We start from the raw sequence: 48,612 nt of genomic DNA, 5'->3' as shown, positions 1-48,612 counted from the left end.
GAACAACGCTGCCGTTTGGCAGAACCTGTTGTCTCAAGCGAGGCGCATATTCTACCGCGTCTCATTTCAATGTCAACCTTTATTTTCGTTTTTTTTGTTTCAGTGCCGAGCACTTCAACAACGAACCGGTGACATCAAGGAGGCAAATTCTACATCAGAAACTTATTCAGTTTCAAGCACTTACTTCCTTCTCATTTGAGTCTTCAGTGTTTCGCGAACCCTGTCGTCTCAAGCGAGGAGGCGAATTCTACAGACACCAGCGAGGGAGTCAACGCTTTTCTGTAAAAAAGTTTCAGATACCGCTAAAACGTAAACAGGCACCTGAAAAGTGCCTGCTTGTCATACTACTATCAGCCACCCGTGTAGCTGAGTGGCACAAATGTTCCCCACAGAACAACGGTTGTCGCAATCAACCCAACCAGTACGCAAAGACCTACGGTCAGAATGGAAGTAGAGAAAAAGAACGCTCTATCTTCAGGTATCTGCATAATCTCCGGGACGCCGGTATAAAGCAGGTAGATAGTGTAGGTAAGTGCAATCATGCCGACGATGACATTGAACCACAGCATCGGATATAGGCCAGCGAGCCCTGACAGGAATAAAGGCGTAGCTGTGAACGTGGTCAGCACCAGGCATTCTTCATAGGAGACTTTGCCACCATAGGTTCTTTCCATCCAGTGTATCGACCACGCGATGAAGCCAACGGCAGCCCACATGGCGACATAGAAGGCAATGGCAGCAGGAAGTGCACTGGAAACACTGAGTTTAACAAACTCTGAATTTCCAAGACTCCAGCCAACCTGGGTTGTACCTATGAACAACGAAATTGCCGGTATAGCTGCAAGTATGCTGATTTGGGCCAGGAATACATGCATCGCCGAGTAGTGCTCATTACGAATGGAGCGCCACTCCTGTTTCGGATGGTAGAAGACCCCCATCATGTGCTGCAGGAACATAAGTCTATCCTCCTTGCAGTCCGGGTATTGCCCGGGCCACATCTTGTTATTGTAGTCGTGCCCGAATCCGTTCGCTTATCGAGTTATCTCCTGAAAACTTATACGAAGAGATGCCAATAGTGGTCTACCAGAAGTATGGCAAACAGCCACATGATGTACACAATGCTGTAACGAAACATTTTCATCGGAACACTGACATCAGATGAAAAATTCAGTTTTAGCGCCCAGTACAACAGCCTCAGATTGATAATCACCCCCCCTGCCAGATAGAGCCATCCATTCATGCCGATAACGAAAGGTAATGCGGTGACAACAATAGTCAGCAGGGTGTATAGCAAGATCTGCACCCCAGTGTAGGCAACACCATGCGTATTAGGCAGCATGGGGACACCTGCACGGGCATAGTCATCACGACGGGCGATGCACAATGCCCAGAAATGTGGTGGTGTCCAAGCGAAAATGATCAACATCAGCAGCAGCCCCTGCGCGTCGATACTACCGGTCACGGCCGTCCACCCAAGCAACGGCGGCGCGGCACCTGCCACTCCTCCAATCACGATATTCTGCGGGGTTGCCCGCTTGAGTATGGCTGTATAGATCACTGCATAGCCAATAAGGGAAGCCAAAGTAAGCCAGGCGGTCAATGTATTCACCGCCACATCGAGCAAGACAATTCCGGAAATCCCCAAAACCGCGGCAAACGCCAAAGCATTCCGCGCCGTAATTCGCCCTTGTGGCAAGGGTCGGCGCGCAGTGCGCGCCATGCGGCAATCAATAGAAGCATCCAATACATGATTGATTGCCGCAGCGGACGCTGCCGCCAGGCCGACACCTGTAGAGGTCAGCACCAGCAAAACCAGATCCGGTGTTGATGGCGACGCCAGGCAGAAACCGACAACCAGCGTCAGCAACATGACTGCCACAACACGTAACTTGCACAAAGCCAAATAATCTTTCCAGGACGCAGAACCCGCACCGGATTCAGTGAGCGACAACGTAGCCATGGTCTACCTCCCGAGGCGCAACACGCGCCTTGTCATTCAGTGTCAACAGAGCCAATAGCAGTGCAACGGCTCCCACGTGATGCGCCACCGCCAGTGCCAGCGGCAACAGCCAGATCACATTCGCCAAACCGAGTAGTATTTGACCCAGTAACAACACTCCGTAAATACAGAGCGGCCAGCGCAGCTTCGACTTACCCCACAGCTGCCGGGCACCCAATAGCGAAATCAGCAGTAACAAAATCGCCCCGCCACGATGGGTCACCTGAATCGCTGCTCGTGCGTCCGCTGGCAACAAGCCGCCTTCATAGTTGGGGCCAATACTCATGACCGGGTTAAGGCCTTGCGCAAAGTCATACTCAACCTGTTGATCCTGATGACAATACAACCAGTCGCTGCAGGCCCAACCGGCATAGTTGGTACTGGTCCAACCACCCAGCGCCAACTGCAGAAACAGTGCTGCCAGCATTAGCTTGACCCAGGGGTGCGCCGATGAACGAACAACGTCATTATTTCCTGATGCCAATCGACGAAGATTTTGGCGCAGCAGCACCAAAGCCGTCAGGGTGGCAAGCCCTCCCAGAAGATGCATCGTCACCACGACCGGTAATAACTGCAGAGTCACTGTCCACATGCCGAATATGCCCTGAGCAATCACCAGCGCCAGCAAACAGAATGATAGCTTTACCGGATACCCCGCCTGCCGACGCAACCTGTATGCCAATACTGCCAGCGCCAGCACCATGAGCCCGAGCACACCGGCGGCATAACGGTGGACCATCTCGATCCAACCCTTGCGCAGATCAATCGACGCGTGGGGGTGGGCAGCCGCCAACTCGGCATGATCATCAGGCAACACCCAAGTCCCATAACAACCGGGCCAGTCCGGACACCCTAAACCCGCATCATTCAGTCGCGTCCAGCCACCCAGTACTACCACAACCAATGCCAGGCCTATTGCGGCCGTGACCAGCTGCAGAGGCAGGCGCATTATCCCAGCCTCGAAGCTTTGAGCAGTCGTCGCATATCACCAAGCAGTGCCTGGCCCTCATAAGTCGGCGGATACTGCATAACCAGATTGCCTAACGGATCCACAACCCATACTCCCGGCGCGAGTTCGGTGGCAGACATTACCCGCACCCGATCGGCCTCACGCCCCAAAGCATCATGCACGCGTCGCAACCGCTCAATCGCTTCGCTGCACCCACCGACACAATCCCCCGCCGGCACCCATAATAGCGACCAGTGCCCGGTGTGCAGCAAGGGGTCCCCCCCCCACTGATCAAGTGTTTTGACCGGCTGTACCAGCTCACCGCGGTTTACACTTGCGCCCGAAAGGCCGACCCCACTACTCCATACCAGAACAGCAGCAACTAACGGTACCAGCGCCACAGCCCACACCATCCAGAAAACGGTCCTGTTACCTTTCATTAGCTTCACCTCTGTACTCGCGTCGTGCGATCCATATCAGCCAAACCGATAATGCCAGCGCCAGCCCGAACCACTGCACTGCGTACCCGACATGACGTTCGGGCGCGATGCCTGTGTAGATCTGCTCTCGTGGCCGAATGGCATCGCTGATCGCTGTTTTAAGATGCAAAACCAGCGGCTCGACGGGTACCGCCAGCGTCTGCCCAATCTGCTCCAAATCAAGCGACTGAATACGTCGCGGCCAGCCCGCTTCAATCTGCGTCGTAGCCAGCGTCACCGAGACCAGAGGGCGAGACAGCACACCTTCTACCGGTAACCACTGCCGCTTCAATTCAAACCCTGGCAACTGCTCCCGCTGCGCAGGCGCGGCAATCCAACCCAGGCTACCGAGCCACAAGGCCCCTTCATCAACGCGAATCGGGACAATGACTTCATATCCCACCCGCCCTTGCCATGTCCGGTTGTCCAGCAGGAACACGTTCGATGGCAACAGCTCGATCTCGAAGCTCACCGGCACCCAGTCACTGTGCTGCAACCGCTCCAACGCGCCGTCGGGGGTTGTGGCTGGTGACTGCTCAAGCTGCTGCAACCAGAGCCGCTTGTGATCGGCCCGCTGCCATTGCCAACTCCCCAGCGCCAACAGCAAGGGCAGTACCAAGAGCCCTAATCCCCAACACAACCATTTGAATCGACGACGAGGATCCGCTTTACTGAATTGAGCTGCCAAGGAGATCTCCCATGCTGCGTATTCTGATCATCGTACTTTTCATCGCCATCGTTGCTGCCCTGTTCAGCAGCCTGTGGTCATTACTGAAGCGACCGTCTGCGGATGGTGCCACCGCCAACCGTTTGCTGTGGCGGGTTATTCTTAGCGCCCTGCTAATTCTGGCGCTGATTTACGGTTTCAATACCGGTCAACTGCAACCACATGCTCCCTGGTAAGGGTCACAGGACGTAGACAAACAGGAACAGGCCGATCCAGACCACATCAACAAAGTGCCAATACCAGGCCACCGCTTCAAAACCGAAATGCTGCCGCGAATCGAAATGACCAACGACGATACGGCCAAGAATGATCATCAGCATGAGCGTACCCAGGGTCACATGCAGGCCATGGAAGCCGGTCAATATAAAGAAGGTGGCACCATAGACTCCCGCCTGCAGCGTCAGCCCCAACTCATGGTAGGCCTCGGCATACTCATAGGCCTGAAAACCAATGAACACGACTCCCAGCACAATGGTCACGAACAGCCAACGACGTACCTGCATGCGGGCATCACGCAGCAATGCCTTGTGCGCCAACGTCAAAGTAAAACTCGATGTTACCAACAGACAGGTGTTAAGCAGCGGAATATGCCATGGACTGATCACCGCTGCCGGACCGGGAAAACGTTCGGCGTCCGGTGTAATCATCAGAGGCCACTGGGCAACAAAATCAGGCCACAGCATCTGGCTCACCCCCTTGTCACCCTCTCCACCCAACCAGGGAACCGCCAACACGCGCACATAGAACAATGCACCGAAAAAAGCTGCAAAGAACATCACTTCCGAAAAGATGAACCAGCTCATGCCCCAGCGAAAGGAACGATCCATCTGTGCCGAGTACAAACCACCTCGGCTTTCATGAATGACATTGCCGAACCAACCCACCAGAATCAGCCCCATCATCAGGGCACCGGCCAGTAGCAGCACCAGACCCAACCCGCCTCCCTGTTCAGCACTGAGGGCATTCAGCAGAGTACCGGCCCCATAGGCCAACAGAAACAGAGCGACAGACGCCAGAATCGGCCAGCGGCTCTGCTCGGGTACGTAATAACTTGAGCTGCTCATAAGCGTTGCTCCTTCTCGGCCAACACCGCAGACGATACTTCGGGCGAAATATCAAACAGGGTGTAGGACAGGGTCAGCGAGCGGATGTGCTCGGGCAATTTCTTATCAATCACGAACAGCAACGGCATCTCGACCGACTCTCCGGCCATTAGCGCCTGCTGCTCAAAACAGAAACAGTTAACCTTATGCAAATACTGTGCGGCTTCCGCAGGGGCCACCGAAGGAATAGCCTGTGCCACCATACGTCGCCCCGTGGGATTGGTGGCCATGAAGGCCGTCTGCTTCATTTCGCCGGGGTGCGCCCGTATCACACCATCCATGGGGCCAAAATCCCACGGCATGCCTTCGTTGTGAACGGCAATCAGGCGGACCTTGATCTGGCGACTGGTATCCATCGCTGATATCGCGACCGGCCCGGTATTAGTGATTTTGCCGTTGAGTCCGGTCACCTCGCAGAACACGTCATACAATGGCACGAGCGCAAAACCGAACCCGAACATCAACACGCTGCCCAGAACCAGACGCCGGACCAATCGACCGTGCGCACTCATCGCAGCGACTCCGGCAACTGCGGCGGTGTGGCAAAGGTATGGTAGGGTGCCGGCGACGGTATTTCCCACTCCAGCCCCTCCGCACCTTCCCATGCTCGCGCCTCCGCCTTGCGTCCGCCACGAACACACGCAATGACATTCCACAGGAATATCAGTTGTGACAGGCCGAACAGGAAAGCTCCGATGGAGGCCACCATATTGAAGTCGGCAAATTGCAGCGCGTAATCCGGTATCCGGCGCGGCATCCCCGCCAAACCAATAAAGTGCATCGGGAAGAAGGTGATATTGACGCCAATAAAGCTGAGCCAGAAGTGCAGCTTGCCCATGCGTTCATCCAGCATGTGACCGGTCCATTTCGGCAGCCAGTAGTACACCCCTGCCATAATGGAAAAAATCGCCCCCGGCACCAGCACATAATGGAAGTGCGCAACCACGAAATAGGTGTCGTGATACTGGAAATCCACCGGCGCAATCGCCAGCATCAACCCCGAAAAACCGCCGATGGTAAACAGCACCACGAACGCCAGCGCGAACAGCATGGGCGTCTCGAACGTCATCGAACCACGGAACATGGTTGCCACCCAATTGAACACCTTCACCCCGGTCGGCACTGCAATCAGCATGGTGGCATACATGAAGAACAGTTCACCCGCCAGCGGAATGCCTACGGTAAACATATGGTGTGCCCACACCAGGAACGACAGCACCGCAATCGAGGCCGTCGCGTAAACCATGGAGGCATAGCCGAACAGACGCTTACGGGCAAATGTGGGGATGATCTGACTGATGATGCCGAATGCCGGCAAGATCATGATGTAGACCTCGGGGTGGCCGAAAAACCAGAACACATGTTGAAACAGCACCGGATCGCCACCCCCCCCTGCATCAAAGAAACTGGTACCGAAATGGATATCCATCAGCATCATGGTGACCACACCGGCCAGCACCGGCATCACCGCAATCAGCAGGAATGCGGTGATCAACCAGGTCCAGCAGAACAACGGCAATTTCATCATGGTCATCCCCGGTGCGCGCATATTGAGGATGGTGGCAATAATATTGATCGCCCCCATGATCGAGCTGATGCCCATCATGTGAATGGCGAAGATGAAATAGGTCACGCTGGGCGGTGCATAGGTGGTGGAGAGTGGTGCGTAAAAGGTCCAGCCGAAATTAGGTGCGCCACCCTCCATGAACAGGGTCGAGATCAACATGGCAAAGGCGAACGGCAGAATCCAGAAACTCCAGTTGTTCATCCTCGGCAACGCCATATCCGGCGCACCGATCATCATCGGGACCATCCAGTTGGCCAAACCCACAAAGGCCGGCATCACCGCGCCGAACACCATGATCAGCCCATGCATGGTGGTCATTTGGTTGAAGAAGCCCGGTTCTATCAACTGTAAACCGGGCTGGAACAGCTCGGCACGGATCATCAATGCCATGCAGCCGCCAACAAAGAACATCAACAGGCTGAACCAAAGGTACATGGAACCAATGTCTTTGTGGTTTGTGGTAAACAGCCAGCGCCCCATGCCCTTGGCCGGTCCGTGATGCTCATGCGCGTCAGCATGCAGAGTCGTATCCAGCGTACTCATTGTTCCGCCTCCCCTGTCGACGGCGTCAGTAACCGTGCGATTTGCGCCGGTGATACCGCCTCACCCAAACTGTTACCCCAGGCATTGCGCTCATACGTGATCACCGCCGCCAGCTCGGTTGCACTGAGCTGATCGCGGAACGCCTGCATGGCGGTACCACTTTTGCCGTTGAGTACAATATCGATATGGGCAGCCACATCACCCAGCGCGACAGCACTGCCCTTGAGTGCCGGAAATGCCCCCGGAACCCCCGCTCCATTTGGCAGGTGGCATGCGGCACAGGCACGCAGATACACCTGCTCGCCCTGCTGCATAAGCTCATCCAGCGTCCAGACCCGCTCTGCTGCGGCAGCTTCGGCCTGCTCTGCAACCCTGGCATCGGCCAGCCACTGATTGAAGTCATCCTTGCTGACCGCTTCGATCACTACCGGCATGAACCCATGATCCTTGCCGCACAGCTCTGCACACTGGCCGCGGTAGATGCCTGGCTCATTGATCACCGTCCAGGCTTCGTTGATGAAGCCGGGAATCGCATCTTTCTTCACGGCCAATGCCGGCACCCACCAGCTGTGAATAACGTCATTGGAGGTGAGCAGAAAACGGATTTTGGTCTCCACCGGCAAGACCAGATGACGATCGACCTCAAGCAGATAATGCTCCTGCTTGTCGGCCTCATTGCTGATCTGATCGCGGGGAGTAGACAGGTTACTGAAAAAATTCAGCTCGTGATCAAGGTAGTCATAACGCCATTTCCACTGGTAACCGGTAATTTGTACGTCCAGCTCAGCCTCGGAGGTGTCGTACATCTGCACCAGTGTCGCAGTCGCCGGCACCGCCATGGCCACCAGAATAATGATCGGAATGATCGTCCAGATCACTTCGACCATCGTGTTTTCATGAAAGTGGTGCGCCTTGGCACCTCGTGACTTGCGGTGGTGGAATATCGACCAGAACATAACCCCGAACACCACCAGGGCGATGGCGACGCAGATCCAGAAGATCGTCATGTGCAGGTCAAATACCGAACGGCTGACATCCGTGACACCGGGCGTCAGATTGACCTCCCACGCTGCGGATGCAGTCGCGGTATACACCGTCAATCCCAGCCCTGAACCGATGGTTTTTATTATTTTCCATCCCATCATCAGGCCTCCCCGCTTTAACCTCGAGGAAGGCTCAGCGTGCTCCCTCACAGGTGATCCGGTTAACTCGAGTATAGCAGCCTGTCTGAAAGCGCAAGGGCGATAGCGTTATCTCAGACGCCCGCCAGACTCAATGCCCAACGCACCAGCAAAATAACGCCGACCACGAACAAGCCTGCCATCAGCAGCCCGGTGAGGATGTAATACAGGGGACGCCCGTTACGGAAATCGCGTTCACGGTTGCGTTCGGACTGCACCCCGAAAAAGCCGGACAGTACGCTGAGCAGCGTCTGCCAAAGGGTTGGTTTGTCGGACATGGCACTTACCTCCACTTGAGGTATAGGCGATATCCAAGCAAAAAGGCCAGTATGAGGGTATAGATCAGTACTTCGAGGTAACCGGCTCGGATCAGCCAGACAAAATGCAACAGTGCCAGCAGTGCAATGGGATACACCAGCCAGTGCAGCCTTTTCCAGCGTTTGCCCAAGCGTCGCTGCCAGCCTTGTGTCGAGGTAACGGCCAGCGGCAACAGCAGTATCCAGGCAGCAAAACCGGCTATGATATAGGGACGTTCGGTCAACTCACGCAACAGCAAATCGGGCCGCCAACCGAGGATGAACGTGGCGACCGCCAACAGGTGTACCGTGGCATAAAACAGCGCATACAGTCCGAGCATGCGCCGGTAGCGTTGCAACCAGGCCATCCCCAACAGGCGACGGGCGGGCGTAATTGCAAGACTGAGCCATAAAAAACGCAGGGCCCAGATACCCAGAAAAGTGACGATCACCTGAGCCGGGTCTGCCCCCAGCTGCTGCTGAACCGCTTGCAGACTGATCCATCCCAGCGGAGCCAGACTGCCGATAAACATGAGCGTCCAGAACGACCAGCGCCCCACTGTGGAACGGTGTAATGCGGCAATACTTAATACCATTTACGCAGATCCATACCGCTGTAAAGATCGGCCACCTGATCGGCATAGCCGTTGAACGGCTGAGTGTCGATGATGTTGGGGCTAAACAGTGATGACGGCAATCGGCGCTCGGTCGACTGGCTCCAGCGCGGGTGATTCACCGACGGGTTCACATTGGCATAGAAACCGTATTCACGCGGAGCTGTTCGCTGCCAGCTGTTGACCGGCATCTGCTCAGTAAAACGAATACCAACGATCGACTTGATGCTCTTGAAACCATACTTCCATGGCACCACCAGCCGCAACGGCGCGCCATTCTGTGGCGGCAGTGCATCACCGTACACCCCAACCGCCAGCAGCGTCAGCGGATGCATTGCCTCGTCCATCCGCAAGCCTTCAACATAGGGCCAGTCGATGGTACCAAAACGTGAACGCTGCCCCGGCATCTGTTTGGGGTCGTGCAGTGTGGTGAATTCAACATAGCGGGCATTGCCAGTGGGCTCGAAACGCTTGAGCAAGGATGCCAATGGGAAGCCGACCCACGGAATTACCATTGACCAGGCCTCAACACAGCGCAGACGATAAATCCGCTCTTCGAGATCAACACCCTTGAGAATATCTTCCAGCTGATACGTGCCCGGCTTATGCACCTCACCACTGATCTCGACACTCCAGGGGTCGGTTTTGAAATTTTGCGCATACGCCTTGGGATCATCCTTACCCAAACCGAATTCGTAGAAGTTGTTGTACCCGGTGACATGCTCGTAGGGTGCCAGCGGCTCATCGGTCGAAAAGACGCTACTTTTTTGCGCGGCTCTCAGTTTCTGCTGCAGCCAATCGGGGCCAAGATAACGAACCTGTTCCTCGTCCAGCGCATAACGGGCCAGTGCCGACGCCTGTCCGCTCATTAACAGGGCCCCGCCGGCCGCCAATCCCTTCATGAACTGACGCCGCTGGCGATAGATCGATTCAGGGGTAATTTCAGAGGGGGCGATGTCAGGTGCTTTACGAATCAGCATGGGATACTCCAGGAACACTGTGCCAAATTAGACAAATCATACGCAGCCGGTTCCGTTTCCGCCTACTTGGTGCCAATAAAAAAGCAGGCCGAAGCCTGCTTATGAAATCATGTGCGCAACTGTCGGGAACGTCGCCAGACCCACAACATGGGACCCGAAAGGGCGTAACAGAGAAACAGAACCCACAGGGATACTGATGCACTGATCGAGATGATCCCCAGGCCCAGGGCAATCAAGGCCAGAATCCAGAACGGTACCTTGCCGCGAAAGTCCACATCCTTGAAGCTGTAATACAACGTGTTACTGACCATTAATACGCCGGCCAATGCCACGAACAATGCAATAACGTATTCCCAACCGGTCACGTCCAGCCTGTATTCATCACACACCCATACCATGCCGGCGATGGCCGCCGCCGCCGCCGGGCTCGGCAAGCCAATGAAATAACGTTTATCAACGGAGCCGATCTGGGTATTGAAGCGGGCCAGACGCAAGGCACCTCCTGCGGCGTAAACAAACGCAGCAAAAAAACCAAGTTTACCAATATCTCCCAGCACCCAATTGTACGTCACCAGTGCCGGGGCAACACCAAAGGACACCATGTCGGACAACGAATCGTACTCGGCACCAAAGGCACTCTGCGTATTGGTCATGCGCGCCACTCGTCCGTCCAGCCCATCCAGCAACATGGCGACGAAAATGGCAACGGCAGCTGCTTCGAACTGACCATTCATACCGGCAACTATGGCATAAAAGCCGGAAAACAGGGCAGCGGTAGTAAACAGGTTCGGCAACAGGTACACACCTCTGCGGCGCTGAAGTCCGGCATCGGGTGTTGCCTGCGACTCTGCTCCTGCTTCAGTCCCTGTATCCGGATCCTGCGGCTGATCACTCATGCTTGTGAAACCTCTGTCAAAACGCTGAATCTGCATTCTACTCGACAGAGGCAAACAAACCCAATGCCATCAGGCCGCTGTATCTTTTTTATCGACCTTGTACGCAGACGCCAAGTTATTGAACAGCGCACGACTGATCCCGGTGATCGCCATGAACTTGTCCAACTCCTGTGCCAGCAATGAGCTCTGATAAGATTCTTGCATGATGATCAGACAAAAACCGGTCACACCGTTGACCGCTTTCATCATCCGTCCAAGCTTGGCAGCATCATCAGCATAGGTTTCAACCAGAATCGGCACCAGATGCTTTTTGATCAGCAGTATTCCGCTGGACATGAATTCCACCGGCAACTTGACGTGCACATGCACTTCACCAACCTTGTGCATGCGCGCGGCAAACGCTTCATCGTAAGGCCCTGAAAATACAGTCTCAAGCCAAGCCTTGTGCGTCGCTTTCAGTGATTCGACACGTCCTTCCAGAAATGGCACGGTCGCCGGGATTTGCTGCAACTCGGTATAGAATTGTTCAGTCACAACGGCCAAATGCGGCAGCAGTTTACCGCCCTCCGCGAAGAGCACTTGCTCATCTTCCGCATCAAACCCCGAGCATACTTTTCCCCGGTGACACAGCGCGGCGAAGTCGACCTGACTCATATAGGTACATCCTTGATAGTGAGTGTAAAGCAAGCTGCAGTGCACAGCAGGCAAAGCCCGTCATTTTCGCATGGCTTTTACAAATATCAAGGCATGCACACAAAAACCCGATCTTTGTCGGGTTGGCGTGACACAGGTTCAAATCCTCATCAGCACATATGACTTATTCTGCCGGCACTCCATTTTTCTGCCGATACGCAGCAGACAAATTGTTATACAAGGCTTCACTGATACCGGTTACATCCATGAACCGATCAAGCTCATGCTCACGATATGAAACCTGCATGATGATCAGACAATAGGTGGTAACGGCATTCACCGCCTTCATCAGCACACCGAGCTTGGCAATATCTTCACGGCAAGCCTCGGCCAGTACCGGGATCAAATGCTTACTGATTAGCCCAATACCACTGGCCATGAACCGCTCGGGTAAACGAACCTGCACATGTACCACCCCTACCTTGTGCATGTATGCCGCAAAGTCTTCGTCATAGGGGCCGGTGAAAATCTTTTCCAGCCACCGTCTATGAGTTGCTTTAAGCGACTCCAGACGACCTTCCAGGAAAGGCCCGGTTTCATCTATTTGCCCCAATTCGGCGTAAAAGGCCTCGGTCACCTGATCCAGATGACCCACCAACAAGGCATGCGCCTGCTCCAGAACATGCTCATCAGCGCCTTCGAAGCCGGCAAACATCTTCGCTTGCTGATTTAGTTGGGAAAAGTCGATCTCTCTCATGGGTGTGTCATCCTTGTTGCTATGCAGAACAGCGATTCACGATAGCTGCACTACTCCGTTGCATAAATATATCACTCAAGACTTTGTAATTATTCGGAAACACTGTCAAGACTGACAGCCCCGGATCAGCCGTTCAGCTGACCGAGACCGCCGCAGGAGAGAGAAACACCGAACATGCTAGATCGTGAATCAGGCGGCACGCCCTTGTGAGTTACGATAGGCGGCTGCCAGGTTGTTATACAACACGCGACTGATACCGGTCACTTCCATAAAGCGTTCCAATTCATGGCCACGGTAGGACTCCAGCATGATCAACAGACAGAAGCTGGTAGCCGCATTCAGTGCCTTGAGCAAAGGCCCGACCATTTCCGGCTGGTCACGGTAAATCTGCGGCAACAGGGGAATCAGATGCTTGTTGATCAGGCCAATACCGCTGGTCATGAATTTTTCCGGCAGTTTCACCTGCACATGGATCACCCCAACCTTATGCATATAAGCGGCAAAATCCGCATCGTAGGGGCCTTCAAATACCTTGCCCAACCAGGCCGCATGAGTCTTCTTCAGCGTATCAATACGCCCTTCCAAAAATGCCAGCGCTTCAGGGATGGTTTGCAGTTCGGTATAGAACGAATCAGTGATGGTAATCAGGTAGGGGCGAAGTCGGTCAGCTTCCTGAGCGAGAATAGCGGCATCTTCGGGTTCGAATCCGGCATAGGCCTTGGCCTGCTCACACAGAACAGAAAAATCGATTGTACTTGTCATAGTAAGTGCGTCCTTGACTCAGATGGCGCGTGCTGCTTCCGGTCACCGCATCAAGCCCGGTCCACGTCATCGTCACATTATTTTTATTAGTAAATGTATAGATATCATGCAGCCAAACGAGATCAAGCATATGCAATCCAGTTCACGATCTGGGTCAAACAAATGTGATCTAATTTTTGCGATTTGACGATATCCGACGATGACCTGCCGACCGGTTCATGGCGAGCTGAAACAGACATCACAATAAAACCATCCTTTAAGTATGGTTACTGAAGATGACAATAGTATTGCAGCCTTTCGATAACACTCAGACAGGTAAAACTTCGGATAATGACGCCGGGCAGCGCCTGCAGAAAAGAATCAACAACAGCGGGGATAATAGAGAGGCTAAAACGCATACGGCCGGGCATGAGCCCGGCCGTAGCGAGAAGAACAGACTAACGCCTTAGTTCTTGTCTTTGTCGACCAGCTTGTTCGCTGCAATCCACGGCATCATTGCACGCAGTTTTTCACCGGTCTGCTCGATCGGGTGAGCAGCGTTGTTACGACGACGCGCAGTCATGGACGGATAGTTGGTCTGGCCTTCAGCGATGAACATTTTCGCGTACTCGCCATCCTGAATGCGCTTCAGTGCGTTACGCATGGCCTGACGTGATTCTTCGTTGATCACCTCCGGGCCGGTTACGTATTCGCCGTACTCAGCGTTATTGGAGATGGAGTAGTTCATGTTGGCGATGCCGCCTTCGTACATCAGGTCGACGATCAGCTTCAGTTCGTGCAGACATTCGAAGTAAGCCATTTCCGGCGCGTAGCCAGCTTCAGTCAGGGTTTCGAAGCCCATTTTGACCAGCTCTACGGCACCACCACACAGAACTGCCTGCTCACCGAACAGATCGGTTTCAGTCTCGTCCTTGAACGTGGTTTCGATGATACCTGAACGGCCACCACCAACACCCATGGCGTAGGACATTGCCACATCTTTGGCATTGCCGGACACGTCACGGAAGATCGCGATCAGGTCAGGAATACCGCCGCCCTTGACGAATTCGCTACGTACAGTATGGCCCGGAGCCTTCGGCGCGATCATGATTACGTCCAGGTCGGCACGCGGCTCAACCTGGTTGTAGTGGATAGAGAAGCCGTGTGCGAACGCCAGGGTTGCACCCTGCTTGATGTTCGGCTCGATTTCGTTCTTGTACAGCTGGCCCTGGAATTCGTCCGGAGTCAGGATCATGACCAGGTCGGCAGCGGCAACGGCATCAGCCACGTCAGCCACTTTCAGGCCATGTGCTTCAGCCTTGGCGCGGGAAGAAGAACCGGCACGCAGACCAACAGTGACATCAACACCTGAATCTTTCAGGTTGCACGCATGTGCATGGCCCTGGGAACCGTAACCGATGATGGCAACTTTTTTGCCCTGGATGATAGAGAGGTCACAGTCTTTATCGTAAGAAACCTGCATGGTTCTGATCCTTTGACTTGAATTTGAAAAACGTGTGCGCTTGGTCGTCGTAACAACCGTGGCGATGGTGCTACCTTAAGGGAACAATCTTATTGCGTAAAATGATATATTTGCAACATCACATTGCATGAAATGAAACATATGGATACCCGTTCACTCCGCCTGTTCCTGAGTCTCGCCGAAACCCTGCACTTTGGCCGCAGCAGCGAAGCCTGCCACGTCAGCCCGTCGACCCTCAGTCGCGCCATCAAGCAACTGGAAGCCTCCCTCGGCGTCGAGCTGTTCCTGCGTGACAACCGCAGCGTTCAGCTTACGCCCGAAGGCATACGCTTTGCCCAATATGCCCGCGAAGCACTGCAGCAATGGGAACAGGTGCGCATGTCGTTACTGGAAAGCGCGACCGAACTACACGGTGAGATCAGCGTCTACTGCTCGGTTACCGCCAGTTACAGCTTCCTCTATGCCCTGCTGAGCCGCTTTCGCCAGCTGTACCCGCGCGTCGAGATCAAACTGCATACCGGTGATCCCGAACACGCCATTGCCCGCGTGCAGAGCGGACGCGAGGAAATATCGATCGCGGCCCGCCCGACCCAGCTGCCGAGCAACATTGCATTTCGCCCCATTGCCCGTACCCCGCTGCTGTTTATTGCCCCGGCCGATCAGCCTGACGCCATCACCCACTGGAGTCGGCAACCGATGATCCTGCCTGAAAGCGGCATTTCACGCGCACGCATCAACCAATGGTTCAGTGCTCATCAGATAGAGCCCACCATTTATGCTCAGGTCGCAGGCAACGAAGCCATCGTCAGCATGGTCAGCCTTGGCTTTGGCATCGGCGTGGTACCGCAGATCGTGCTCGACAACAGTCCGCTGGCCGAACAGGTGCAGGTTCTGGATGTGTTCCCGGCACTGGAACCTTACGAGATCGGACTGTTCGCACAGGAACGCAAACTGCGTTCCCCGCTGATACGGGCATTCTGGTCTCTTCTTGACGACGGTCCTGTCCAGCACATGCCATAACCGCCTACACTACCGTCGTTTTTTTATCCCTCGACGGAGCCACTGCATGACCGCGGATATGCTGTTCGTTTTTGCCACGCTGGCCACAACTATCGCTCTGTTCATCAGCGACCGTATGCGCATGGACCTGGTCGCGCTGCTGGTTGTGGTGGCGCTTTCGCTTTCAGGCATCATAACGCCTGCGGAAGCGGTATCCGGTTTCGGCGAACCCGTAGTCATCATGATCGCGGCGCTGTTTATCGTCGGCGAGGGACTGTTCCGCACCGGCATCGCAGCGGCGGCAGGCAACTGGCTGCTCAGAGTCGGCGGACACGATGAAACCCGCCTGTTGTTGCTCCTGCTCCCCATGGTTGCCCTGCTGTCCGCGTTCATGAGTTCAACCGGAGCCGTCGCCCTGTTGATTCCGGTGGTGCTCAGCATCGCCCGCCGTGCGGGTATGCAGCCCTCACGCTTACTGATGCCATTGGCGTTCGCGGCACTGATCGGCGGCATGCTGACCTTGATCGGCACCCCCCCGAACATCATCGTCAGCAGCCAGATGCGCAGCGCCGGTCTGGAGCCGTTTGGTTTCTTTGATTTCACCCCACTAGGGCTGGCGATTCTGCTGGTCGCCATGATCTATCTGATCGGCCCCGCGCGCCGACTGCTGCCAAGCAGAACACAAGCCGGAGCACAGGAAACGGTGCCCGGCATCGCCGCCTTGAGCGACCGCTATACCCTGTCGCGCCAGCTGCACAAGTTGATGATCAACCCCGGCAGCCCACTGGCACAGAAAACACCGGCCGAAGCCGCACTGCGCACCGAATACGAAGTCACGGTCATTGCCATTTCACGCAGCGGCGGCCTGCTCTCCAGCCTGATTCCGGTGCTCAGCAATACCCGCATGCAGTATCGTGACCAATTGCTGGTCTATGCCGATGAACAGCAGCTGGACCAGCTGTGCCAGACACTGAAGCTGTCGCGGCTGGGCTTCCCCGCCAAGGAAGTCAGTCAGCTGCAACGCCAGTTCGGTGTCGCTGAAGTACTTCTGCCCCCCGAATCGCCGCTTTGTGGCCATTCCATCAAGGAAGGGCATTTCCGTGAGCGTTTCGGCCTGAGCGTGATCGGCCTGCGCCGCGAACAGACACCACAGAGCACCAGCTTCACCGCCTCGGCGTTAAAAGCCGGTGACACCTTATTGCTTGCGGGCAGCTGGGATCGCATTCGTGAACTGCAGGGTTCACGCGAACTGGTTGTATTGCAGACACCGGCAGAACTGGCCGAAATTCCGACCCACAGCCGGCGTGCGCCCGCAGCACTGATCATTTTGCTGTTGATGTTGGTCAGCATGACTGCTGGCTGGCTCGATAACCTGTCCGCCATTCTAATGGCGGCTGTCGCCATGATCCTCAGTGGCTGTGTTGGCTTGAAAGAAGCCTATCGCTCCTTCAACGCGACCAGCCTGATCCTGATCGCCGGTATGCTGCCGTTGGCATTGGCGATGGAGCGCAGCGGTGCGCTGGACTACATGGTGCAGCAATTGGTCAGCTGGGTAGGTAGCAGCAGCCCGCTGATCCTGTGCGCCAGTCTGTTTCTGCTCACGTCAGTGCTGAGCCAATTCATTTCCAATACCGCGACCACCGTGCTGGTTGCACCGGTTGCACTGAGCACTGCGCAACTACTGGGGATCAACCCGGAACCGGTGATGATGACCGTTGCGATCGCCGCTTCGACAGCTTTTGCCACGCCGATCGCGTCGCCCGTCAACACGTTGGTACTGGAACCGGGCAACTATCGTTTTGCCGACTTTGCCCGTATCGGCATCCCGTTACAGCTGCTGGCCCTGATCCTGACCCTGCTGCTGACGCCGCTGCTGTTCCCGTTCTGATCAACCACCCAGATGCTGATGCAGGAAAGCGACCGAACGGGACCAGGCCAACGCGGCATCATCGGCGTCATAGCGGGCACCGGTCGGGTTGGCAAAGGCATGATCGGCTACGTACCAGTGTACCTGCAGATCCGTCTTGCCGGCCGCTGCCATGGCGCGTTCGAAACCACCGACCATCGCCTCATCAATACTCTTGTCGAGGGTGCCGAAATGTCCCTGCACCGGACTGTTCAGCGCCGCCAGCTGCTCGGGCGTGCGTTCGACATTACCGTAATAGATGATGGTGGCATCGACAGGCGTCGCCAGCGAGGCATCCAGTGACCAGCCACCGCCGAAACACCAACCCAGTGTACCGACCTTGCCGTTACACTCCGGGTGCTGCTGCAGCCAATCGATCCAACCGGTCAGCGTCGCGCTGGCCTGTGCCGAATCAACCGCATTTTTCAGCGCCATGGCACCTTCGCGCGTGTCAGCCACTCCACCGCCATACAAGTCCACCGCCAGCGCAATGAATCCCTGCGCAGCCAGATCAGCCGCCACCGCTTTGATCTGGTCATTCAACCCCCACCACTCGTGAATCAGTACCACCGCAGGAAAAGGACCTTCGCCTTCAGGCAGTGCGACATGCGCTGCCACCTGCTGTCCCGTTTCCAACGCAAGGGTCACGGCTTGCATTCGCTCTCCTGCTGCCTGCGCCAGCAACGGGTCAGCCAATACCACTGCCAATGGCAATACCAGCATTCCCTTGAGAAATTGACGCCGCTCCTCAAGTGAGGCCTTCGGCGCCGGATGCGCCGCGTTATCATCTCCACACGTTTTCAGATCACACATGAGCGTTCCCTCCTGTTCAGGCTTTCAATACTATAGACCACACATTCCAACCATCCTGATACCGCTACAGACAGGCCCACCGATCAGTTACGGCGAAAGTTTGGTAACGGGACCAGAAAACACTTTTTTTTACCCGCCTTTTGCTCCATATTCTCGCCTTGACTGACGCCAGCTGCGTTCGCAGCCGCACCCTCACGGGGAAGCGCGACCACCCCGCCATTCACGTTGCCGGAGATTCGAGGCGATGAACACATTGCTCAAAAAATTCAAACACCTGCTCCCCGCCCTACTGCTGACCGGTGCGGCCGCCAGCTCGGCGGATGAACTGCACGTTTACAACTGGTCAGACTATATTGCTGAAGACACCCTTGCCGGGTTTGAACAGCAGACCGGTATCAAGGTCATCTACGACGTCTACGACGCCAACGAAATCATGGAAGCCAAACTGTTGGCAGGCCGCAGCGGCTACGACCTGATTTTCCCGACCGCTCGCCCCTTTGCCGAGCGTCACATCAAGGCGGGCCTGTATCAGCCGCTGGACAAGTCACAGCTGAGCGGACTGGACAATCTGGACCCGGTGCTGATGAACTCACTGGCCAGTATCGATGCCGGCAACGCTCACCTGATCCCGTACATGTGGGGTTCCAGCGGCATCGGCTATAACGTCACCAAGGTCCGCGAGATCCTCGGTGACGACATGCCGACAGACACCTGGCGTCTGTTGTTCGACCCTGAAATCGTTGCCAAACTGGCGGATTGTGGCGTCACCCTGATGGACGATCCCACCGAAGTACTGGTGGCCGCCAACATTTACCGTGGGGCCGCGGCGGACGACTTCAGCCGCGACTCGATCAAGGCCGCCAGCGCCACCGTCAGTGCGGTCCGCCCGCATGTACGTTACTTCCACAGCTCGCAGTACATCAATGACCTGGCCAACGGCGACACCTGTGTCGCCCACGGGTACTCCGGCGATGTGCTGCAGGCCCGTGACCGTGCGGCCGAAGCCGACAACGGTGTTGAAATCGCCTATGTAGTACCCGCCGAAGGCGCACTGGTCTGGACCGACGTCATGGCCATTCCGGCCGATGCCCCGAACCCGGCAGCGGCACACCGGTTCATCAACTATCTGTTGCAGCCGGATGTGATCGCGCCAATCACCGACTATGTCGCCTACGCCAACGCCAACCTGGCGGCCACCGCACTGGTCGACGCCGAGATCCGTAACAACCCCGGCATCTATCCGCCGGCGGAAACCCGCGCCAAGTTGCTGGTGACACCGACGCCGTCGGAACGCCAGATCCGTGATCTGAACCGCAGCTGGACCCGCGTCAAAACCGGCCAGTAAACGCGCGGCGACCCGAACCCGACATGCCCCTCCCTGCAGGGGCATATTTTTTAGGAGAACACCCCGTCCATGGCAAGCCTGCGCCAGTTCAAGCCTGAAGAATCCTGGCAGGCTCCCGAAGGGGAGCCGATCGTCCGGATCGAGAACGTCACCAAACGCTTCGGCACCTTTTATGCGGTCGATGACATCAGCCTGCAGATTCACCAGGGTGAATTCTTTTCCCTGCTCGGTGCCTCCGGGTGCGGTAAAACCACCCTGCTGCGCATGCTGGCCGGTTTCGAAACACCGACCAGTGGCCGCCTGTTCATCGACGGTCAGGACGTTACCGATGTACCGCCTTACGCGCGCCCGGTCAATATGATGTTCCAGTCCTACGCCCTGTTTCCACATATGAACGTGGCCGACAACATCGCCTTCGGCCTGAAACAGGAGCGGATGCCCAAGGCCGAGCGCCGAGAACGGGTTGCCGAGATGCTCAGTCTGGTCCAGATCGAGGCCCTGGCGAGCCGCAAGCCACATCAACTCTCCGGCGGTCAGCGCCAGCGTGTTGCCCTGGCCCGCGCACTGGCACGACACCCGAAGATCCTGCTGCTGGACGAGCCACTGGGCGCACTGGATAAAAAGCTGCGCGAGCAGACTCAGTTTGAACTGGTCAACATTCAGGAGCGTCTGGGCATCACCTTTATCGTCGTGACCCACGATCAGGAAGAGGCGATGACCATGTCGTCACGTATCGCTCTGATGCATGAAGGCCGTATTGAGCAGGTCGACCCGCCACGGCGACTCTACGAATTCCCCTCCACCCGCTACGCCGCCAGTTTCATCGGTTCGGTCAATCTGTTCGACGGTTATGTCCTGCAGCAGGATGATGATCAGGTTCTGGTCCAGTGTGACGACGCCGAAACCCGGCTGCTGGTCCGTCACAGCCAGCCGCTGGTACCTGGGATGGCGGTCACTGTGGCGCTGCGCCCGGAAAAGATGCGCGTACTCGGCCAGCTCGATGCCGATACCCCCAATCAGTTGCGCGGCCGAATCAAGGAGATCGCCTACCTGGGTGACGTGTCCATCTACCATGTCGAGTTGCCGGGCGGCAAACGGGTACAGTTCACCCAGTCCAATGTGCAGGCGTTGGCCGAACAACCGCTGACCTGGGACGAAGAGGTCGTACTGGGCTGGTCCGCCAACAGCTGTGGGGTACTGACGGAATGAGCCTGAAGTCTACGCTGCCAACGGCGCGTCATCTGATCATCGCCGTCCCCTGGTTCTGGCTGGCGCTGTTTTTCCTGTTGCCGTTCCTGTTCGTGCTCAAGATCAGTCTGTCCGAACCGGTGCTGGCGCAGCCACCCTATTTCGACCTGATCCGTGAGATCGAGGATGGTTTCGTCACCATCGTGCTCAACTTCAGCAACTACCAGTTGCTGCTGGAAGACTCGCTTTACTTCAAGGCACTGCTGGGCTCGCTCAAGATCGCCGGCATTTCCACGCTCTGCTGCCTGCTGATCGGCTATCCCATGGCCTATGCCATCGCCCGCTCACCGGCCCACTGGCGGCTGCCTTTGTTGATGCTGATTATCCTGCCGTTCTGGACCTCATTCCTGATTCGGATCTACGCCTGGATCGGCATCCTCAAGGGCAACGGCCTGCTCAACGGGGTTCTGTTGTGGCTCGGCATCATCGATTCACCGCTGGAGATTTTGCATACCCCGGTCGCGGTCTATATCGGCGTGGTCTACAACTACCTGCCTTTTGTCGTGCTGCCGTTGTATGCCACCCTGATCCGGCTCGACACCACTCTGCTGGAAGCCGCCGCCGATCTTGGTTGTCGCCCGTGGAAACAGTTCATGCTGATCACGCTGCCGCTGTCACTGCCCGGCGTCTTTGCCGGTGCCATGCTAGTGTTCATTCCGGTGATGGGCGAATTCGTCATTCCCGACCTGCTCGGTGGCCCGGACACGCTGATGCTGGGCAAACTGATGTGGACGGAGTTCTTCAGCAACAAGGACTGGCCGCTGGCATCGTCACTGGCAGCTCTGCTGCTGGTCGCCCTGATCGTCCCCTTTGTACTGCTGCGCCACTTTGAACGCCGTGCAGAGGAGGCCGCCACATGAAACAACGGATGCCACTGCTGATCACCATTCTGCTGCTCGGCTATGCCTTTCTGTACGGCCCGATCATCAGCCTGATCGTGTACTCGTTCAATGAAAGCCGGTTGGTCACGGTATGGGGCGGCTTCAGCACCAAGTGGTACGCTGAACTGATGCAGAACAGTCAACTGCTGGGTGCCGCCTGGCTCAGCGTCCGCGTCGCTGCACTGACCGCCACCATCGCGGTTGTACTGGGCACTCTGGCCGCATTGGCACTGGTACGCTTCCGCCGTTTTCGCGGCCGTGGCTCGCTGGAGGTCATGGTGACGGCACCGCTGGTGATGCCGGAAGTGATCATTGGCCTGTCGCTGCTGCTGCTGTTCGTGGCCATGGAAACCACGATCGGCTGGCCTGCAGGTCGTGGCATGACCACCATCGTCATCGCGCACACCACCTTCGCCATGGCCTACGTGACCGTCGTGGTACAGAGCCGACTGGCACACATGGACATGTCGCTGGAGGAAGCCGCGCTCGACCTGGGCGCTCGACCCTTGAAAGTATTTTTCACCATCACCCTGCCGATCATCGCACCGGCACTGGTGGCGGGCTGGCTACTGGCCTTCACCCTGTCACTGGATGATCTGGTGGTGGCCAGTTTCGTTTCCGGCCCCGGTGCCACCACTCTGCCGATGGTGGTGTACTCCAGCATACGCCTGGGGGTCAGCCCCGAAATCAATGCGCTGGCCACCATTATCGTGGCGATTGTCAGTGTCGCAGTCCTGATCACCGGCCTGCTGCTGTGGCGGCAGGAGAAGCGCAAGACCGAACGTCTCCCCTGAATAGATGCAGATGAGGCACCCGGATACAAAAACACCCGCCAATTGGCGGGTGTTTCGTGTCAACGGAGGCTTACTCCATTACAGGCTCAATACCTTCTCGCCGCGGGCGATGCCACACACACCTGAACGCACGACTTCCATGATGGAAGCGCTGCCCAGCGCATTGATGAAGGCATCCAGTTTGTCGGATGCACCCACCAGCTGCACGGTATAGGTAGTCGGCGTGACGTCGATGATCTGACCACGGAAGATATCGCAGGTACTCTTGATCTCCGCACGCATCTGGCCACTGGCCTTCAGCTTGATCATCATCACTTCGCGCTCGATGTGCTCGCCTTCAGACAGGTCCACCACCTTGACCACATCCACCAGCTTGTTCAGCTGTTTGGTGATCTGCTCGACCACACGGTCGTTGCCAATGGTGGTCACGGTCAAACGCGACAGCGTGCCATCTTCAGTCGGTGCTACCGTCAGCGACTCGATGTTATAGTTGCGCTGTGCAAACAGACCCACGACGCGCGACAGGGCACCCGGCTCGTTCTCCATCAGCACGGAAATGATATGGCGCATACTCAGGTCCTCTCGGTCTTGCTCAGCCACATGTCACGCATGGCACCACGGGGCACCTGCATCGGATAGACGTGCTCGAACGGGTCGACCGCGACGTCCATGAATACCAGGCGATCCTTCAACGCGAAGGCTTCACGCATGGCACCTTCCAGGTCGGCATACTTCTCGACCTTGATGCCCACATGACCGTAGGACTCGACCAGCTTGACGAAGTCCGGCAGTGAGTTCATGTAGGACTGGGAGTGACGGGACTCGTAGTTCATGTCCTGCCACTGGCGCACCATGCCCAGCGACTGGTTGTTCAGACACAGAATCTTCACCGGCAGGTCGTACTGGTTACAAGTGGACAGCTCCTGGATGTTCATCTGGATGCTGCCTTCACCGGTCACGCAGACAACTTCGTCGTCGGGGAAGTTCATCTTCACGCCCATCGCGGCAGGCAGACCGAAGCCCATGGTGCCCAGGCCACCGGAGTTGATCCAGCGGTTCGGCTTGTTGAACTTGTAGTACTGCGCCGCGAACATCTGGTGCTGGCCAACGTCGGAGGTGACAAACGCATCGCCGTTGGTGACCTTGCTCAGCATCTCGATGACCTGCTGCGGTTTCATCAGCTCGGAGTCGTCGGTGCGGTAGCGACCGCCATGGCGCTGACGCCATTCGTCGATCTGCTGCCACCAGGCGTGCAGCGCAGCTGCATCCGGACGCTGCTGACTGGCGTTGACCAGCTGCACCATCTCTTCGAGGACAACCTTGGCCGGACCCACAATGGGGATATCCGCCTGCACGGTTTTGGAGATCGAAGCCGGATCGATATCGATATGCACGATCTTCGCCGTCGGACAGAACTTGTCGGTACCGTTGGTCACGCGGTCATCAAAGCGCGCGCCCACCGCCAGGATCAGATCCGCGTGGTGCATCGCCATGTTGGCTTCGTAGCTGCCGTGCATGCCCAGCATGCCGACAAACTGACGATCCGTACCCGGATAGCCACCGAGCCCCATCAGCGTGTTGGTCACCGGGAAGTTAAGCAGCTGCGCCAGCTCGATCAGCTCGTTGCTGGCATTGCCCATGATGACGCCACCACCGGCATAGATCACCGGACGCTTGGCGGTCAGCAGCAGATCGGTCGCTTTCTTGATCTGGCCGCTGTGGCCACGGGTGATCGGCGTGTATGAGCGCATTTTGACATGCTGCGGATATTCATACGGGTAGCGTTCGGTCGGCGTCGTCATATCCTTGGGCAGGTCGATGACGACCGGACCCGGACGCCCGCTTTCGGCGATATGGAACGCCTTCTTGACGATACCCGGAATGTCCTCGGGGCGCTGCACACTGAAGTTGTGCTTCACGATCGGACGGGAGATACCGAGCATGTCGGTTTCCTGGAAGGCATCTTCGCCGATCAAATGACTCATCACCTGACCGGTGATAACCACCATCGGGATGGAGTCCATGAATGCGGTTGCGATACCGGTCACGGCATTGGTCGCACCCGGGCCGGAGGTTACCAACGCAACGCCGGCCTTGCCGGTCGCACGTGCATAGGCATCCGCCATGTGAGTTGCAGCCTGCTCATGGCGCACTAGAATGTGCTGTACATCTTCCTGCTGGAACAGGGCATCGTATACATGCAGCAACGACCCGCCCGGATAACCATAGATGTACTTAACACCCTCATCTTTGAGGGCGCGTACCACCATTTCTGCGCCTGAAAGTAATTCCACTGTTGTACCCTCTACTCAGCACCGGCAGCCTGCCGGTGAACTAACAGTTTCAGCGTTTGTGCAACGATAAACATGGCCGGTCACGGGACGATCATACCGCCCACCGTGCCCTGCCCGCAGGCATGTATTGGCACATGTTCGGGTGCTGGCCAGGCGAGGATCATCTTACCTGACAGACCTGTTCTGAGACTTAAGCCGGGTAGCGCTTATAACCACCCGCGGTCTCGGGATTTCCTACCACCGCAAGCCTTGAAAACAAATAGCTCTCCATTCTCGCACCTTGACAAGCATCGATCAACCGTCTACTGCTTGCCAATGCACCATCTACCACTAATGTCGTGGACTGGGCGTCATCGACCATTGGCGGTATAGTAGGCGCGAGTTCAGTTTCTTTGCCGGAGAGCACACGATGAGTATTGCCGAGATTAAAAACAAGGAGCGCGTGATCAACGAGCTGCTGCGCTTTATCCGCAAGGTTCTGGTAGAACCCGATATCAGCGAAACAGCGCTGGAGATTGCCCGCAAGCATGTCAACGACAAAAACGCTGCCGTTCTGATTGCCGATGAGCTGTCGTCCACCACCAACGTCAAGATCCCGGTTGAACACAGCGACGCCGATCGCCTTTTTCTGGAGTTACTGATCGACGTCGTGCGTGACGAGAAAGCCCTGTACTAAGCCTTACTCCGGTACCAGCCAGTCCACGCGCCAGGTACCGCTTCCCCGCTCCACCTGCAGCTGTTCCACCAACCAGGGCGATACGGATGCCAGGGTCTGGTCCAGCTGCCAGGGCGGGTTGATCACCAGCATGCCACTGCCATACATGCCGCGCTCACCATCGGCGGCGGACACCTCCAGCTCGGCACACAAAATCTTGCGAATACCGCTCGCGGCCAGATCCCGCTTCATCCGTTGCCACTGTCCCGCCGGTAACAACGGATACCAGATTGCGAAGCAGCCGTTGGACCAACGTTGATAGGCCTTGCTGACAAACTGCACCAGATCGGCGTATTCCTGCTTCACCTCGAACGACGGATCGATCAACACCACGCCCCGATTGGGCTTGGGCGGCAGCAATGACAACACCCCTTCATAACCGTCACGGTGATGCACCGCCACCCGTGCGTCCTGCCGGAACACCGCCTTCAGTGCCTCGGCCTCGGCCGGATGCAACTCCATCACACTGATACGGTCATGTTCCCGCGCCAGCTGCGCCGCCAGCAGCGGAGAGCCTGGATAGGCCGTTAGTGCCTCGGTGTTGAGTGCACATACCTGTTCCAGATAAGCCTGTGCGGCTGCCGGCGCCGGCTGCTGCCAGATCCTGGCAATACCGGCCTGAAACTCACCAGTTTTACTGGCCTGAGCACTGGTCAGATCATAACGGGCACGCCCGCCATGGGTTTCCAGATAACTCCAGGGTTTGGTTTTACGATTCAGAGCCTGCAGCAACAGGGTCAGGAGCAGATGTTTGTGTACATCGGCGAAGTTACCGGCATGAAAGCCGTGCTGATAACTGAGCATAATTAATTCCGGGGCGGAAGCTGCCGACCGACAGCTTTAATGGACTCGAGGCACCCGCAGGTGCGGAAACTGGTGTGCCAGCAGGCTGGCAATCTGGTGCAGAATACTCCAGTCACGGGCATAAAGCACGGTGTCACCGGCCTCGACATATGGCCCCAGCACACCCGGCAAACCGGAGCCCAGCTGGAACAGCGAGCCGTTGGTCTGGCCACTGCACTCGAAACGTCCCGCTTGCGTGGATGAAAACAGCCAGCGGTTGCCCTGCCATACCGGTGCCCGATCAGCGCCGGTATTGAGGCAGATCCGCACCCGTTTCAGCACCAGTGCGTAGCCTGACTCGCTATCGCGCTGCACGCGAAAGGCATTCATGATACTGCCCTGCCCAACAGTCACCGCCACGCTGCCCCACGCCTGCCCGCTGGAATAGGGGACCAGCAGACGGCGCGGGTCCGACGTTGCCAGAACCGTGCCGGCACGGTAGTCACGGCTCAGAGGTAACGGCGTCGACATGCGATAGTGCGGCCCCTGCAGGTACTGTGCAACCAGCGCCTGCGTCAGCACCACGCCCGCCTGACGGTCATACACGGGCATCGGTTGCAGCGCCAGCGGCACCACGGCGGCAGGAGGCACTGGCGTGACCGTTTCCGGCGGCGGTGCCGCACAGCCCCCCAGCAGCATTACTCCCACCAGGCTCCACCGCAGTAACCGACGCATTATCAACCTCCGGCGCTCAGCGTACGCTGGCGATATATTTGGACAGATGGGCCAGTTTGTCCGGATCGTCATCCATGAAGCTGACTCGCACGTCGACATAGGCGGCTTCAAGCTTCTGTTCGGTCGCCTGCACCAGAGTCACGAAACCGTTGAGGCGGGCAACGCTGTCACCGGACAGCTGCTCGATATCGACCACGACCTGTTCCAGCACCTGCGGGAAACAGCCTTCGTTCTTGATCACCACCTTCACTTCACGCAGGTTCAAGTCCTTGATTGCGCAACGGAAGGTTTGCTGGCTGTTACGCAACTGGGCCAGCCCTTTGGGCTTGCCAACACCACCCCGTGCCGGTACTGCTGCGGTTGGCTGTTTCTGCTTTTCCGCTTCCAGCATGGAGGTCGCGCGCGCCTGCTGCGCAGGACTGAGCTGCTGGCGCTTGTCCAGCGCCTTGACCATCTTCTGCACCAGCTGTTCACGGGTAAACGGCTTGCCCAGATAATCATTCACCCCCGACTGGATCGCCTTGAGCACATACTCGCGCTCACCACGGCTGGTCACCATCAGGAACGGGGTGCTCTGGTAGCTGGCCTGCGCGCGCGTCCATTGCAGCACTTCCAATCCGCTCATTTCAGGCATTTCCCAATCGCAGAGAATCAGATCGTACTGCTTTTGCTGCATCGCCGTGCGCGCATGCATCCCGTTCTCCACCGCTATCACGTTGAAGTCGGGAAAGGCCTCACGCACCATAGAGGTGACACGCTCGCGGATAAAGCGGGCATCATCCACCACCAGAATATTGAGTTTGCTCATCGAACCCCGTTGTTCCATTACTGCTGTTTAGAGACAACACTGTCCCACAAAGCGCCCTCGGACTGAAGACCCGAACACTGCGCTGCAACAAAAAACGATTACTAAGGCCGTCACATGGACCGCCTTCGAGCATTATGCCACGGAGGGCTCACACATGCGCTTACCCGTCGTTGCAGTCTTCCGACACAAGGCTGCCCTGATCATAGACGCTGCAGCTATAGGCCCGGCCATTGATATAGCTGATGCTGCTACCATGACGTTCGCCATCCCGGTAACGCGCCACACCAGTCAGCAAGCCTTCGTCGGTAAAGTAATAGAACGCGCCCTGGGCACACCCCTGGTCATCATATTGTTCACGACCGGTCACATAACCGGCGGCCGAATGGGCAACCCAGTCACCCACTTTATCACCCTGGTGATATTCGCCCTGCCACAACAGATGCTGCAGCTCGTAATCATCCAGATGCTGCCAGGCACCGTGGCGCTGGTTATCCTGATAACTGCCCTTGGCGATCAGGCGACCGTCTTCGTCGTACTCTTCATACGCCCCCTGCAGCTGGTCGTTACGGTAATGCGCCAGCCGCTTCAGCTGTCCGTCCGGCATCAAGTAGCGCTGCTCGCCATCGTACTGGCCCTTGCGGTTGAAGTGCTCGATACGGTGGGAATAATCGTCACGGTATTCCCAACGCCCCACTTTGACCCCTTCGGCATATTCACCCTGCTCAAGCAATTCGCCGCTGAGCAGACGTCGCTCGTAGTCACCGTGTTGACGACCGTTCTGGTAATTGACCCGTTGTTCATAGGCAGGGCCAGTCCAGCCCAGATCACCCCGCGTCAGGTATAGCCCTTCCAGGCTATAGCCAAGCCGCTCCTCGCGTCCAACCAACGTGCCCTCGGCATCAAAGCGCTCGGTCAGCTGCCAGTCGCGGCCATCATCGTTCTGCTGACGTCGGCTGAGCACACCCGCCTCGAAATAACGGCTGTCACGCACGGCATGTCCCTGGCGATAGCGGATACTGATGTCCTGCGACATCTCGCCATTCGGCTCAAAGTGCTGCTGCCTGGTCAGGCGGTGCTGCTGGTCATAATGGCTGATGCGTTGCACCTGCTCGCTACCGGAATGGTAACGACGCTGCTCGCCAATCTCGCGACTGTTCTCGTAATGCTCCAGCCGTTCAAGCATGCCGTTTGCGTCATAATGACGGCTTTCGCCATGGCGTTTGTCGTTTCGGTAATGGGTCGCCTGCGTCAATTGTCCGTTTTCGGCCCAGAAGCGGGCAAGACCGTGGCGCTTGCCCTTGCGCATCACGTCTTCACGCTGCATCTGGCCGTCCTTGTAGTAACTGACCGACGTACCATCCAGCCCCTCGGCACTGTAGGTCGCACGATAAGCCAGCTGGCCATCGGCGTGGTAACGCACCTTCTCGCCCAGCTGCACACCGTGGGTGTAATGGGTACGCTCACGCAACTGGCCATCGGGGTAATAGGCATTTTGCTCGCCATGTGCCTCGTTGTTGTGCAGCGAATGGGTTGATTTGAGGCTACCATCTTCGTAGTAATGGGCATCCACCCCCGTGGCCTTGCCCTGATCGGCCCAATAAATCCGGTCCAGCTGACCGTTGGCCTGATAACTTTTCTGCAGGCCGTGCGGCTCGCCGTTGCGATAGCTGTTCTCGTGCGTCAACACCCCGGCATCATCATAGAAGCGGGTTACGCCTTCATGCTGACCGCTGTCACTGCGCTGGCCGACTGAAGAGATCTGTCCATTGGCGTGGTAGAAGGTGAACGCGCCGACCAGCAGATCATCTTGCAGACTCGGGCCATTCAGGAAACTTGTATAGCGCGGCGTCTCACTGCCCTTGTAGTACAGCGTAATCGGCCAACGGCCATCCTGTTCGACCGGATGCTGACGGAGGTAATAGGACGCCTTGGCTTCTGCATCCACAACATCCCACTGGTCGTTCAGCCACACCGTTTCGGCATGACTCAAGGCACTGAGCAACAGCAGGGGCAACAGCATCAAATAACGCATTGTGACTCTTCCTTAAGGCAATGACGGAAAGCTGAGGGTCCAGTCGTGAATGACCGGTTCGGCACCCAATGCTACATGGGTAATACGGCTGACCCGTCCTCCCAGCCGCAGCCGGTCACCGTCGACCAGTGCATCCGCCAAACGCGTCCCGTTCAATGGCAGGGCGCGTCCTTCGGGCCCAAACAGCCCCAACACTTCCCCTTTGGCATCGTAAAAGCGGTACCGTTGCAGGAACTCACTCACCAGCTGCTCCCGATCCACATCAGGCAAGGCGGCCAGCGGTATCAGCCATGGTTGTTCAGCAGGGCTGTACGCCAGTTCCACTCATTGTGGTACGCCCTGACAACTCAGACGGCTGCTCACTTCGCGGCCATAAAAGTAGCGCTGCTCACCATCATCGGTGGCCAGTTCATAGGCCTGCTGCTGGTGCAAATAGAGGTTGTCGCATTCCTGCTCCCGGCACTCATCGACCGGTCGCCATTCCAGCGCATGGCCGTTGACCGGTTCGGCATCGGTCACTTCGAGGGTACAGGCCGCGCTCCACTCACCCGGCAGCACTGCTTGCGCGCTCTGCCCGCTCTGCCCGCTCTGCCCGCTCTCATCCAGCATCGCCGGCTGTTCGGGGTTGAAGTCCAGCGTCGTTTTGCCCCGGTACTGCCAGGGCGGACCGAATAGATAATGCTGCTCCAGCGGCGGCATTTCCGGGTCGCGTGCAAACACCTCAGGGGAGATGAAGGTTATCTCACGTCGTGCGCTCGGCTGCGCCTCTGGCAAGACCAGGTACACACTGATCTGCTCGGGCTGTTCATCCAACTCCAGCCGCCAGCTCAAGCTGCCCTTGTTCTGCTGGTAGGCATTGAACAGATTGCGCTCGCCGGGCGTCAGCCAGGCCGGTCCCAAGCCCACGTCCTGCCACTGCATGCGTCCCTCTACGCCACCAAAATAATGCAGTGGATAACGCGTACTGCCGTGGGTATTAATTTCGATTTTATATACCTGCGCCAGCCCCGCTACCGGTGTGATGCGCAGGTCAATACCCTCCAGGTCATGCACCTGCTCCTGGCCCGGTGTCCAGTCGAATGTGTGCACCTGCATGTAATGTGGCTGCAAGGCGACCTCGGCCTTGTAGCTGTGAATCTGCTCCAGATTCGCTTGCTGGTCCCAGCCCAAGGGCAGCAGGCTGGACCAGCTGCGGACCGGACCATCAAAATCGCTCAGGCTGAAACCGCCAACATTGGCAAAGCGTACCGGCAATAGAACGCCTTCGGCATCATAGGCGCGCACCTGGTTGAAGATCACATCAGCCGGTACGGTTACCTGATCCAGTGAATGCAGGACTTGCAGATTCACGCCTTCAACCTCATCGGTATAGACACCGTGATCATAGGCAAACACCTGCGCCGGAGTCGGTGCGGCTATGCCGGTCAGATCCTGCTCGGGATGAACGATCTCGTACCATTCATCACCCCTTGAGAATGACAAGTAGTTACCCAGATGTGCGGCGGGCGCATCTTCCGGGAGCATCGCCAGCCGCGTGCGTACCTGCCCCGTACGGCCGTACATGCTGAACGGCGCATCAATCACCAGCAGCATTTGTTCCAACCAGCCACTGTCACGAGCCTGGGTCAGTTCCGCATAGATCCGTCCCTTGGCAGAGGTGGAACTCAGGGTGGCTGTCAGCTGGGTATCGGTCACGTTGACCACCTTCAACTGCGCCGGATAACCATTGAACTCAGCCAGATCGACTTCGGTACCTACCTTGGCCGGTATGGATTGCAACAGACCGGGGGTACTCAACCCCTTGCTCAGCTCTTCGACCAACTGATCGCCGCTGCGCTCAAGCACCTGGGCCCAACTGGCACTGTCCCGACCGCTGAAAGCCTTCATCTGGCCGGTTTCAGCATCCAGCGTCATATCAAAACCGGACGACAGCAGCTGATACAGCTCATCATCATCGTCCGGTGTCGCCAGGCTGTTAAAGCTGCTACTGCCACCGCCGTCCATTTCCATGTACTCAGGTATCAGGGTCATGTGCAGATCGGGTGCGGTGGCTTCAACTTGATAGCGCATCAGTGCCCGACTGCTCTGGCTCTGAACCCGACCGCCAATATCGACGCGGGTATCGGTCAACAGCCAGTAGGCACGTTCATCACCGGTCTTGGGGGTAAATTCGACATCAGAGGAACAGGCCATCAACATGAAGACGGCTGCTATGGGGGCAAGGTATCGTTTCATTACTATCCCTGATCAAAAAATTCCAACACGGGACGGTACTGCTGTATTCCCATCCCTGTTACCGAACAATCACCCAGGTAAAGCACAGTTTATGCTTTGGCCATGCGTGAATGACGCAACAAGACTAACCATAGAATCAAGGAGTTAGAAGAGGAAGGGGGAGGAAGGTGGGTAAATGTCGCCAACGGCTCAAGGATGGAGCGTATTCGTTCCTTAATGCCAACAGAAACAGGCAGTTAAAGCAGCATCAGGCGGATGGCTTCAGCGGTAGAACACCGCCAGCCAGAGAGTCGTCTGGGCCGGGTCGGTCCAGCTGACCTTATGTAAGGTATGCGCGGGGATATTCAGATAATCACCGGGGCGCAGGCGCAACACGTCGCCGTTGGCAAAGGTCAATTCGCCCTCGCCCTGCAGCACCATGACCCATTCGTGTTCGTCCTGATCATACCAACCGGTTGCAGGTGACCTGTGGCCCCGAGACAAAATCCGCTCGATACGCACCGAACCGGCATTAAGCAGATCGGTAAATACCTCCTGCGGCAGATCAGTGGGCAGGTTGTCATGCAGATTGGCCATGGCTATCACCCCTCCGGCGTGCGGGCCGCGGCCGCCGCGTCCTGCAAAATGCGCACTCCGCCGCGCAGTACCAATAGAGCGATTACCAACCCGATCAGCAGGTCCGGCAGGCGGCTGCCCAACCACCAAACCAGCACGCCGGAGAGCATGACGCCGATGTTGGCAATCACGTCATTGGCCGAAAAGATCAGTGATGCACGCATATGCACGCCGCTGTCACGGTGCTTCATAATCAACCTCAGACAGGTTACGTTGGCCACCAGAGCCACCGCGCCGACCAACATCATCAATCCGCTGACCGGCTCACTGCCCAACAGGAAGCGGCGCAACACATCGACCAGCACCAACAACGCCAGCCCAATCTGCAGCAACCCGCTGTAGCGTGCAGCCCGATGTTTGAGACGCTCGCTGCGGCCGATGGCATACAAGCTGATGGCATAGACCGAAGCATCAGCCAGCATGTCCAGCGAGTCGGCCACCAACCCGGTCGACTGGGCCAGCCAGCCCAGTCCGAACTCGAACACAAACATCGCTGCATTGATCATCAACACAATCAACAGCGTTTTGCGTTCCTGCGCATTGCGCGCTTCCATCTCACAACCACAGTCGGACATCACACCTCTCTCAGGTTACGGCGATCAGCTCGGTAGCAGGCCCTGTTCACGCGCCTTCGCTGCACGCGCGGCATGTACTTTCTTGTAACTGTCGATCAGGCGCAGGTGTTTGTCCAACCCGTCCAGCTGCACGTTGGTTGGGGTCAGGCCATGGAAGCGAACTTCGCCCATCACCGAGCCAACCACCGCATTCATGGTCTGGTCGCCAAACATGCGGCACAGGTTGGGCAGGTAGTCATCCAGTTCCAGTTCGTCGTCCAGCAGAATCTCCAGCACCGCATTCACCGCACGGTAGAACAGCCCGCGCTCGACGGTATTGTTGTTGTACTGCATAAACTGCTCCACCAGCTCCAGCGCATCTTCATGACGCTCGACAGCCAGGCAGATCAACAGCTTCAGTTCCAGGATGGTGAGCTGGCCCCAGACCGTATTTTCGTCAAACTCGATACCGATCAGGGTAATGATATCCGTATAGATATCCTGCTCGCTGTCTTCCAGACGCTCCAGCAGATCCAGCAGTTCGTCATTGCTCAGACGGTGCAGGTTGAGAATATCCTCGCGGAACGCCAGTGCCTTGTTGGTGTTGTCCCACACCAGATCATCCACCGCATACACTTCGGAATAGCCCGGCACCAGAATGCGGCAGACTTGCGCGCCCAACTCATCATGGACCGCCATGTAGGCTTCATTACCCATCTCGGCGAGGATGCCGAACAGGGTATCCGCTTCTTCCTGGTTACTGCCGGAAAAATTCCAGTGACTGAATTCATAGTCGGACTTGGCACTGAAGAAACGCCAAGAGATCACGCCGGACGAATCGATGAAGTGCTCGACAAAGTTGTTCGGCTCGGTGACCGCAAGGCTGCTGAAGGTCGGCGGCTGCAGATCATTCAGCCCTTCAAAACTGCGCCCCTGCAACAGTTCGGTCAGGCTGCGCTCCAGTGCCACATGGAAGCTGGGGTGCGCGCCAAACGAAGCAAACACGCCACCGGTGCGCGGGTTCATCAGCGTGACGCACATCACCGGGAACTGACCGCCCAGCGACGCGTCCTTCACCAGTACCGGGAAGCCCTGCTCTTCCAGTGCCTTGATGCCTTCGACTATTTCCGGGTACTGCGCCAGCACCTCGACCGGTACGTCAGGCAACGCAATTTCCTGTTCGATGATCTCTTTCTTTACCGCCCGCTCAAAAATCTCTGACAGGCACTGCACCTGCGCCTCGACCAGGGTATTACCGGCGCTCATGCCGTTGCTGAGATAGAGATTTTCGATCAGGTTCGACGGGAAATAGACCACTTCACCATCAGACTGGCGCACGAACGGCAGCGAGCAGATGCCGCGATCCACCCGACCGGAGTTGGTGTCGATCAGATGAGAGCCACCCAGCTCATCATCCGGGTTGTAGATTGCCCGACAATGCTCATCCAGGATCTCCTCCGGCAGCTCATCATTCGGCCCCGGCTGGAACCATTTTTCATCCGGATAATGCACGAACTCGCTGTTGGCGATCTCTTCGCCGAAGAACTGATCGTTATAGAAAAAATTGCAGTTCAACCGCTCGATGAACTCGCCCAGCGCCGATGCCAGTGCGCTCTCCTTGGTCGCGCCCTTGCCGTTGGTGAAACACATCGGCGAGGCCGCATCACGGATATGCAGCGACCAGACGTGGGGCACGATGTTGCGCCAGGACGCGATCTCGATTTTCATGCCCAGATCCGCCAACATCTTGCTCATGTTGGCGATGGTCTGTTCCAGCGGCAGATCCTTGCCTTCAATCCAGGTTGCGGAGTTATCCTCGGGCGTGGCCATCAACAGCGCCTGCGCATCCTCGTCCAGATTCTCGACTACCTCGATCTCGAACGTCGGCCCTTCCTGCACCACCTTTTTCACCGTGCAGCGGTCAATCGAGCGCAGAATGCCCTGGCGATCCTTGTCGGAGATATCCTCCGGCAGCTCGACCTGAATTTTGAAAATCTGGTTGTAACGGTTTTCCGGGTCAACAATGTTGTTCTGCGACAGGCGGATATTCTCGGTGGGGATATCGCGCGCGTTGCAGTACACCTTAACAAAGTACGCCGCACAGAGGGCCGACGAAGCCAGGAAGTAGTCGAACGGGCCAGGCGCAGAACCATCGCCCTTGTAGCGGATCGGCTGATCGGCGATCACGGTGAAGTCGTCGAACTTGGCTTCGAGTCGGAGGTTGTCGAGATAGTTAACCTTGATTTCCATGAGCAGGGTACCGAATTGGAGTTGGGCACAGGCCGAGTGCCAAAGGGTTCCATTATCCAGCTTTTAGAGGCGTTCGTCTTGGCCACTGCGGACAAAACACCCAGCGCCTCATCGGGCCCCCTGCACAACCCGGCGTTCTGCCGCTATTGTTCGCGGTGAGTGCGGTTTTGTTCCTTATCTTGCATCTGCTCCATGCGCTCCATACGATGCATTTCATCATCCTTCTTACGCTCTTCGCGGTACCCCTCACCCTCTTCCTTGCGTTCCTCGTGATGCATCCGGTCCTTCTGCTTGTACTCCTCGCGCATCTCTTCACGTTGCTGCTTCATCCGCCGCAGTCGTCGTGAAACTGTGCGTGATACCGGTGCGGGCATCCACACCAATATGGGCTTTCAAGCCAAAATTCCACTGATTGCTTTTTTGGTTTGATGCATCTCAGGATCACGCTCGCCCATTTTGTTCTTGGTGGAACTGGGGGCTTCAATGATCGTGGCATCGATTAATGAACCTTCTTTCAGCAAAACGCTGGCTTCCGATAACCACTGGTTCACCTCCTCAAAAACCTGCCGAGCCAGCCCGTGGCGCTCCAAAAGATGGCGGAAATTCAAGATGGTGGTGTGATCGGGGATGGCCTTGTCCAGTGACAACCGGGCAAACAGCCGCGTGGAAGCAATCTCATACAGCGCGTATTCCATGGCGGGATCACTGAGGTTATACCACGGCTGCATGCAGTGAGTGCGCAACATTGTGGACAAGGGGTACGGCCGACGGCCGTTTCCAGCCTTGGGATAGTGAGGCTCGATCACGGCTTCGAGACGCGCACACGGGATCAGCTTGTCCATTCGGCCCAGGAACTTCTCCTTACGGGTCTGACGGCGCTTGTTGCTGAACTCGCTGTCCGCGAATGTAAGTTGCTGAGCCATCTCTGCGTCCTCAATCGTGTGCAGCGGGCATTATCCCATGCGGCGAACTTATTCGCAGCTTCCCTAGAAGCCACGTGATATATTTCTTATTAGGTTGTTCTAATATAATGAGTTTGCGAATGTTCAATTCCGAGGGTTTTGAGTGAAATTTAAGCCCTGAGTAGTGCTTAAGGGCATTGGTCATAACACTGATGTGAGCTTGGTCTGGAATACACAAGCTGGGAGGGCTACCCCAAGCATCTTGGGTTCAAGATGCTCATGATGAGAGCTTCAAGTAAGTGGTCACATGTAACTTAAAAGAATCCTTTTATACTTCAGCTTCAGCCCAAAGCCGACGTTAAGCGCTCAAAACGTAAACGGGCGCTCATGGGAAACACGAGCCTTATGCCACTCGTGACCGCTTTGCTGATTCCTGTACCGGCACTGTTCTGCTGTGCTTTTCCAATAGTATTTTCTGGATTCAAGCAATAAGTGCGATACGCCCCGGGACGTGACACTTATGAAATTAAGTCTATTTAATGAGACAGAAATACCTATTGATAATGCATTATCATATTTATATAATTTCATTACATTCATATAATGAAAGGATTCTTTTAAAATGAGTGAATCAGTAAAAAACGTGCTAATTTCCTCAGGAATTTCTGCAAGGATTATCTCCATTAAAAAAGAAAGCACTTGCTTTAAATATAATCATTTTTTCAAGGTAAACGTTCACCAAAACACGATAATAAATCAAATTTCATCAGAGATGGCAATTCGTATTCTTCAAAAAATGAAGTCAGGTATTAGCCCTAGAGATAGCCGTTTAATCACCCTGAATATCGGTGTTTCCGAAGCAATTAGTCTTTCTAAAGCCAACAAAATTAGTAGTGATAGACAGAAAGTACGAGGTATTATAAGTACTACAGTCGCGGCACCATTAAAACTGGTGCCATATATTGGAACTCCTTTATCTGCAGTAGCTGGTATGGGGATATACAAAGTAATGGTAAAAGAAATTCCAAATGCACATGATGGAGACATCATAATATGTGTAGAAGGTATAGTTAATGGAGGAATTGGTCAACAGCATGCGATAACCTGTGACTATATCCAGAGGAGTGTTTATGACCCTTTATGATATATATATAATAGCCAGCTTAGTGGTCGTTAGCCAAGTATTGGTTTATGCCTACAGGCACTTCTTAAAAACTTGCTATATACTTTTAATTTCGATTTCTCTTGGCGTTTCTGGATTTTGCCTGATTGTTTTTGAGGTCCCAGAGTACTGGACAGAGCATGATTTAACGGGAGCTCTTATTGTAAGCTCTATACTCCTTTCATTTCATGCTTTTCATGAATGGTTAAGAAAAATAAAGCAGAACTAAAAGCATCTTTAATAACTAGCCTAACTGGAGAGATTTAACGATGGGTTTGCAAGAAAAGAAATGGAAGCGCGCGATTGAAGATCAGTATGTCGTGGAATTCAAGCAGGACGTACAGGCCCTGTTGGGCAATGAGATGGACGTCACCGTAGACTGGGACAGCTTCTCCAGCACCAACGAAATCATGTTTGTACCGACCTATGGGCTGGACCGCGTCAAGAACGCCGTGCGTGAGCTGGCAAACGATCCGGACGCCAAAGAAGAGATCATCAGCCAGATCAAGACATTGCACCTGAAAAACCTCAGTGACAATGCCGAAGAAAGCAAGAATATGCAGATTGGTGACGGCGTCTTCACGCTGGCAGTCGGTTTTGGCGGCAACCACGCCTGCGTCTTCAATGACCTGGCGATCCGCGAATACCTCGAAAACAACCTGTAAATAATGATGTCAGGGCCGGTATTTAACCGGCCCTGACAACTACTCGGACACTAAAGCCAATACTCAATTTCGGCTACGACCGTTTGCACTCGATTCGGGACCGTTTTATGCCGATGCATGCCCAGATACAGCGTTTCACTGACCGAGCGGGATAATCCATGAGCTCGCACCTGTTCCCGCTGCTCAAAGGCCTCCACGGCGTAGGCCGGTAATACCGTAAACCCCAGCCCCATACTCACCGGTTGCAGGATCAAACCGATCTGATTGGAAAAACCCCGCTGCGCAAACGCTCGAATATGCTGGAATTCGGCATAGTTGCCCCCCAGCAGTAAACCGGCATGGTGTGCCCCGTCCGGATGATCAATAAACCCGAGAGCCAGCAACTGCTCCCAGCTCGGCTCGACAACATCGGCCGGTGTTACCAGCAGCAGTGCTTCTTCGGCGACTGGCCGACCACTAACCTCCTCACGCGTCGCGGGCCGCGTCAGCAAGCCGATATCCACCGTGCAGGTGGCAATGGCTCGCTCCACATCGGCATTGGGCGCAAAGCGGTAATCGATCACAAGCCCAGGATGCCGTTGTTGCAGCCCCAGCAGCTGCGGGTACAGCTTCAAACCAACGCTGCCCGGCGACATGATCCGCACCAGCCCCTCGTACGGAGGGTCTTCGCCGATTCGGCGCTCCAGGCTCGACAGCGCTTCCACGATTTGCCACGCATCGGCATACAGACGCTCACCGGCATCGGTCAGAGTAAACTGCTTGCCCTGACGCACCAGCAATGGCTGCCCCAGATGCTCTTCCAGCTTACGCACATGCTGGCTCACACCGGACTGGGTCATATACAACCGCTCGGCCGTACGAGTGAAGTGGCCAACTTCGACCAGGGTACAAAAACTGCGTAACCAAACGGGATTAATCATAACAATACGTACTTATCAGGATAACAAATGATAATTTTACGTAATCATTATGGCTTTGTAAGCTGGCTTCAACAGAAATACAGGAAGCCACACAATGAGCAACGTATACCCGAGAAACTTCTCCCACATCGGCATTTCAGTCCCCGACCTGGACAAGGCCGTCGAGTTTTACACCGAGGTACTGGGCTGGTACCTGATCATGCAGCCGACCACCATTACCGAAGACGACAGCGCCATTGGCGAAATGTGTACCGAAGTGTTTGGTGCAGGCTGGGAGAGTTTCCGTATCGCCCACTTGTCCACAGGCGACCGCATCGGCGTTGAGCTGTTCCAGTTCAATAACCAGACCAACCCCGAAAACAACTTTGAATACTGGAAAACCGGCATCTTCCACTTCTGTGTACAAGACCCGAACGTGGAAGAGCTGGCTGAAAGAATCGTTGCTGCCGGTGGCAAGAAGCGCATGCAACAGCCGCGCTACTACTACCCCGGTGAAAAGCCCTACCGCATGATCTACATGGAAGACCCGTTCGGCAACATTCTGGAGATCTACAGCCACAGCTATGAACTGATCTACAGCGAAGGCGCCTACTGATCAGGGAGGGGGCTACACGCCCCCTTTCACACAGACATATACCGAGTTGGTGGACTCACCGCCCTGGAACGGATTATCAAACGCCACCACATGCGACTCGACACGGGTAAACACGGTTTTCAGCAACGCCTCAAAGTCTGCGTCCGGCAGGTTTTGCGACCACATGGCAAACACGCCTTCGGGCTTGAGCTGCTCGGCCATCAGCGCCAGATTGGCCGTGGTATAAAAACTGGCATTCGCCGGGTTCAGATACTCGGTGGGAGAATGGTCGATATCCAGCAGAATGGCATCAAACTGTTTGCCGGGACTGTTGGGGTCAAAGCCCGTGCCCGGCGCGGTGGCCAAGTCAAAAAAGCTGCCGAGCACATAACGGTTGCGCGCATCTGCATTAAGTATCTTACCCAGCGGCACATGCTCATCCCGATGCCAGCCGATAACCGTTTCCAGCGCATCCACCACCAGCAGTTCATCAATACGTTCGTCTTTCAAGGCTGCTACAGCGGTGTAACCCAGCCCCAACCCACCGACAACCACACTGAGCGAGTCGCCCTTGACCGCCGCCAAACCCAGCGTCGACAAGGCCTCTTCTGCGTCCACAAACATGCTCGACATTAAAAATTCGTCGCCCAGTTTCACTTCATAGATATCCCGATCACCCAGCACGGGGATACGGCGTCGACGCAGGGAGATCTGACCCAACGGGGAGGATTGGCTATCAATTTCTTCGAACAATGAAGACATGGTTGATCGGTCCTGACGTGGTTAGCGAGCATTATCTCGACAGCATAACGCCTGCCGCAGGACTCGGAAACCATCCACAGCGATACAGCAGCATTCTTGAATAGATTAAGCAGCACCCTATACCGCTCAGCCACACGAAACTTATCAACAGCCAAAAATCTGCATGAGATGATTATTTTTGGCGTAAAAGCCTGTGGGTAAAAAAACTACCCACAGCCATCACGGCGCATTAAGTTATACACAGCACCGATTGGGGGTAACAATATTCACAGATCAGCACCGGTTTTACCCTGGATGACATCCATGCCATGCAGCTGAATCCATTCAAAGTGACGGTTAATATCATCCAAGTCGATATCACTAACGTCCGTATAGGTTGTAAGCACCACCTTGCCTGCAAATGCTTCCTTCATCAGGCGATCAAAGTTTTTTGATACGTCCGGATGCACCGCATTCATATACGACCAATAGGCATCAATCGCACCTCTGCTGACGCGGTTGGCCCTATATTCGTCAAGCTCTGGAACCTCCGCAAAGAGTGCCGCATCATGCGCGTACCCGCGGGTAAATGGCGTGGCGTAAAGATGCATGATCGGCATGGACAACAGCGTATCATCCATCGAATCAATCAACTCGGCATTAAGCGCAACACGCTCTTCAAGCGTTGTATCTTCAAAGATATCCACATAGAAAAGCCCCAGATCATTACTTTTATCCAGAGCAATCGTATTCTTTTTATCAATTAATCTGAACTTGGCGATACCAACCGCTGCAGCAAGATTATTAGCATCCAGCAGTTTTTGGCCATGCTCTTTTTCCAACCCGTCGGCCCAACGGCCGTACTCTGCGAAGTACCCATCAATAGCATCGCTGGTTTCTTCCCTGCTGTATTCACTGACATCATCCGTAAACGCCGGGCTTCGGGGCGATTCCGAACCGCATCCCGCCAGAAAAACAGCAAACAGAAAGACTAAAAACGCATTTTTCATCGAAATAAATTCCTTATATTTCATATAACTATGATCTAAAGACTTGAAAGACAAGGGTATCGTTCATTGGCTTGGCAGCCAAACGCCGGTGACAGCGATGGCTGTAAGATTTTCAGCGGTTAATTGCTCTCATCGCACGCAGCAATACACTTGGCCGGTGAATTGAATCATAGACGGGCAAAACCTCCTTATCTGTCGCAAAGAGACCATACACCGCCGTTTGCGCACAGCGCACGGAGTATTCAACGGTGAACACACAATCTTTTGGCACTTCGGCAAATTGACCAATGAAGGCAAAGTTTGTTGCGCCGTTCGGGATAACGTCGGGGCGATCACCCTTTCCACAGGGCATAAAGAGACTGTCGATAAAGGGCATGGCTACCGGTATACAATTTACTTTTCCCGCATCGACCACCGGTTGCATCAGCGCCTGAATCTTGAGCTGATACCACAACTCTTGCAGTATCTCCTCGCCATTGCACTCTGACATTTTCTTCTTGACGTAGTCACCTACGTTGTCAGGATACAGAGCATATCCCCAGAATACTTTTATACCCTGTGGCTGGTTGGGAAAATGCGGCTGACGGGCAATAACAATCGACATTAACCAGCTTGAATCCGTCATGGTTACCAACCCACCGGTACCACTTAAATTACCGGAAAAGTCTTCCATGTAGTCATGGAAAGTATCGTCCCGCAGGGTGACCGTGTATGAATACCACTTCTGCAAATCAATATTGTCACTGAACACGCCGGGATGACCGAATGCCCTGTCCTTTTTGGCTATTTTTTCCCACAGCGTCCACGCCCCCGAAGAAGCCTTGTCTTTCAGCATCGGCGCGTCTGTCCATGAACCGTTATCCGTACTTTCCGTGATTGAACCATTCGTTATGAACACATAATCCTTATCACCCAGATTGATCGTGTCTTCATGCCCGCTTTCATTAATAACGTGAATAGCCGTCGCTGTCTTCGTATCAACCGACACAGCAAAATCGATGTCGATAACCTGTGTCTGCATATTGAAGTGAACACCAAAGCCTTCCAGGTATCGCCGGAGAGGAACAACAACGGAGTGATATTGGTTATATTTTGTCCGCATGACGCCACCCAGCCTGGGCATCCCTTCCAACAGGTGGATAAAGCGCTTCATATAGCGCCGCATTACCGCAACGCTGCTCCATGTTTGGAACGCAAACATTGTGGCCCATAGATACCAGTAATGGGTTGTGAAAAACGCCTCATTGAACCAGTCTTCTATTCGAACATTATCCAACGACTCCTCAGACGCACATGTCAGCTTCAGCAAATCCGCTTTATCTTTAAAAGATAAACCGAATGATGAAGCATCCATTATTTTTCCATCTTTGAGTAAACGTGCCTGTGCATGGGCAATATATCTGGAGTTGAATTCAAACGATTCATCTTTAACCGAAATATTGGGATCATCATAGGAAGGTATATTCGATAAAAGATCCCAATAGCAGACGAAGTGCTCTTCATGCATTCTGCCGCCACGGATGATAAAACCATCGTCTGGATCACCGGAACCATCCAGTGCGCCCCCCGGAATCTCATTCTGTTCCAGAATGTGGATATTTTCACCCGGCACACCTGCATCCTTGATGAGATAGACTGCACTAGCCAGAGAAGCGATACCGCTACCGATAAGATATACCGTCGAATCGTTTGGATGTTTATCTCTTATCTGCATAACGTTGTCTTCCCAATTATAATTACCCATGAAAATGGTGATCTCCTTCCATGGGCAACTTGAATTTTAGACGTGAAAACGTTGAGACAACCGGAGTCATCAGGAAAGAGGAAAACAACAGATCGACCCGGCTACGTTTCAACTGAAGCATGGCACCGAAACCGTCAGGGTGCCATGTCGATCATGGTCTCAATGTGAGCATGTAATCAGTGAACGGTTGTGCATCCTGGATGGCTTCAGATTACGTTCACCACGCCCCGACAACCTGGAAACTTCGAACAGCCCCAGAACTTAACGCCTTGGCGAGCCCCCTTTCTCACCTCTCTCTGCACCATCTCACTTCCACACTTGGGACACACTACAGCAGCCTCTTTAGCCTCTATAATTTTCTTCACGTGTTTCACATGTTGACGATGCGTCGAAAAGGTTCGGGGATAACGCTCCGACTCGATTTGTTGAACGACTTCGTTAACCTGGGCTTCCGAAATCACGGGGTCGGTTTTGGATTTGATATAGCGGACATAGCCAAAACCACGGGTGACGTTATCGGGCATAGGCGTTTTGAACGTGCAATCACCAACAAAAACCACAACGGAATGTAACTGACGCTCCTCAAGAGCAAGCAGTTGCTCCAATGCTTTAACATGCTTGTAGTTCTGATGCAGCGGGTTTTGAAATTTGCTGGAGTGCTTGAATATTTTCTGAGTCCACTGCTTTTGGTGCTGACCACCAAAAATCCAGCCCTTCATATTCTTCGTTTCGACCACGAATACGCCATAAACAGAAACGATGACATGATCAATCTGGGTAGTTCCATCACCGGATGGCAAGGTCACGTTCTTAATCAGACGGTAACGATCCTGATCAAGGAGATATTTGGCTGATACATTGACGATGAATTCGCCCATCCAGCCTTTGAACCTGGGTGACTTGAATAACAAGCCTATGATGACGAGGGGAATCAGGTACCACAGCTGGCCAAGCGCCTGGCTGAATATTGAAGCGATATCCATATTGCTCTTCCTTTTTAAAGTAACGCAGGGCTTTGCGCCTGCTCATCCAAGCAGTCCAGACGACCACTTGGACACTAAGGTAGAGGATATCATCCGAGCGGAATCAATATCATGCAACCACGCCAAACACCTTGCCTACGCCTGCGGTTAATGCCATTGCGAGCCCGCCCCAAAATACGACTCTGGAAGCTCCAACCAGCATTGACGCTCCGCCGACCCTTGCTGCAACCACACCCAGCGTGGCGAGAAAAACAAGCGAAAACAGCGCTACCAGAATGATCAGATAATCCATAGGGACCATCCACGCAACCAGTAGCGGCAGTGCTGCGCCTATTGTGAAGGTGGCAGCTGACGAGAGAGCTGCCTGGATGGGTTGTGCTCCGCCGTTTACAGAAATACCGATTTCATCTCGGGCATGCGCATCAAGGGCATCGTGCGCCATCAACTGTTCGACAACCTGACGTGCCAGTGCCGGCTCGACGCCACGGCCTTCATAAATCTCGGCCAGCTCCTGTGTCTCGAATTCAGGGTTTTGATCCAGAGACGCCTGCTCAAGGGCAAGGTCGGCTTGCTCGGTATCGGACTGCGAACTGACCGAGATATATTCGCCCGCCGCCATCGACATGGCACCAGCAACCAGTCCAGCAACACCGGCCAGGATAATACTCTCATGTGTCGTGCTGGCAGCGGCAACGCCAATAATGAGACTCGCGGTCGAGACGATGCCGTCATTCGCCCCAAGTACCGCTGCACGTAACCACCCAACACGGTGCGATCTGTGAATTTCCACGTGGCTCATAGGTTTCTCTCTGAACAACAGACTGAACAGCCAGCACCTCAGCTTAGAAAGTGTAGGTCAAGGATTGGACATAGCCTTGTCCGGTGACGGGTTTTCCGGCTCCCGCCGTCGTGAGCGGTGCCATGATATCCGCTGGTCGATCACGCATATCCTCCACGGCCGAATCCACCAGAATCCGGTAGCCACTATCAATCAGCGCATCATCCAGATTAACTGTGATCTGCAGGGTTTCACCACGGGTGATGCTGGCCCCGGTCCGCCCGTCATATTCGGCCCGGCTATTGTGACTGCCTCGCGCCCAGTCACTCAGATGCTTGTAATATTTGCTTTTCTTACCGGCAACCCAAAGGGTTTTCTGATACTGACCCGCCGAGTCCGTCAGGTAAATGGCCAGATAGGCACCGTCGCCACGGTAATGGCTCAATTGCGTGGCGATGGTCACATCTCGGGCTTGAGCGATCCCAGGCAAGGCCACTACACTTGCCAGCGCCACCGCTGACAGCCATTTTTTCATACCGGACGTACGTGTTTGGTCATACATATTCACCACCCCTCATTTACCTGAATTCAAAGCGTTCCTGATGAAAGCGCAGCGAGACAGGCTGATCTTTCAGCCCACTGCGAAGCGCTGTCGCCAGTCCCTGAGGCCCACAGAACCAGACATCCACTTTTGCTGCATGAATCTGCAAACGGTCTGCGCTCAAACGCTGCCCCTGCTCACTTTCATGAATCTGCAGGGTGATGTCTGGCAGCTGATGTGCCAGTGTTTGCAGGTACTCAACATTGGGGTCATCCGCTACACGCTGCGTGCAGTAATGCAGTGTGACGGGTTGATAGCGCGTACCTGTGTGGATCAGACGACTTTCCAGCGCGGCGAGAAAGGGCGTGATGCCCACACCGCCCCCCACCCAGATCTGCTGCGCATTGGACCGGCCTTTCTCCAGGTTGAAGCACCCGTAAGGCCCCTCAATCGTTACGGCACTGCCGGCGTGCAGTCGATGCGGCAAGGTGCGGGTGTAATCCCCGAGCGCCTTGATTTGAAAACCGAGCTGGCCATTCTGCCGGTCCGCCGTAGTCAGCGTGAAAGGATGTGCTCCTTCGGCCCGGTCGAACGTTACCAGTGCAAACTGTCCGGCGCGGTGGCCGGGCCAGTTTTGGCCCATCTCACACAGCACTTCCGTGGTGGTGCTGGATACCTGATGTACCCTGCTTACAAGACCCTGCCAACGGCGCGTTTTGCCGATCTGACTCGTCAGCGATTGCAGGCTGGCGATGCTGCCCGCACCGATAAGCACGGCCATCAACCAGCCGGTGGGCTGTTGCCACCAGCTCAGCGGTGCCAGCAACAGGGAATGGGCGGCCAACACCAGATAGATCAGCGGCATGATACGGTGCAAATAACGCCAGAAGCGGTAAGGTACCCAGCGGATCAGGGTGATGACCACCAGAGCCAGGAGCAGATACAGAACGGGTTCCCCCAAGTCCTCAACCAGACCCTGCAGGGTGTCGAGCAGACCGGAAAAGTCAGCCTCGCGCAGGCTACGATCCTTGCCAAACAACGCCTTGATGGCATCATCCCACATCTCGATCAGCCAGTGGGCCAGCGCAAAAACGGCCCCCAGAATGCCCGTCCACTTATGCAGGTGATACTGCTTGTCCAAACCACCCAAAAGGCTTTCCAGCCACTTCGGTCGCAGGGCCAGAAGCAGAGTGATGGACATGAAGTTGATGGCCAGAAAGCCACTGAGGGTCAGAAAATGTTCATAACTGAGACTCCATTGCCAGACACCCAGCTGTACCGCAAACAGTGCCATGAGACTCAGAACAAGATTTCGATTCGGCATACCGATAGTCCTCCAGATATGGAGCTATTCTGTATCGCCTTAGCTGAGACCAACCTTAAATCGTGTGGCTGGCGTCAGGAAAACTGAATTGCGGGGTGTTTCCGGCACCGTTCGCCGTCTGCTTCAGGTCGTTGCCAATCGCTGTATGCCCTTTGGCTTGCCGTAGCATATGGAAGATAAGGGGCCAAAGCTGAATGGCGGCAAAGGCCCTCGCCTGCTTACGAAACATCACAGTCACTTGTTAGGTGCTTAGTTGGAGTTATAGCCAAACTCTCTTGTTTTTAATATTGTTTTCCACCAAGCTTCTCGGCTAAGGATGACTTTATCGTCGGCTGTTGATTTAAATATATCTAGGACGCTATATCTGAAATTTTCTTTTATATGGCTAGGGTCTAAGTTCTTCAGCTCAATATTGCCGCCATGACAACTAATAACATATGAATTCCAACGCCCTAAGATCATATTTTCACCGTAAGCAGAACCTACATACATTTTTCCGTTTGATGTGTCAGTGATGAGATAAACACCCTTTTGATTGGCTAGTGCTGCTTTCCATGCTTCTTTACTAATCACTCTAGCTAAATCTGACCAAGATAAGTCAATATTTTCATAACCCGGAAATAAATCATTATCGAATTTGTCTGGCAAAATTTGCTCTATTAGACAATCATCAATTACTGACTCAGCTCGCCGAACCATATTTTGTGATTTATTCTTGTATCTAATAATGAGCCTACCACAGTACTTCTCATATTCTGGCAATGATTCAAATTCATATCCCATGCCATTCAAGATATCCAAATCTTTTGTGACTTTCCCAACATGAAACAAAAGCCATAAATCATCATCAATTTTTATGAAACCTAAATTTATTTGGCCAACTTTAAATGATTTATTTTTACTGTAATTCCAGTACTGACCATTAAGCATTGTTTCATGGTCTGCATTCTTGTAAAAGTCAGCTGGGCTCCAGTGACCATCAAACATTAAGTTAAATCTTATCTTTATGTTTGATAAGTCATCTAGCCGAAGAATTTCATTAAGGGAAATATCTTTTGAGGTCATATGTGAATTCTGCATTCTTGCATCTAACGCCCAGCGCAGGCGCAGCCAGCGCGGAGCGCAGGCGCAGCCAGCGCGGAGCGCGTTTTTTGTTAATGTTTGAACGACAGCGAGTAACACAAAAGGTGCGTAGCGTTGGCTGTCGCTCTGCCGCTGCTTGTATGGTTAATTCTGTGCCATTTCCGGGTAAATTGGGACCCACCCTCAACGGCCATTGAGGGCCTTCATGCAGCAGCTCGATGTAGCGCCGG

At 55.1% G+C, this 48,612-nt stretch carries 52 protein-coding genes and 1 pseudogene; 12 read left to right on the top strand and 41 right to left on the bottom strand.

What is annotated here, in order from left to right; translation table 11 throughout:
• Positions 1–350: 350 nt before the first annotated feature.
• The 5 genes from CLV44_RS16115 to CLV44_RS16095 all read right to left on the bottom strand — a co-directional run bounded on the left by CLV44_RS16115 (position 351) and on the right by CLV44_RS16095 (position 4,046).
• Complete coding sequence (locus CLV44_RS16115; RefSeq protein WP_106593147.1) at positions 351–956, bottom strand: Yip1 family protein; 606 nt, start codon at positions 954–956, stop codon at positions 351–353.
• A gap of 98 nt (positions 957–1,054) precedes the next feature.
• The gene (cyoE, locus tag CLV44_RS16110) at positions 1,055–1,960 is read right to left on the bottom strand and encodes a heme o synthase (protein WP_106593146.1); all 906 of its coding nucleotides are present in this window, start codon (positions 1,958–1,960) and stop codon (positions 1,055–1,057) included.
• Positions 1,938–2,948, bottom strand: coding sequence for a COX15/CtaA family protein (locus CLV44_RS16105; RefSeq protein ID WP_106593145.1), 1,011 nt, complete (start codon positions 2,946–2,948; stop codon positions 1,938–1,940). Before CLV44_RS16105 ends, cyoE begins: the two co-directional genes overlap by 23 nt.
• Complete coding sequence (locus CLV44_RS16100; protein WP_106593144.1) at positions 2,948–3,388, bottom strand: hypothetical protein; 441 nt, start codon at positions 3,386–3,388, stop codon at positions 2,948–2,950. The genes CLV44_RS16105 and CLV44_RS16100 overlap by 1 nt, the downstream gene beginning before the upstream one ends.
• Complete coding sequence (locus CLV44_RS16095) at positions 3,378–4,046, bottom strand: SURF1 family protein (protein ID WP_170069370.1); 669 nt, start codon at positions 4,044–4,046, stop codon at positions 3,378–3,380. The genes CLV44_RS16100 and CLV44_RS16095 overlap by 11 nt, the downstream gene beginning before the upstream one ends.
• A gap of 80 nt (positions 4,047–4,126) precedes the next feature.
• On the opposite strand from CLV44_RS16095, the gene CLV44_RS16090 reads away from it, so the two are divergent.
• On the top strand, positions 4,127–4,330 hold the full coding sequence (locus tag CLV44_RS16090; RefSeq protein WP_106593142.1) for a DUF2909 family protein: 204 nt from the start codon (positions 4,127–4,129) through the stop codon (positions 4,328–4,330).
• 3 nt (positions 4,331–4,333) lie between these two features.
• Here CLV44_RS16090 and CLV44_RS16085 read toward each other — a convergent pair whose 3' ends face one another.
• The 12 genes from CLV44_RS16085 to ilvC form a co-directional block, all read right to left on the bottom strand.
• On the bottom strand, positions 4,334–5,218 hold the full coding sequence (locus CLV44_RS16085; RefSeq protein ID WP_106593141.1) for a cytochrome c oxidase subunit 3: 885 nt from the start codon (positions 5,216–5,218) through the stop codon (positions 4,334–4,336).
• Positions 5,215–5,769, bottom strand: a complete 555-nt coding sequence (locus CLV44_RS16080; protein WP_106593140.1) for a cytochrome c oxidase assembly protein — start codon at positions 5,767–5,769, stop codon at positions 5,215–5,217. The genes CLV44_RS16085 and CLV44_RS16080 overlap by 4 nt, the downstream gene beginning before the upstream one ends.
• Positions 5,766–7,367: a cytochrome c oxidase subunit I gene (gene ctaD, locus CLV44_RS16075; RefSeq protein ID WP_211298169.1), complete on the bottom strand. Its 1,602-nt coding sequence runs from the start codon at positions 7,365–7,367 to the stop codon at positions 5,766–5,768. The genes CLV44_RS16080 and ctaD overlap by 4 nt, the downstream gene beginning before the upstream one ends.
• Positions 7,364–8,509: a cytochrome c oxidase subunit II gene (gene coxB / locus CLV44_RS16070; protein WP_106593150.1), complete on the bottom strand. Its 1,146-nt coding sequence runs from the start codon at positions 8,507–8,509 to the stop codon at positions 7,364–7,366. Before coxB ends, ctaD begins: the two co-directional genes overlap by 4 nt.
• A gap of 113 nt (positions 8,510–8,622) precedes the next feature.
• The gene (locus CLV44_RS16065; protein WP_106593139.1) at positions 8,623–8,826 is read right to left on the bottom strand and encodes a DUF2970 domain-containing protein; all 204 of its coding nucleotides are present in this window, start codon (positions 8,824–8,826) and stop codon (positions 8,623–8,625) included.
• Between the two features lie 5 nt (positions 8,827–8,831).
• On the bottom strand, positions 8,832–9,440 hold the full coding sequence (locus CLV44_RS16060) for a protein-methionine-sulfoxide reductase heme-binding subunit MsrQ (protein WP_106593138.1): 609 nt from the start codon (positions 9,438–9,440) through the stop codon (positions 8,832–8,834).
• Entirely contained in the window at positions 9,431–10,438 is a 1,008-nt protein-coding gene (gene msrP, locus CLV44_RS16055; RefSeq protein ID WP_106593137.1) for a protein-methionine-sulfoxide reductase catalytic subunit MsrP, read from the bottom strand. Before msrP ends, CLV44_RS16060 begins: the two co-directional genes overlap by 10 nt.
• A gap of 107 nt (positions 10,439–10,545) precedes the next feature.
• Positions 10,546–11,334: a CDP-diacylglycerol--serine O-phosphatidyltransferase gene (gene pssA / locus CLV44_RS16050; RefSeq protein WP_106593149.1), complete on the bottom strand. Its 789-nt coding sequence runs from the start codon at positions 11,332–11,334 to the stop codon at positions 10,546–10,548.
• Between the two features lie 69 nt (positions 11,335–11,403).
• The gene (locus tag CLV44_RS16045; protein WP_106593136.1) at positions 11,404–11,988 is read right to left on the bottom strand and encodes a protoglobin domain-containing protein; all 585 of its coding nucleotides are present in this window, start codon (positions 11,986–11,988) and stop codon (positions 11,404–11,406) included.
• Positions 11,989–12,151: 163 nt separating this feature from the next.
• Positions 12,152–12,724, bottom strand: a complete 573-nt coding sequence (locus CLV44_RS16040) for a protoglobin domain-containing protein (protein WP_106593135.1) — start codon at positions 12,722–12,724, stop codon at positions 12,152–12,154.
• A 189-nt stretch (positions 12,725–12,913) separates the two neighbouring features.
• Positions 12,914–13,486, bottom strand: coding sequence for a protoglobin domain-containing protein (locus CLV44_RS16035; protein ID WP_106593134.1), 573 nt, complete (start codon positions 13,484–13,486; stop codon positions 12,914–12,916).
• A 445-nt stretch (positions 13,487–13,931) separates the two neighbouring features.
• Positions 13,932–15,014: a ketol-acid reductoisomerase gene (gene ilvC, locus CLV44_RS16030; protein ID WP_281257841.1), complete on the bottom strand. Its 1,083-nt coding sequence runs from the start codon at positions 15,012–15,014 to the stop codon at positions 13,932–13,934.
• Between the two features lie 75 nt (positions 15,015–15,089).
• Here ilvC and ilvY point away from each other — a divergent pair, with 75 nt between their 5' ends.
• Positions 15,090–15,968, top strand: a complete 879-nt coding sequence (gene ilvY, locus CLV44_RS16025) for an HTH-type transcriptional activator IlvY (RefSeq protein ID WP_106593132.1) — start codon at positions 15,090–15,092, stop codon at positions 15,966–15,968.
• A gap of 46 nt (positions 15,969–16,014) precedes the next feature.
• Entirely contained in the window at positions 16,015–17,835 is a 1,821-nt protein-coding gene (locus tag CLV44_RS16020) for an SLC13 family permease (RefSeq protein WP_106593131.1), read from the top strand.
• Here CLV44_RS16020 and CLV44_RS16015 read toward each other — a convergent pair whose 3' ends face one another.
• Positions 17,836–18,666: a dienelactone hydrolase family protein gene (locus CLV44_RS16015; RefSeq protein WP_106593130.1), complete on the bottom strand. Its 831-nt coding sequence runs from the start codon at positions 18,664–18,666 to the stop codon at positions 17,836–17,838.
• A 244-nt stretch (positions 18,667–18,910) separates the two neighbouring features.
• Here CLV44_RS16015 and CLV44_RS16010 point away from each other — a divergent pair, with 244 nt between their 5' ends.
• The 4 genes from CLV44_RS16010 to CLV44_RS15995 all read left to right on the top strand — a co-directional run bounded on the left by CLV44_RS16010 (position 18,911) and on the right by CLV44_RS15995 (position 22,934).
• Entirely contained in the window at positions 18,911–20,011 is a 1,101-nt protein-coding gene (locus CLV44_RS16010) for a polyamine ABC transporter substrate-binding protein (RefSeq protein ID WP_106593129.1), read from the top strand.
• A gap of 69 nt (positions 20,012–20,080) precedes the next feature.
• Complete coding sequence (locus tag CLV44_RS16005) at positions 20,081–21,220, top strand: ABC transporter ATP-binding protein (RefSeq protein WP_106593128.1); 1,140 nt, start codon at positions 20,081–20,083, stop codon at positions 21,218–21,220.
• The gene (locus CLV44_RS16000; protein WP_106593127.1) at positions 21,217–22,119 is read left to right on the top strand and encodes an ABC transporter permease subunit; all 903 of its coding nucleotides are present in this window, start codon (positions 21,217–21,219) and stop codon (positions 22,117–22,119) included. Before CLV44_RS16005 ends, CLV44_RS16000 begins: the two co-directional genes overlap by 4 nt.
• Positions 22,116–22,934 carry an ABC transporter permease subunit gene (locus tag CLV44_RS15995; protein ID WP_106593126.1) on the top strand — a complete coding sequence of 273 codons (819 nt, stop codon included), beginning with the start codon at positions 22,116–22,118 and terminating at the stop codon, positions 22,932–22,934. Before CLV44_RS16000 ends, CLV44_RS15995 begins: the two co-directional genes overlap by 4 nt.
• Positions 22,935–23,012: 78 nt before the next feature.
• Here CLV44_RS15995 and ilvN read toward each other — a convergent pair whose 3' ends face one another.
• Complete coding sequence (gene ilvN, locus CLV44_RS15990; protein WP_106593125.1) at positions 23,013–23,504, bottom strand: acetolactate synthase small subunit; 492 nt, start codon at positions 23,502–23,504, stop codon at positions 23,013–23,015.
• A 2-nt stretch (positions 23,505–23,506) separates the two neighbouring features.
• Positions 23,507–25,228, bottom strand: a complete 1,722-nt coding sequence (locus tag CLV44_RS15985; protein ID WP_106593124.1) for an acetolactate synthase 3 large subunit — start codon at positions 25,226–25,228, stop codon at positions 23,507–23,509.
• Between the two features lie 409 nt (positions 25,229–25,637).
• Between CLV44_RS15985 and CLV44_RS15980 the strand changes: the two genes are divergently transcribed.
• Entirely contained in the window at positions 25,638–25,904 is a 267-nt protein-coding gene (locus tag CLV44_RS15980) for a hypothetical protein (protein ID WP_106593123.1), read from the top strand.
• A 3-nt stretch (positions 25,905–25,907) separates the two neighbouring features.
• Here the strand turns inward: CLV44_RS15980 and CLV44_RS15975 are convergent, their stop codons facing one another.
• The 11 genes and pseudogenes from CLV44_RS15975 to CLV44_RS15925 form a co-directional block, all read right to left on the bottom strand.
• On the bottom strand, positions 25,908–26,747 hold the full coding sequence (locus CLV44_RS15975) for a 23S rRNA (adenine(2030)-N(6))-methyltransferase RlmJ (protein WP_106593122.1): 840 nt from the start codon (positions 26,745–26,747) through the stop codon (positions 25,908–25,910).
• 36 nt (positions 26,748–26,783) lie between these two features.
• Positions 26,784–27,461 (bottom strand): hypothetical protein, encoded by a 678-nt coding sequence (locus tag CLV44_RS15970; RefSeq protein ID WP_146140026.1) that lies wholly within the window; start codon positions 27,459–27,461, stop codon positions 26,784–26,786.
• 16 nt (positions 27,462–27,477) lie between these two features.
• Entirely contained in the window at positions 27,478–28,269 is a 792-nt protein-coding gene (locus CLV44_RS15965) for a response regulator (RefSeq protein WP_106593120.1), read from the bottom strand.
• 160 nt (positions 28,270–28,429) lie between these two features.
• Positions 28,430–30,301: a toxin-antitoxin system YwqK family antitoxin gene (locus CLV44_RS15960; RefSeq protein ID WP_106593119.1), complete on the bottom strand. Its 1,872-nt coding sequence runs from the start codon at positions 30,299–30,301 to the stop codon at positions 28,430–28,432.
• Between the two features lie 12 nt (positions 30,302–30,313).
• Positions 30,314–30,625 carry a hypothetical protein gene (locus CLV44_RS15955; RefSeq protein ID WP_106593118.1) on the bottom strand — a complete coding sequence of 104 codons (312 nt, stop codon included), beginning with the start codon at positions 30,623–30,625 and terminating at the stop codon, positions 30,314–30,316.
• Positions 30,626–32,536 carry a hypothetical protein gene (locus CLV44_RS15950; RefSeq protein WP_146140025.1) on the bottom strand — a complete coding sequence of 637 codons (1,911 nt, stop codon included), beginning with the start codon at positions 32,534–32,536 and terminating at the stop codon, positions 30,626–30,628. It abuts the gene before it with no gap.
• A gap of 261 nt (positions 32,537–32,797) precedes the next feature.
• Positions 32,798–33,112, bottom strand: coding sequence for a cupin domain-containing protein (locus CLV44_RS15945; protein WP_106593116.1), 315 nt, complete (start codon positions 33,110–33,112; stop codon positions 32,798–32,800).
• 5 nt (positions 33,113–33,117) lie between these two features.
• Positions 33,118–33,726, bottom strand: coding sequence for a cation efflux transmembrane domain-containing protein (locus CLV44_RS15940; protein ID WP_106593115.1), 609 nt, complete (start codon positions 33,724–33,726; stop codon positions 33,118–33,120).
• Between the two features lie 24 nt (positions 33,727–33,750).
• Positions 33,751–35,955 (bottom strand): OsmC domain/YcaO domain-containing protein, encoded by a 2,205-nt coding sequence (locus CLV44_RS15935; protein WP_106593114.1) that lies wholly within the window; start codon positions 35,953–35,955, stop codon positions 33,751–33,753.
• Between the two features lie 143 nt (positions 35,956–36,098).
• On the bottom strand, positions 36,099–36,284 hold the full coding sequence (locus CLV44_RS15930) for a hypothetical protein (RefSeq protein ID WP_106593113.1): 186 nt from the start codon (positions 36,282–36,284) through the stop codon (positions 36,099–36,101).
• Positions 36,280–36,878: pseudogene (locus CLV44_RS15925) on the bottom strand (IS5 family transposase); the annotation flags it as partial. The gene CLV44_RS15930 and the pseudogene CLV44_RS15925, both read right to left, overlap by 5 nt.
• A gap of 601 nt (positions 36,879–37,479) precedes the next feature.
• Between CLV44_RS15925 and CLV44_RS17260 the strand changes: the two are divergent.
• From CLV44_RS17260 to CLV44_RS15915, 3 genes are read left to right on the top strand one after another with little or no spacing between them, the layout of a single operon-like run.
• Positions 37,480–38,001 (top strand): hypothetical protein, encoded by a 522-nt coding sequence (locus CLV44_RS17260; protein ID WP_146140024.1) that lies wholly within the window; start codon positions 37,480–37,482, stop codon positions 37,999–38,001.
• Entirely contained in the window at positions 37,988–38,248 is a 261-nt protein-coding gene (locus tag CLV44_RS15920; RefSeq protein WP_106593112.1) for a hypothetical protein, read from the top strand. The genes CLV44_RS17260 and CLV44_RS15920 overlap by 14 nt, the downstream gene beginning before the upstream one ends.
• A gap of 40 nt (positions 38,249–38,288) precedes the next feature.
• Positions 38,289–38,684: a hypothetical protein gene (locus CLV44_RS15915; RefSeq protein ID WP_106593111.1), complete on the top strand. Its 396-nt coding sequence runs from the start codon at positions 38,289–38,291 to the stop codon at positions 38,682–38,684.
• A 50-nt stretch (positions 38,685–38,734) separates the two neighbouring features.
• Here CLV44_RS15915 and CLV44_RS15910 read toward each other — a convergent pair whose 3' ends face one another.
• Positions 38,735–39,604, bottom strand: coding sequence for a LysR family transcriptional regulator (locus CLV44_RS15910; RefSeq protein ID WP_106593110.1), 870 nt, complete (start codon positions 39,602–39,604; stop codon positions 38,735–38,737).
• A 94-nt stretch (positions 39,605–39,698) separates the two neighbouring features.
• Here CLV44_RS15910 and CLV44_RS15905 point away from each other — a divergent pair, with 94 nt between their 5' ends.
• The gene (locus tag CLV44_RS15905; RefSeq protein ID WP_106593109.1) at positions 39,699–40,199 is read left to right on the top strand and encodes a lactoylglutathione lyase family protein; all 501 of its coding nucleotides are present in this window, start codon (positions 39,699–39,701) and stop codon (positions 40,197–40,199) included.
• Positions 40,200–40,211: 12 nt separating this feature from the next.
• Here CLV44_RS15905 and CLV44_RS15900 read toward each other — a convergent pair whose 3' ends face one another.
• From CLV44_RS15900 to CLV44_RS17465, 9 genes are all read right to left on the bottom strand, one after another.
• Positions 40,212–40,940 (bottom strand): polyamine aminopropyltransferase, encoded by a 729-nt coding sequence (locus CLV44_RS15900; protein WP_106593108.1) that lies wholly within the window; start codon positions 40,938–40,940, stop codon positions 40,212–40,214.
• A 266-nt stretch (positions 40,941–41,206) separates the two neighbouring features.
• Complete coding sequence (locus tag CLV44_RS15895; RefSeq protein WP_106593107.1) at positions 41,207–41,929, bottom strand: hypothetical protein; 723 nt, start codon at positions 41,927–41,929, stop codon at positions 41,207–41,209.
• Positions 41,930–42,041: 112 nt separating this feature from the next.
• Entirely contained in the window at positions 42,042–43,673 is a 1,632-nt protein-coding gene (locus CLV44_RS15890) for an oleate hydratase (RefSeq protein ID WP_106593106.1), read from the bottom strand.
• Positions 43,674–43,879: 206 nt separating this feature from the next.
• Positions 43,880–44,656: a nuclease-related domain-containing protein gene (locus CLV44_RS15885; protein WP_106593105.1), complete on the bottom strand. Its 777-nt coding sequence runs from the start codon at positions 44,654–44,656 to the stop codon at positions 43,880–43,882.
• A gap of 109 nt (positions 44,657–44,765) precedes the next feature.
• A complete protein-coding gene (locus CLV44_RS15880) occupies positions 44,766–45,455 on the bottom strand; it encodes a VIT1/CCC1 transporter family protein (protein ID WP_106593104.1) in 690 nt (229 codons plus the stop codon).
• A gap of 43 nt (positions 45,456–45,498) precedes the next feature.
• The gene (locus tag CLV44_RS15875; protein ID WP_245912715.1) at positions 45,499–45,996 is read right to left on the bottom strand and encodes a DUF2271 domain-containing protein; all 498 of its coding nucleotides are present in this window, start codon (positions 45,994–45,996) and stop codon (positions 45,499–45,501) included.
• Between the two features lie 16 nt (positions 45,997–46,012).
• Complete coding sequence (locus CLV44_RS15870) at positions 46,013–47,299, bottom strand: ferredoxin reductase family protein (RefSeq protein WP_106593103.1); 1,287 nt, start codon at positions 47,297–47,299, stop codon at positions 46,013–46,015.
• A 249-nt stretch (positions 47,300–47,548) separates the two neighbouring features.
• Positions 47,549–48,364, bottom strand: coding sequence for a GIY-YIG nuclease family protein (locus CLV44_RS15865; protein WP_211298168.1), 816 nt, complete (start codon positions 48,362–48,364; stop codon positions 47,549–47,551).
• Positions 48,339–48,612: hypothetical protein (locus CLV44_RS17465; RefSeq protein WP_211298167.1), on the bottom strand; the 274-nt coding region annotated here is incomplete at its 5' end. The genes CLV44_RS17465 and CLV44_RS15865, both read right to left, overlap by 26 nt.

The organism is Marinobacterium halophilum, assembly GCF_003014615.1.
In the GTDB taxonomy this organism is placed as follows: Bacteria; Pseudomonadota; Gammaproteobacteria; order Pseudomonadales; family Balneatricaceae; genus Marinobacterium; species Marinobacterium halophilum.
Note: the sequence above shows the minus strand (reverse complement) of the source record. Positions and strands in the feature narration are given on the sequence as shown.

Excerpts from the sequence above, each read along its gene's own strand:
- CLV44_RS16115 (WP_106593147.1), bottom strand. The coding sequence starts at position 956 with ATGTTCCTGCAGCACATGATGGGGGTCTTCTACCATCCGAAACAGGAG.
- cyoE (WP_106593146.1), bottom strand. The coding sequence starts at position 1,960 with ATGGCTACGTTGTCGCTCACTGAATCCGGTGCGGGTTCTGCGTCCTGG.
- CLV44_RS16105 (WP_106593145.1), bottom strand. The coding sequence starts at position 2,948 with ATGCGCCTGCCTCTGCAGCTGGTCACGGCCGCAATAGGCCTGGCATTG.
- CLV44_RS16100 (WP_106593144.1), bottom strand. The coding sequence starts at position 3,388 with ATGAAAGGTAACAGGACCGTTTTCTGGATGGTGTGGGCTGTGGCGCTG.
- CLV44_RS16090 (WP_106593142.1), top strand. The coding sequence starts at position 4,127 with ATGCTGCGTATTCTGATCATCGTACTTTTCATCGCCATCGTTGCTGCC.
- CLV44_RS16085 (WP_106593141.1), bottom strand. The coding sequence starts at position 5,218 with ATGAGCAGCTCAAGTTATTACGTACCCGAGCAGAGCCGCTGGCCGATT.
- CLV44_RS16080 (WP_106593140.1), bottom strand. The coding sequence starts at position 5,769 with ATGAGTGCGCACGGTCGATTGGTCCGGCGTCTGGTTCTGGGCAGCGTG.
- ctaD (WP_211298169.1), bottom strand. The coding sequence starts at position 7,367 with ATGAGTACGCTGGATACGACTCTGCATGCTGACGCGCATGAGCATCAC.
- coxB (WP_106593150.1), bottom strand. The coding sequence starts at position 8,509 with ATGGGATGGAAAATAATAAAAACCATCGGTTCAGGGCTGGGATTGACG.
- CLV44_RS16065 (WP_106593139.1), bottom strand. The coding sequence starts at position 8,826 with ATGTCCGACAAACCAACCCTTTGGCAGACGCTGCTCAGCGTACTGTCC.
- CLV44_RS16060 (WP_106593138.1), bottom strand. The coding sequence starts at position 9,440 with ATGGTATTAAGTATTGCCGCATTACACCGTTCCACAGTGGGGCGCTGG.
- msrP (WP_106593137.1), bottom strand. The coding sequence starts at position 10,438 with ATGCTGATTCGTAAAGCACCTGACATCGCCCCCTCTGAAATTACCCCT.
- pssA (WP_106593149.1), bottom strand. The coding sequence starts at position 11,334 with ATGAGTGATCAGCCGCAGGATCCGGATACAGGGACTGAAGCAGGAGCA.
- CLV44_RS16045 (WP_106593136.1), bottom strand. The coding sequence starts at position 11,988 with ATGAGTCAGGTCGACTTCGCCGCGCTGTGTCACCGGGGAAAAGTATGC.
- CLV44_RS16040 (WP_106593135.1), bottom strand. The coding sequence starts at position 12,724 with ATGAGAGAGATCGACTTTTCCCAACTAAATCAGCAAGCGAAGATGTTT.
- CLV44_RS16035 (WP_106593134.1), bottom strand. The coding sequence starts at position 13,486 with ATGACAAGTACAATCGATTTTTCTGTTCTGTGTGAGCAGGCCAAGGCC.
- ilvY (WP_106593132.1), top strand. The coding sequence starts at position 15,090 with ATGGATACCCGTTCACTCCGCCTGTTCCTGAGTCTCGCCGAAACCCTG.
- CLV44_RS16020 (WP_106593131.1), top strand. The coding sequence starts at position 16,015 with ATGACCGCGGATATGCTGTTCGTTTTTGCCACGCTGGCCACAACTATC.
- CLV44_RS16015 (WP_106593130.1), bottom strand. The coding sequence starts at position 18,666 with ATGTGTGATCTGAAAACGTGTGGAGATGATAACGCGGCGCATCCGGCG.
- CLV44_RS16010 (WP_106593129.1), top strand. The coding sequence starts at position 18,911 with ATGAACACATTGCTCAAAAAATTCAAACACCTGCTCCCCGCCCTACTG.
- CLV44_RS16005 (WP_106593128.1), top strand. The coding sequence starts at position 20,081 with ATGGCAAGCCTGCGCCAGTTCAAGCCTGAAGAATCCTGGCAGGCTCCC.
- CLV44_RS16000 (WP_106593127.1), top strand. The coding sequence starts at position 21,217 with ATGAGCCTGAAGTCTACGCTGCCAACGGCGCGTCATCTGATCATCGCC.
- CLV44_RS15995 (WP_106593126.1), top strand. The coding sequence starts at position 22,116 with ATGAAACAACGGATGCCACTGCTGATCACCATTCTGCTGCTCGGCTAT.
- ilvN (WP_106593125.1), bottom strand. The coding sequence starts at position 23,504 with ATGCGCCATATCATTTCCGTGCTGATGGAGAACGAGCCGGGTGCCCTG.
- CLV44_RS15980 (WP_106593123.1), top strand. The coding sequence starts at position 25,638 with ATGAGTATTGCCGAGATTAAAAACAAGGAGCGCGTGATCAACGAGCTG.
- CLV44_RS15975 (WP_106593122.1), bottom strand. The coding sequence starts at position 26,747 with ATGCTCAGTTATCAGCACGGCTTTCATGCCGGTAACTTCGCCGATGTA.
- CLV44_RS15970 (WP_146140026.1), bottom strand. The coding sequence starts at position 27,461 with ATGCGTCGGTTACTGCGGTGGAGCCTGGTGGGAGTAATGCTGCTGGGG.
- CLV44_RS15965 (WP_106593120.1), bottom strand. The coding sequence starts at position 28,269 with ATGAGCAAACTCAATATTCTGGTGGTGGATGATGCCCGCTTTATCCGC.
- CLV44_RS15960 (WP_106593119.1), bottom strand. The coding sequence starts at position 30,301 with ATGCGTTATTTGATGCTGTTGCCCCTGCTGTTGCTCAGTGCCTTGAGT.
- CLV44_RS15950 (WP_146140025.1), bottom strand. The coding sequence starts at position 32,536 with ATGAAACGATACCTTGCCCCCATAGCAGCCGTCTTCATGTTGATGGCC.
- CLV44_RS15945 (WP_106593116.1), bottom strand. The coding sequence starts at position 33,112 with ATGGCCAATCTGCATGACAACCTGCCCACTGATCTGCCGCAGGAGGTA.
- CLV44_RS15940 (WP_106593115.1), bottom strand. The coding sequence starts at position 33,726 with ATGTCCGACTGTGGTTGTGAGATGGAAGCGCGCAATGCGCAGGAACGC.
- CLV44_RS15935 (WP_106593114.1), bottom strand. The coding sequence starts at position 35,955 with ATGGAAATCAAGGTTAACTATCTCGACAACCTCCGACTCGAAGCCAAG.
- CLV44_RS15930 (WP_106593113.1), bottom strand. The coding sequence starts at position 36,284 with ATGAAGCAGCAACGTGAAGAGATGCGCGAGGAGTACAAGCAGAAGGAC.
- CLV44_RS17260 (WP_146140024.1), top strand. The coding sequence starts at position 37,480 with ATGAGTGAATCAGTAAAAAACGTGCTAATTTCCTCAGGAATTTCTGCA.
- CLV44_RS15920 (WP_106593112.1), top strand. The coding sequence starts at position 37,988 with ATGACCCTTTATGATATATATATAATAGCCAGCTTAGTGGTCGTTAGC.
- CLV44_RS15915 (WP_106593111.1), top strand. The coding sequence starts at position 38,289 with ATGGGTTTGCAAGAAAAGAAATGGAAGCGCGCGATTGAAGATCAGTAT.
- CLV44_RS15910 (WP_106593110.1), bottom strand. The coding sequence starts at position 39,604 with ATGATTAATCCCGTTTGGTTACGCAGTTTTTGTACCCTGGTCGAAGTT.
- CLV44_RS15905 (WP_106593109.1), top strand. The coding sequence starts at position 39,699 with ATGAGCAACGTATACCCGAGAAACTTCTCCCACATCGGCATTTCAGTC.
- CLV44_RS15900 (WP_106593108.1), bottom strand. The coding sequence starts at position 40,940 with ATGTCTTCATTGTTCGAAGAAATTGATAGCCAATCCTCCCCGTTGGGT.
- CLV44_RS15895 (WP_106593107.1), bottom strand. The coding sequence starts at position 41,929 with ATGAAAAATGCGTTTTTAGTCTTTCTGTTTGCTGTTTTTCTGGCGGGA.
- CLV44_RS15890 (WP_106593106.1), bottom strand. The coding sequence starts at position 43,673 with ATGGGTAATTATAATTGGGAAGACAACGTTATGCAGATAAGAGATAAA.
- CLV44_RS15885 (WP_106593105.1), bottom strand. The coding sequence starts at position 44,656 with ATGGATATCGCTTCAATATTCAGCCAGGCGCTTGGCCAGCTGTGGTAC.
- CLV44_RS15880 (WP_106593104.1), bottom strand. The coding sequence starts at position 45,455 with ATGAGCCACGTGGAAATTCACAGATCGCACCGTGTTGGGTGGTTACGT.
- CLV44_RS15875 (WP_245912715.1), bottom strand. The coding sequence starts at position 45,996 with ATGTATGACCAAACACGTACGTCCGGTATGAAAAAATGGCTGTCAGCG.
- CLV44_RS15870 (WP_106593103.1), bottom strand. The coding sequence starts at position 47,299 with ATGCCGAATCGAAATCTTGTTCTGAGTCTCATGGCACTGTTTGCGGTA.
- CLV44_RS15865 (WP_211298168.1), bottom strand. The coding sequence starts at position 48,364 with ATGACCTCAAAAGATATTTCCCTTAATGAAATTCTTCGGCTAGATGAC.